The 56,901-nt window shown below is 55.8% G+C and carries 54 protein-coding genes and 1 rRNA gene (1 of these 55 only partly in view); 34 read left to right on the forward strand and 21 right to left on the reverse strand.

Going from position 1 to position 56,901, the window contains the following annotated elements; genetic code table 11:
- Positions 1-210 precede the first annotated feature (210 nt).
- From rrf to AYI87_RS18180, 3 genes are all read left to right on the forward strand, one after another.
- Positions 211-326: ribosomal RNA gene (rrf, locus tag AYI87_RS18170) — 5S ribosomal RNA — on the forward strand.
- A gap of 878 nt (positions 327-1,204) precedes the next feature.
- Entirely contained in the window at positions 1,205-1,459 is a 255-nt protein-coding gene (locus tag AYI87_RS18175; RefSeq protein WP_144204086.1) for a YkgJ family cysteine cluster protein, read from the forward strand.
- Positions 1,460-1,469: 10 nt separating this feature from the next.
- Entirely contained in the window at positions 1,470-1,922 is a 453-nt protein-coding gene (locus AYI87_RS18180) for an Rrf2 family transcriptional regulator (protein WP_011867604.1), read from the forward strand.
- Positions 1,923-1,943: 21 nt separating this feature from the next.
- Here AYI87_RS18180 and AYI87_RS18185 read toward each other — a convergent pair whose 3' ends face one another.
- The 4 genes from AYI87_RS18185 to gpmM are packed head-to-tail and all read right to left on the reverse strand — an operon-like array spanning position 1,944 to position 6,644.
- Positions 1,944-2,699 carry a divergent polysaccharide deacetylase family protein gene (locus AYI87_RS18185; protein ID WP_144204087.1) on the reverse strand — a complete coding sequence of 252 codons (756 nt, stop codon included), beginning with the start codon at positions 2,697-2,699 and terminating at the stop codon, positions 1,944-1,946.
- A gap of 15 nt (positions 2,700-2,714) precedes the next feature.
- Complete coding sequence (locus AYI87_RS18190; RefSeq protein WP_144204088.1) at positions 2,715-3,920, reverse strand: S41 family peptidase; 1,206 nt, start codon at positions 3,918-3,920, stop codon at positions 2,715-2,717.
- Positions 3,921-3,955: 35 nt separating this feature from the next.
- Positions 3,956-5,041 carry a murein hydrolase activator EnvC family protein gene (locus AYI87_RS18195; RefSeq protein WP_144204089.1) on the reverse strand — a complete coding sequence of 362 codons (1,086 nt, stop codon included), beginning with the start codon at positions 5,039-5,041 and terminating at the stop codon, positions 3,956-3,958.
- A gap of 58 nt (positions 5,042-5,099) precedes the next feature.
- Entirely contained in the window at positions 5,100-6,644 is a 1,545-nt protein-coding gene (gene gpmM, locus AYI87_RS18200) for a 2,3-bisphosphoglycerate-independent phosphoglycerate mutase (RefSeq protein ID WP_144204090.1), read from the reverse strand.
- A 241-nt stretch (positions 6,645-6,885) separates the two neighbouring features.
- Here gpmM and AYI87_RS18205 point away from each other — a divergent pair, with 241 nt between their 5' ends.
- From AYI87_RS18205 to AYI87_RS18225, 5 genes are all read left to right on the forward strand, one after another.
- Complete coding sequence (locus AYI87_RS18205; protein ID WP_041406823.1) at positions 6,886-7,320, forward strand: rhodanese-like domain-containing protein; 435 nt, start codon at positions 6,886-6,888, stop codon at positions 7,318-7,320.
- Positions 7,321-7,527: 207 nt separating this feature from the next.
- Positions 7,528-8,016: a protein-export chaperone SecB gene (gene secB, locus AYI87_RS18210; protein ID WP_041509750.1), complete on the forward strand. Its 489-nt coding sequence runs from the start codon at positions 7,528-7,530 to the stop codon at positions 8,014-8,016.
- 6 nt (positions 8,017-8,022) lie between these two features.
- Positions 8,023-9,042, forward strand: a complete 1,020-nt coding sequence (gene gpsA, locus AYI87_RS18215; protein ID WP_144204091.1) for an NAD(P)H-dependent glycerol-3-phosphate dehydrogenase — start codon at positions 8,023-8,025, stop codon at positions 9,040-9,042.
- A 404-nt stretch (positions 9,043-9,446) separates the two neighbouring features.
- The gene (locus tag AYI87_RS18220) at positions 9,447-10,631 is read left to right on the forward strand and encodes an NAD(P)/FAD-dependent oxidoreductase (RefSeq protein ID WP_144204092.1); all 1,185 of its coding nucleotides are present in this window, start codon (positions 9,447-9,449) and stop codon (positions 10,629-10,631) included.
- A gap of 155 nt (positions 10,632-10,786) precedes the next feature.
- On the forward strand, positions 10,787-11,887 hold the full coding sequence (locus AYI87_RS18225) for an MFS transporter (RefSeq protein WP_144204093.1): 1,101 nt from the start codon (positions 10,787-10,789) through the stop codon (positions 11,885-11,887).
- Between the two features lie 62 nt (positions 11,888-11,949).
- Here AYI87_RS18225 and AYI87_RS18230 read toward each other — a convergent pair whose 3' ends face one another.
- A complete protein-coding gene (locus AYI87_RS18230; protein ID WP_144204094.1) occupies positions 11,950-12,645 on the reverse strand; it encodes a hypothetical protein in 696 nt (231 codons plus the stop codon).
- A gap of 104 nt (positions 12,646-12,749) precedes the next feature.
- Here AYI87_RS18230 and AYI87_RS18235 point away from each other — a divergent pair, with 104 nt between their 5' ends.
- Entirely contained in the window at positions 12,750-13,622 is an 873-nt protein-coding gene (locus AYI87_RS18235) for a LysR family transcriptional regulator (RefSeq protein ID WP_144204095.1), read from the forward strand.
- Positions 13,623-13,665: 43 nt separating this feature from the next.
- Here the strand turns inward: AYI87_RS18235 and AYI87_RS21270 are convergent, their stop codons facing one another.
- A complete protein-coding gene (locus AYI87_RS21270) occupies positions 13,666-13,818 on the reverse strand; it encodes a hypothetical protein (RefSeq protein ID WP_160798254.1) in 153 nt (50 codons plus the stop codon).
- 243 nt (positions 13,819-14,061) lie between these two features.
- Between AYI87_RS21270 and AYI87_RS18240 the strand changes: the two genes are divergently transcribed.
- The 11 genes from AYI87_RS18240 (at position 14,062) to mog (ending at position 28,166) form a co-directional block, all read left to right on the forward strand.
- Positions 14,062-15,192: an efflux RND transporter periplasmic adaptor subunit gene (locus tag AYI87_RS18240; protein WP_144204096.1), complete on the forward strand. Its 1,131-nt coding sequence runs from the start codon at positions 14,062-14,064 to the stop codon at positions 15,190-15,192.
- A 6-nt stretch (positions 15,193-15,198) separates the two neighbouring features.
- Positions 15,199-18,327 carry an efflux RND transporter permease subunit gene (locus tag AYI87_RS18245; RefSeq protein WP_144204097.1) on the forward strand — a complete coding sequence of 1,043 codons (3,129 nt, stop codon included), beginning with the start codon at positions 15,199-15,201 and terminating at the stop codon, positions 18,325-18,327.
- 97 nt (positions 18,328-18,424) lie between these two features.
- Complete coding sequence (locus AYI87_RS18250; protein WP_144204098.1) at positions 18,425-18,847, forward strand: PACE efflux transporter; 423 nt, start codon at positions 18,425-18,427, stop codon at positions 18,845-18,847.
- Between the two features lie 120 nt (positions 18,848-18,967).
- On the forward strand, positions 18,968-19,315 hold the full coding sequence (locus AYI87_RS18255) for a hypothetical protein (protein WP_144204099.1): 348 nt from the start codon (positions 18,968-18,970) through the stop codon (positions 19,313-19,315).
- 79 nt (positions 19,316-19,394) lie between these two features.
- Positions 19,395-20,534, forward strand: a complete 1,140-nt coding sequence (locus AYI87_RS18260) for a BamA/TamA family outer membrane protein (protein WP_144204100.1) — start codon at positions 19,395-19,397, stop codon at positions 20,532-20,534.
- 32 nt (positions 20,535-20,566) lie between these two features.
- Positions 20,567-20,938 (forward strand): hypothetical protein, encoded by a 372-nt coding sequence (locus tag AYI87_RS18265; RefSeq protein WP_144204101.1) that lies wholly within the window; start codon positions 20,567-20,569, stop codon positions 20,936-20,938.
- A 640-nt stretch (positions 20,939-21,578) separates the two neighbouring features.
- On the forward strand, positions 21,579-22,232 hold the full coding sequence (locus tag AYI87_RS18270; RefSeq protein ID WP_144204102.1) for a porin family protein: 654 nt from the start codon (positions 21,579-21,581) through the stop codon (positions 22,230-22,232).
- A 226-nt stretch (positions 22,233-22,458) separates the two neighbouring features.
- On the forward strand, positions 22,459-23,361 hold the full coding sequence (locus tag AYI87_RS18275) for a diguanylate cyclase (RefSeq protein WP_144204103.1): 903 nt from the start codon (positions 22,459-22,461) through the stop codon (positions 23,359-23,361).
- A 13-nt stretch (positions 23,362-23,374) separates the two neighbouring features.
- Complete coding sequence (locus AYI87_RS18280; RefSeq protein ID WP_144204104.1) at positions 23,375-24,337, forward strand: ABC transporter substrate-binding protein; 963 nt, start codon at positions 23,375-23,377, stop codon at positions 24,335-24,337.
- A 3-nt stretch (positions 24,338-24,340) separates the two neighbouring features.
- On the forward strand, positions 24,341-27,457 hold the full coding sequence (locus AYI87_RS18285) for an ATP-binding protein (protein ID WP_144204105.1): 3,117 nt from the start codon (positions 24,341-24,343) through the stop codon (positions 27,455-27,457).
- 175 nt (positions 27,458-27,632) lie between these two features.
- Positions 27,633-28,166, forward strand: coding sequence for a molybdopterin adenylyltransferase (gene mog, locus AYI87_RS18290; protein WP_144204106.1), 534 nt, complete (start codon positions 27,633-27,635; stop codon positions 28,164-28,166).
- 77 nt (positions 28,167-28,243) lie between these two features.
- Here mog and AYI87_RS18295 read toward each other — a convergent pair whose 3' ends face one another.
- Positions 28,244-28,423 carry a hypothetical protein gene (locus AYI87_RS18295; protein WP_144204107.1) on the reverse strand — a complete coding sequence of 60 codons (180 nt, stop codon included), beginning with the start codon at positions 28,421-28,423 and terminating at the stop codon, positions 28,244-28,246.
- A gap of 126 nt (positions 28,424-28,549) precedes the next feature.
- On the opposite strand from AYI87_RS18295, the gene AYI87_RS18300 reads away from it, so the two are divergent.
- Positions 28,550-29,557 carry a GlxA family transcriptional regulator gene (locus AYI87_RS18300; protein ID WP_144204108.1) on the forward strand — a complete coding sequence of 336 codons (1,008 nt, stop codon included), beginning with the start codon at positions 28,550-28,552 and terminating at the stop codon, positions 29,555-29,557.
- A gap of 97 nt (positions 29,558-29,654) precedes the next feature.
- On the opposite strand, the gene AYI87_RS18305 is transcribed toward AYI87_RS18300, so the two are convergent.
- From AYI87_RS18305 to AYI87_RS18325, 5 genes are all read right to left on the reverse strand, one after another.
- Positions 29,655-29,906 (reverse strand): hypothetical protein, encoded by a 252-nt coding sequence (locus tag AYI87_RS18305; protein WP_144204109.1) that lies wholly within the window; start codon positions 29,904-29,906, stop codon positions 29,655-29,657.
- 201 nt (positions 29,907-30,107) lie between these two features.
- Positions 30,108-30,356, reverse strand: a complete 249-nt coding sequence (locus AYI87_RS18310; RefSeq protein ID WP_144204110.1) for a hypothetical protein — start codon at positions 30,354-30,356, stop codon at positions 30,108-30,110.
- A 56-nt stretch (positions 30,357-30,412) separates the two neighbouring features.
- The gene (locus tag AYI87_RS18315) at positions 30,413-31,546 is read right to left on the reverse strand and encodes an ABC transporter permease (RefSeq protein ID WP_186300670.1); all 1,134 of its coding nucleotides are present in this window, start codon (positions 31,544-31,546) and stop codon (positions 30,413-30,415) included.
- Positions 31,546-32,280 (reverse strand): ATP-binding cassette domain-containing protein, encoded by a 735-nt coding sequence (locus AYI87_RS18320; protein WP_144204112.1) that lies wholly within the window; start codon positions 32,278-32,280, stop codon positions 31,546-31,548. The genes AYI87_RS18315 and AYI87_RS18320 overlap by 1 nt, the downstream gene beginning before the upstream one ends.
- Entirely contained in the window at positions 32,273-33,826 is a 1,554-nt protein-coding gene (locus AYI87_RS18325; protein WP_144204161.1) for an alpha/beta hydrolase, read from the reverse strand. The genes AYI87_RS18320 and AYI87_RS18325 overlap by 8 nt, the downstream gene beginning before the upstream one ends.
- 115 nt (positions 33,827-33,941) lie before the next feature.
- Here AYI87_RS18325 and AYI87_RS18330 point away from each other — a divergent pair, with 115 nt between their 5' ends.
- The 5 genes from AYI87_RS18330 to AYI87_RS18350 all read left to right on the forward strand — a co-directional run bounded on the left by AYI87_RS18330 (position 33,942) and on the right by AYI87_RS18350 (position 38,931).
- Positions 33,942-34,322, forward strand: coding sequence for a GntR family transcriptional regulator (locus AYI87_RS18330; protein ID WP_144204113.1), 381 nt, complete (start codon positions 33,942-33,944; stop codon positions 34,320-34,322).
- Positions 34,323-34,336: 14 nt separating this feature from the next.
- Positions 34,337-35,182 (forward strand): ABC transporter ATP-binding protein, encoded by an 846-nt coding sequence (locus AYI87_RS18335; RefSeq protein WP_260865182.1) that lies wholly within the window; start codon positions 34,337-34,339, stop codon positions 35,180-35,182.
- On the forward strand, positions 35,179-36,441 hold the full coding sequence (locus AYI87_RS18340) for a hypothetical protein (protein WP_144204115.1): 1,263 nt from the start codon (positions 35,179-35,181) through the stop codon (positions 36,439-36,441). The genes AYI87_RS18335 and AYI87_RS18340 overlap by 4 nt, the downstream gene beginning before the upstream one ends.
- A gap of 127 nt (positions 36,442-36,568) precedes the next feature.
- Positions 36,569-38,365: an AMP-dependent synthetase/ligase gene (locus AYI87_RS18345; protein ID WP_144204116.1), complete on the forward strand. Its 1,797-nt coding sequence runs from the start codon at positions 36,569-36,571 to the stop codon at positions 38,363-38,365.
- A 161-nt stretch (positions 38,366-38,526) separates the two neighbouring features.
- Positions 38,527-38,931, forward strand: coding sequence for an acyl-CoA thioesterase (locus tag AYI87_RS18350; RefSeq protein WP_011867569.1), 405 nt, complete (start codon positions 38,527-38,529; stop codon positions 38,929-38,931).
- Positions 38,932-38,936: 5 nt separating this feature from the next.
- Here AYI87_RS18350 and AYI87_RS18355 read toward each other — a convergent pair whose 3' ends face one another.
- A complete protein-coding gene (locus tag AYI87_RS18355; RefSeq protein ID WP_186300669.1) occupies positions 38,937-39,182 on the reverse strand; it encodes a GNAT family N-acetyltransferase in 246 nt (81 codons plus the stop codon).
- Between the two features lie 157 nt (positions 39,183-39,339).
- On the opposite strand from AYI87_RS18355, the gene AYI87_RS18360 reads away from it, so the two are divergent.
- The gene (locus tag AYI87_RS18360) at positions 39,340-40,323 is read left to right on the forward strand and encodes a Solitary outer membrane autotransporter beta-barrel domain (RefSeq protein ID WP_260865183.1); all 984 of its coding nucleotides are present in this window, start codon (positions 39,340-39,342) and stop codon (positions 40,321-40,323) included.
- Positions 40,324-40,340: 17 nt separating this feature from the next.
- On the opposite strand, the gene AYI87_RS18365 is transcribed toward AYI87_RS18360, so the two are convergent.
- Together AYI87_RS18365 and mtnC are read right to left on the reverse strand one after the other, a co-directional pair.
- The gene (locus AYI87_RS18365) at positions 40,341-40,769 is read right to left on the reverse strand and encodes an acyl-CoA thioesterase (protein WP_144204119.1); all 429 of its coding nucleotides are present in this window, start codon (positions 40,767-40,769) and stop codon (positions 40,341-40,343) included.
- Positions 40,770-40,962: 193 nt separating this feature from the next.
- Complete coding sequence (gene mtnC, locus AYI87_RS18370; protein ID WP_144204120.1) at positions 40,963-41,640, reverse strand: acireductone synthase; 678 nt, start codon at positions 41,638-41,640, stop codon at positions 40,963-40,965.
- A 240-nt stretch (positions 41,641-41,880) separates the two neighbouring features.
- Here mtnC and AYI87_RS18375 point away from each other — a divergent pair, with 240 nt between their 5' ends.
- The 3 genes from AYI87_RS18375 (at position 41,881) to AYI87_RS18385 (ending at position 45,103) form a co-directional block, all read left to right on the forward strand.
- Entirely contained in the window at positions 41,881-42,687 is an 807-nt protein-coding gene (locus tag AYI87_RS18375) for a tetratricopeptide repeat protein (RefSeq protein WP_011867564.1), read from the forward strand.
- Positions 42,688-42,730: 43 nt separating this feature from the next.
- Positions 42,731-43,882 (forward strand): alpha/beta hydrolase-fold protein, encoded by a 1,152-nt coding sequence (locus AYI87_RS18380; RefSeq protein WP_144204121.1) that lies wholly within the window; start codon positions 42,731-42,733, stop codon positions 43,880-43,882.
- A 273-nt stretch (positions 43,883-44,155) separates the two neighbouring features.
- A complete protein-coding gene (locus tag AYI87_RS18385; RefSeq protein ID WP_144204122.1) occupies positions 44,156-45,103 on the forward strand; it encodes a PDC sensor domain-containing protein in 948 nt (315 codons plus the stop codon).
- 56 nt (positions 45,104-45,159) lie between these two features.
- Here AYI87_RS18385 and AYI87_RS18390 read toward each other — a convergent pair whose 3' ends face one another.
- From AYI87_RS18390 to AYI87_RS18405, 4 genes are read right to left on the reverse strand one after another with little or no spacing between them, the layout of a single operon-like run.
- A complete protein-coding gene (locus AYI87_RS18390; RefSeq protein ID WP_144204123.1) occupies positions 45,160-45,465 on the reverse strand; it encodes a DUF3240 family protein in 306 nt (101 codons plus the stop codon).
- Positions 45,462-48,515 carry an efflux RND transporter permease subunit gene (locus AYI87_RS18395; protein WP_144204124.1) on the reverse strand — a complete coding sequence of 1,018 codons (3,054 nt, stop codon included), beginning with the start codon at positions 48,513-48,515 and terminating at the stop codon, positions 45,462-45,464. The genes AYI87_RS18390 and AYI87_RS18395 overlap by 4 nt, the downstream gene beginning before the upstream one ends.
- 1 nt (position 48,516) lies before the next feature.
- Entirely contained in the window at positions 48,517-49,557 is a 1,041-nt protein-coding gene (locus AYI87_RS18400) for a membrane fusion-like protein (RefSeq protein ID WP_144204125.1), read from the reverse strand.
- Positions 49,554-50,786, reverse strand: coding sequence for a TolC family protein (locus AYI87_RS18405; protein ID WP_144204126.1), 1,233 nt, complete (start codon positions 50,784-50,786; stop codon positions 49,554-49,556). Before AYI87_RS18405 ends, AYI87_RS18400 begins: the two co-directional genes overlap by 4 nt.
- A gap of 236 nt (positions 50,787-51,022) precedes the next feature.
- Between AYI87_RS18405 and AYI87_RS18410 the strand changes: the two genes are divergently transcribed.
- Positions 51,023-51,553 carry a helix-turn-helix transcriptional regulator gene (locus AYI87_RS18410; protein ID WP_144204127.1) on the forward strand — a complete coding sequence of 177 codons (531 nt, stop codon included), beginning with the start codon at positions 51,023-51,025 and terminating at the stop codon, positions 51,551-51,553.
- Between the two features lie 31 nt (positions 51,554-51,584).
- Here the strand turns inward: AYI87_RS18410 and AYI87_RS18415 are convergent, their stop codons facing one another.
- Positions 51,585-52,655 (reverse strand): hypothetical protein, encoded by a 1,071-nt coding sequence (locus tag AYI87_RS18415; protein ID WP_144204128.1) that lies wholly within the window; start codon positions 52,653-52,655, stop codon positions 51,585-51,587.
- Positions 52,656-52,968: 313 nt separating this feature from the next.
- Between AYI87_RS18415 and AYI87_RS18420 the strand changes: the two genes are divergently transcribed.
- Entirely contained in the window at positions 52,969-53,193 is a 225-nt protein-coding gene (locus tag AYI87_RS18420; protein WP_144204129.1) for a GDCCVxC domain-containing (seleno)protein, read from the forward strand.
- A 729-nt stretch (positions 53,194-53,922) separates the two neighbouring features.
- Here AYI87_RS18420 and hutI read toward each other — a convergent pair.
- Positions 53,923-55,149, reverse strand: a complete 1,227-nt coding sequence (gene hutI, locus AYI87_RS18425; protein WP_144204130.1) for an imidazolonepropionase — start codon at positions 55,147-55,149, stop codon at positions 53,923-53,925.
- A 185-nt stretch (positions 55,150-55,334) separates the two neighbouring features.
- Between hutI and hutC the strand changes: the two genes are divergently transcribed.
- Complete coding sequence (gene hutC, locus AYI87_RS18430; RefSeq protein ID WP_144204131.1) at positions 55,335-56,042, forward strand: histidine utilization repressor; 708 nt, start codon at positions 55,335-55,337, stop codon at positions 56,040-56,042.
- Positions 56,043-56,164: 122 nt separating this feature from the next.
- A protein-coding gene (gene hutU, locus AYI87_RS18435; protein WP_144204132.1) for a urocanate hydratase crosses the window boundary here: on the forward strand, positions 56,165-56,901 show its beginning. 934 nt of this gene lie beyond the right edge of the window; the window shows 737 of its 1,671 coding nt (coding positions 1-737); its start codon is at positions 56,165-56,167; the stop codon falls past the right edge of the window.

A 56,901-nucleotide genomic window follows, 5' to 3' on the forward strand; every position in this document is an offset into this window, starting at 1 on the left:
AGCTAACCTGTACTAATGACTCGTGAGGCTTAACCATACAACCCAAAAGGGTTTTACTTGAAACGTTCCAGACGTTTAAAGTACTTCCTCCTTCCATGGAGGTCGCGATAATGGTTTTACGTAATCAAAAGAATACAAAAGTACTTGATTGAAGTGCGAACTCAGATTGACTCTTAGATAAGAGTACAGCTTTCCGAATTTCCAAATTTGTCTGGAAACCATAGCATTGTGGTCCCACCTGATCCCATCCCGAACTCAGAAGTGAAACGCAATCGCGCCGATGGTAGTGTGGGGTCTCCCCATGTGAGAGTAGGTCATTTCCAGGCGCCTATTTATTCTCGAAAGAGAGTCGATAAATCCCCAGCACCTAGTGTTGGGGATTTTTTCGTTTAACAGCTTTTGAAATATCTACTCGAACATGGGAAATATAAAGAGCCCGAACGCAGTGAGGCGCATTTCCATGTGAAGTAGGGCGAATATCGCGATAGCGATGTGCTTATGAGCGCGAAGCTTTAGCGGAGCTGGCCATGACAGGCGCCTAAATTGCTCCCAGCAATTTAGGCATTTCCTACATCCATGTAGGTCGCGCGAAAGTGTTGCTTCACACGCAGCCCACTGCTGCTTACGCAGTGTGGCAGTTATGTGCTCCATTCATTAACTGCATTTCCGCCATCCATGGCGGTCAGGCCCCTCAGCTCGCAGCCTAGCTGTTTCGCGCTACAAAGCCCTTAGATGCTACGCATCTATAGCAGGGCTTCTCCGCCCCCATGTGAGATGAGTCGTTAATAACCACCTGATATTTGATTTGAATATGACTATGAAAGGTGCCTAATATTACCGCTGAGCTTGGCCATAAACAGCATACTGCGTTTATGGCATTCGGCACATCCCCCTGCTCGTAGCTTAGCTGCTTGGCGCTACAAAGCGCCCACGTGAGGGCAGATAAACTGCAGTGTTTAGATAGTCCTGAAGACAAGGTGATGGCATAAGGCGAATGAGTTAATAAACTTAAGTTCGCTAGATAGACGCAATTGAGATGTTGTCTTACTTCTAGCGATAACGTCATTATCTGTATGGCGTTCTCTATAGAACCTTAGTGTTTTTATCTCTTTTACTATTAGGTGGGGCTAAGCTTTATGAAATCTCAGAATAATGCTGTGATCTTAATGACTAACAAGCTACGCAAATATAGGTATAATGCCGTATGAATTGTCGTCTAGGATGTGGTGCTTGTTGTATAGCGCCGTCTATCACCAGCCCTATCCCTGGCATGCCCAATGGCAAGCCTGCCGGGGTGCGTTGCATCCAGTTAGATGAGCGGAATCTTTGCAAGATATTCGGTCAACCTGAGCGCCCGGCGCTGTGTGATCGTTTCATCGCCGAACCTGAAGTCTGTGGTTCGACGGCAGAAGAGGCACTTTGGTTGATTACATCTTTAGAAGCGGCGACCCAGTCTTAGAAGGTAGGTTATGCAGTTAACTCGTTATACAGATTTTGGTATTCGTACGTTAATGTACCTGGCCTTATCGCCAGAGAGAGAAACCCTGTTTAGAATCGCCGAGATCACCGAGGTGTTCGATCTGTCGGCTAACCATGTGTCTAAGATAGTGCACCATCTTGGTAAAGAAGGTTATTTGCAGACGGTACGTGGTAAGGCAGGTGGTTTTAAGCTAGGTAAGCCGGCGGATCAGATCAATATCGGTGTCCTGGTGCGCACGCTGGAAAACTCGCTGTCGCCTATCGATTGTAGCAAGCCCTATTGCCGTTTCTCGCCTGCCTGTCAGCTCAAGGGTGTGCTCGCCGAGGCGGTCGACGCTTATCTGGCCGTGCTAGACAAATACTCATTGGCCGATGTCGTCAGTAACCGTGACGAGTTAAGAGCTTTGCTACCGGATCTTACCATCCCAGTCTTAGAGCTTTAACTTAGCCTTTCTTAAGTTCGCCTATCTTAAATGCGCCTTGTCGCTGGCTGTGGGGTCCTTCTGCACGAGGCGATAGGGCAAGAGCCTGGATGTATTCACCACGGCGATGCCTTCATCCGAGAGTCTGGACAGATTCGCCTTTAAGAAGCTGATGGTCTCCGGATAGGGGTGGGCGATCACTATGAGTTGCCCCTCCTTGTTCGCCCGCTGGATCAGCTGGTTAAATTGTCTCTCAAGTCCTTGCGGCGACACATCGTTATCCAGAAAGAGTTGTCTTCTCAATAGCGGAATCCCCAGCCTGTTGGCTGCGTCGCTGGCCTTGCTGTATCTGGTGGTCATGCTGTCGACAAAGTAGTTGTCATGCTGCTTCAGGCTCTCCATTAGCCAGGTCATGGGAGCGTCTAGTTGTGTGAGCAGACTCCCCATATGGTTGTTGACACCTTTGGCGTAGGGGACACTCTTGAAAGCATCCTCGACCGCCCGCTTTAGAGCCTGTTCGCTCATCTGATTGGTCAGTCCGCCTGGGCCCATCTCCTTGCCATTTAATGCCTGCATGGGCAGGTGCAGCATGATCTCGTGGCCCTTGTTGTGGGCGATGGCGGCAAGCCTTTCGCCCAAGGGGGTATGGGGCAATACGGAGAGGGTGATGTCGCTTGGCAATGCCAACACCGCCTCGTCGGTCTGACGATAGCCTATGTCGTCAATGATGATGGAGACCTGGGCGGCGAAGCAGTGTGGTGTGGTAAATAAGACAGCTAATAAGAGTAATAAGCGCACTGTTTTGGTTATTCACTAACTATTTGTTTTTATCCATGAGATCGCCGATTCGATAACCCTATCGTGGGCGCTCTCCTCATGGGGTGATTGCTCATCGATTATAGGCATACTTTGTCCGGCAGTCATAGTCTCGCCCGGGATATTTATATCCGGCTCTATGCCGATGGCGTGTATGTCCCTGCCTTTGGGGGTGGTGTAGTGGGCTATGGTCAGCTTGATGGCATTGCCCTCGATAAGAGTGGGGATCAGGCTCTGCACCGTGCCCTTACCGAAGCTCTTTTCGCCGATCAGTGTGGCGCGCTTGTTTTCTTGAAGCGCCGCCGCCAACACCTCAGAGGCCGAGGCCGAGCCCTTGTTGATTAGCACGGTAAGCGGCAGCTTGGAGAACATGGTCTGCGGTGAGGCGAAGTAGTCTGAGTTAGCGTCGAAGAAGCGACCCCGGGTAGAGACGATACGCCCCTTGGCGAGGAAGATGTCGGCAATCTTGATCGCCTGATCCAGCAGGCCGCCAGGGTTGTTACGCAGATCCAGGATCAGGCCTGTCATGGGCTCATTTTGCCATTGGGTCAGCAGTTTAATGAGATCTTCCGTGGAATCATCCTGAAAGCTGGAGAGCCTGATGTAGCCTATGCCATTGTCGAGCAGCTCGCCCTCTACCGAGTTGACGTCGATAAGGCTAGGGGTGAGTGTCACGTCGAACAGGGCTTCCGAGTTGGCGCGGCTCAGCGACAGGTTGATGGCCAGATTATGCTTGCTATGGAATTTGATCTCCTCCAGCACATTGTCGAGCTGCTTGGCTGTTACCGTTTCATTGTTGACTTTGACGATGCGATCTCCGGGTTGAATCCCGGCGTTGGCGGCTGGCGAGTGGGGAAAGGGGCTGATGATGGTGACCTGGTTCTGCTCTGTGGCTATCTCTATGCCGAAACCGAAGTATTCGCCCTTGTTGGCATCCTTGATATCGGAGAAGGCCTGACTGTCGAGGAAGTTTGAATAGGGGTCCAGCTTGCTGAATACCCCCTCAATGGCGGCCTGGATCAGATCTTCCTGAGAGATCTTGTCTACGTAGTAGGTCTCTACCGTGCTGATGATGTCGATGAGGAGTGGGTAGTTGACCTTGGGCTGGTATTCCTTGGCATTCTCATGGCCGAACAAGGTGATAGAGAGGCCTAGGGTCAGCCCTAGGGCGACACAGGTGAAATAGCGGATCATTTGAGACATGGACGACCTCCCCATTACTCGGGGTCGTTGTCGCGTTATCGTCTACAGTATCTCGCAGGATCGACCGCTTGCCCCTTATGCCTTACCTCAAAGTATAGGCCAGGTTCTGTCTGTCCACCTGAGCGTCCGACCAGGGCGATGGTCTCACCCTTCTTAACGCTATCGCCGGCATCCTTGAGCAGGGTCTGGGCGTGGCCATAGAGGCTCATGTAGCCCTTGCCGTGATCGACTACCATCACCATACCGAAACCCCTGAGCCAGTCGGCATAGATCACCTTGCCCGAGGCAATGGCGTCGATCGATTGCCCTTCTGGGGCAGCCATCATCACGCCCTTCCACTTCACTTCGCCCGAACGTAGGCTGCCGAACCCGGCGCGGATGCGGCCCTTGGTCGGCCAGCTAAGCTTCTGGCGGCTGGAGAGGCCTTCCATGCTGGGGTTATCTTTCATGGCCCTTAGCGCCTGTTCGACCACCCGCTTTAAGCTGGCTTCCTCTATCTGCAGTTGTTCCAGCTTGGCGCCGTGTGAATTGAGGGTGCGCTCTATCTGCTTCAGGGTCTGCTGACGCTGATGTTGTTCTTGGGTGAGCGCCTTGGCCTGCTGCTCCTGATTGAGGATCAGCTCGTTGAGCTTGGTTTGCTGGGCCTTCTGCTCAGACTCGACGGCCGTCAGTTCGGTCATCGTCTGTTGCAGCTGTTTGATGGCGTCCATCCTCGCCTTGTTGAGAAACTGATAGTAGGCGAGCAGGCGTTCTATGGTGGCCGGACTCTGCTGATTGAGCAGCATCTTAGTGTAATCGTGGTTGCCCGCCAGATAGGCGCTCGCTAGCTGGTTGGACAGTGTCTTCTGTTGCGTCTGTTTGAGGGTATCGAGCTCTGCCTTGCGGCCGTCTAGCTCGGCCAGTTTCTTGTCGGTCTGTGCCAGTGACGCCCTGGTATTGGTCACCTTCTTTGCCGCTGCGGCGATCGCCTGTTCATCTTTTTTCAGCAGAGAAATCAGCTTCTCGTGTTGGCGACTGGTGTCCTTGAGAGCCGACTGCTGGTTGCTTATCTGTTTCTGAATGGCTTCAAGCTCGGATTGACGCTGCTTCAGGTCGGATGCCTGCGCAGTACAAGAGAGCATGATAAAGCCAGCAAGTATGCTGGCTTTATAGAAACCGGAACATTTAAGCAAAGAGTCGTTACTCGCTTAGGGTAATGATTGAGTGCCCTGTCATCTCTGATGGCACGGTTTGTCCCATCAAGGTTAACATGGTTGGCGCTAAATCACTTAATCTTCCGTTTGGTGCGATCTCACCCTTGCGTCCTACATAGATGAGGGGCACGAGTTCGCTGGTGTGGGCGGTATGTGCCTGACCAGTTTGTTCATCTGTCATCTGCTCGGCGTTGCCATGGTCGGCGGTGATCAAACACTCACCATCAACCTTGGCCAGGGCTTCAACCACACGACCGATACAGGCATCGACCGCCTCACAGGCCTTGACGGCGGCATCGAAGTTGCCGGTATGACCCACCATGTCACCGTTAGGGTAGTTACAGATGATCACGTCATATTGGGTAGACTCGATCGCTTCTACCAGTTTGTCTGTCAGCTCGGTCGAGCTCATCTCTGGCTGCAGGTCGTAGGTGGCGACCTTAGGCGACTGGATAAGGATCCTGTCTTCGCCCTCGAATGGCTCCTCTTTACCGCCGTTGAAGAAGAAGGTGACGTGAGCGTATTTCTCGGTTTCCGAGATACGTAGCTGCGTCTTGCCGCTGTTTTGCAGCACTTCGCCTAAGGTGTTGACTAGATCTACCGATGGATAGGCGACAGGTGCCTTAATGTCGGCGGCGTATTCGGTCAGCATGACGAAGTTGATCTTAGGGGTTACCGCTCGCTCGAAGCCATCGAACCCTGGGTCGACGAAGCTGCGGGTGATCTGACGGGCACGGTCGGCGCGGAAGTTCATGAAGATCAGCGCGTCGTCGTCATTGAGGGTCGCAATCTTACCGTCGGCGTCTGTGATGGCCGAGCTGGCAACGAACTCGTCGTTTTCATCGCGGCCATAGGCGGCGTCGAGCGCCTCAACGGCGTCTTGATACTGGTGCAGCGCCTTGCCCTGGGTGATCAGCTCATAGGCTTGTGAGACGCGATCCCAACGGTTGTCTCTGTCCATGGCGTAGTAGCGACCAATGAGGGATGCGATGCGGCCAGTGCCTAGTTCGGCGAACAGCTCGTTGAAGGCCTGCAGGCTGCCCTTGGCGCTTCTTGGCGGCGTGTCACGGCCATCGAGGAAGGCGTGCAGGTAAACCTGCTTGGCGCCGCGCGCTACCGCCATCTTACACATGGCCTGGATGTGACTTTCATGGCTGTGTACGCCACCGGGTGACAGCAGCCCCATGATGTGTACGGCGCCGTCTGCGGCGATCGCCTTATCGACCGCGTCGACAAAGGCTGGGTTAGTGTCGAACTCGCCATCTGCAATCGACTTACCGATACGGGTCAGCTCCTGGTAGACCACGCGGCCTGAGCCGATGTTGATGTGGCCAACTTCCGAGTTACCCATCTGGCCGTCGGGCAGGCCGACATCCAGGCCCGAGCCTGAGATCAGGCTGTTGGGGTATTCTTTGTTGAGGCGATCGAGTACTGGTGTGTTGGCGTGATATACCGCGTTCATGTGGGTATTTTCACGGTAACCCCAGCCATCGAGGATCAGCAGTGCCAATGGGCGTTTGCGTGTCGTCATGGTGGTACCTATTAACGTTAAAAAGAAAACTAGAATTCTGAAATTGGATAAATATTACTACGTACAGGGGCGATCAAAAAGTGATTTACACCGATAGCCCTCATCGAGCCCGTCACAATTTTAGGGATCTCTCAATCTCGGCGCCCTGCCAGAGGTGAACTACATGCTGCAATCTGCAGGGACAATCGGTTATACTCTCAGCCCGAACAGTCTCTCAAGCCACAGAAGTAGGCCGAAAACTATGCAAGAATATATCGAATTTTTTAAAGCCAACCCTATGTTGAGTCTCGCCTGGGTGGGCTTGTTTGCTGCGCTTATTGTGAGCGTTTTTAAGTCTAGTATCTCGAAAGTGAAAACTGTAGATCATCAGCAGGCGACCTTGTTAATTAACAAGCAAGACGCCAAGGTGGTCGATGTGCGCTCTAAGGAAGAGTTTAAGAAAGGCCATATCGTCGATGCGATTAACATGCCTTTAGCAGAAATTAAAAATAATAAGACATCTGCCCTTGAAAAGTTTAAAGCCAGTCCCATTATAATGGTATGCAATGCAGGGATGACCTCGTCGCAAGCGGCTCAGTTGATGGTTAAAGCAGGTTTTGAAACTGTCTATAACCTCAAGGGTGGGATGAGCGAATGGCAACAAAATAACTTACCCGTTGCCAAAACCAAAAGATAACCCACACAAAGTTTGCTTTTATTAAGCATCTTTGATTAGAGTGTCATCTCTTATAAAAAATGGCTTAAATCGCCCATCTGGTGGGATTTAAGGAAATACTAAAATCGGGATGGTGGCTGAGGTCTAGATTAGGACTCGAGTAACAAAGGCCCTGAAGATGATTCTCCATACGGAACGAATCGAACAAAATTGATTAGGTAGGAAATTATGGCTGAAGCAGTAAATAACGAACAACAGGGTCCACAGTTCAACATTCAACGTGTTTACACTAAAGATATCTCTTTCGAAACGCCAAACAGCCCAGCTGTTTTCCAGAAAGAGTGGAACCCAGAAGTTAAGCTAGACCTTGACACTCGCAGCGCTAAGCTGGCCGACGACGTATATGAAGTTGTTCTGTCACTGACTGTTACGGCTAAAAACGGTGAAGAAACCGCGTTCCTATGTGAAGTTCAACAAGCGGGTATCTTCGCTATCTCTGGTTTGACTGAGCAGCAGCTGGCTCACTCACTGGGTGCATACTGCCCGAACGTACTTTTCCCATACGCTCGTGAAGCGGTTGGTAGCCTGGTTGCCCGTGGTACTTTCCCACAACTGAACCTAGCGCCAGTTAACTTTGACGCCCTGTTCGCTCAATACGTGCAACAGCGTCAGGCGCAGGCTGAAGCTGCCGGTGAAGCAGCAGAAGCGAACGCTTAATTACGCATGAACAACACTGCCGATATAACGGTACTGGGGGCGGGCTCTTATGGCACCGCCCTTGCTATTTCTTTAGCCAGTAACGGACACAAAACCCTTATTTGGGGCCATGAGCCTGATCATATCGAGAACCTGAAAAGGGATCGATCCAATGAGGCCTTTCTGCCCGGTATCCCGCTGCCGGATCTCTTAATCCCCGAAGCCGACCTTGCAACTGCATTAGCCGCTTCCAACAATGTGTTGGTGGTTGTGCCTAGCCATGTGTTTGGTCTGGTGCTCAAGCAGGCGAAGCCGCTGCTGCGCAAAGATGCCCGCATCGTCTGGGCGACCAAGGGGTTGGAGCCGGAAACCGGTCGTCTGTTGCAGGAAGTGGCGCGCGAGATTTTAGGTGACGAGTATCCGCTGGCGGTATTGTCGGGTCCAACCTTCGCTAAAGAGCTGGCGGCAGGCTTGCCCACCGCTATCTCGGTTGCCGGTACCGACGAGACCTTCACCAATGACTTGGTGGAGTTGCTGCATAGCCCGAAACGCCTGCGTGTCTACGCCAACGACGACTTTATCGGTCTGCAACTTGGCGGTGCGGTGAAGAACGTTATCGCCATCAGCGCGGGCATGTCAGATGGCATAGGTTTTGGTGCCAACGCCCGTACCGCATTGATCACCCGTGGCTTGGTGGAGCTGTCTCGCCTTGGCGAGGCCATCGGCGCTCAACCTTCTACCTTTATGGGCATGGCGGGTCTGGGTGACCTGGTGTTGACCTGTACTGATAACCAGTCCCGTAACCGTCGATTCGGTTTGGCACTGGGTCAGGGTAAGGATGTCGATACTGCTCAGGCCGAGATTGGCCAGGTGGTCGAAGGTTACCGTAACACCAAAGAGGTCTATACCCTGGCTAAGCGTCTGGGTGTCGAGATGCCGATCACCGAGCAGGTGTATAAGGTGCTCTACCAGGGCGGTACGCCACATGAGGCGGCTAAGGCCTTGTTGGCAAGAGAGAAAAAGTCGGAGACGACTGACAGCGAATAGTGGCCATCGGCGACTCATGCTAAAAATAACAAAGGGTGCTAAAATAGCGCCCTTTTTTATACAAGGATGTATTTATCCCCGGTGTCCAGGCCTTTGATGTTCCCTACATCTAATGGCATTTCCTTCATTCATGAAGGGCAGCGGGCAAAGAGGGGATTTTTATATGGCCAAAAATGTTCCTGACATTTTTAGGCATTTCCTCCATCCATGGGGGTCAGATACTTATCCCTCGCGCCCAAGGCCTTTGATGTTCCCGACATCAAATGGCATTTCCTTCATTCATGAAGGGCTGCGGTGTAAAGAGGGGATTTATACACGGCCAAAAAATGTTCCAGACATTTTGGCTTGTCCCTTTATGTGGGGCTGCGTTCGGTTGCTATTAATTTGTTTGAGGCGGTAGTTAAGTGAAACATCATGACGTGATCATTATCGGTGCAGGCGCGGCGGGCCTCATGTGCGCGGCGACGGCGGGCTATCGCGGCCGAGACGTTCTGGTGTTAGATAACGGCAAACAGGCGGGACGCAAGATCTTAATCAGTGGCGGTGGCCGCTGTAACTTCACCAATCAAAAAGTGGAGCCGGCTAACTTTATCTGTGCCAATCCCCACTTCGTCAAGTCGGCCCTGGCGCGCTACTCGTCCCAAGATTTTATCGAGCTAGTGGAGCGCCACGGCATCGAGTATCACCAGCGAGATCATGGTCAGCTGTTCTGTAACGACTCGGCCAAAGAGATTGTCACCATGCTGCTGACCGAATGCGAATGGGCGGGCGCTCAGGTGCAGCTCAGAACCGATATTCTCGCTATCAGCAAGCAGGATGACGGTCTTTTCAGGCTGGAGACCAGCAAGGGTGAATACCGCTGTGAGTCGCTGGTGGTGGCAACCGGCGGGCTATCCATGCCCAAGCTCGGGGCCTCGCCTTTCGGCTATCAGATCGCCGAGCAGTTTGGTCTCAAGGTGTTGCCGACTCACGCGGGCCTAGTGCCCTTTACCTGGCACAGCGAGCAGAAACAGAAGTTCGAACCCCTGTCGGGTATCGCAGTGCCAAGTACCATTACCGCCAAAGATGGCACCCAGTTTAGCGAGGCACTGCTGTTTACCCACAGAGGCCTGTCGGGGCCGGCTATCTTGCAGATCTCCAATTACTGGCAGCCGGGTGAGAGTATTTCGATCAACTTGCTGCCCCAGCTCGACGCCGCCCAGGCATTGAGTGAGGCCCAGGAGCAGCATCCCAAGCAGAGCCTGCGCAATACCCTGTCGCAGTGGCTGCCGAAACGTCTGGTCGAGGTGCTATTCGACGAGGCGCTGCTCAATATGGCGCTTAATCAGCTGGTGCATGCTCAGCGCGATCAGGTTGTGGACAATCTCCACAACTGGCAGCTGCTGATGAATGGCACCGAAGGCTATCGTACCGCGGAGGTGACCCTGGGTGGCGTGGACACCAATGAACTCTCTTCCAAGGATATGCAGAGCAAGAAGGTTCCCGGACTCTATTTTGCCGGTGAGGTGATGGATGTCAGCGGCTGGCTCGGCGGCTTCAACTTCCAGTGGGCCTGGGCATCGGGCGTCGCCGTCGGTCAGGCGGTGTAGTTGGCGCGCGCCCTCACATTCTCCTCCTTTGACGCGAATATTGGCTGGGCTTTTGCGCTCGCTGGCGGTAACTTACCTGTTTAACAGGTTTTTTCGCGAGATCATGAATAAACTTAACTAGAGGTCATGGTCGTTTTGGCTGAGGAGAGTGGGTATTGTCTACATCCAGAGGGGGCTTTAGTCTGTATGCCGGCGTTAAGATGTCGGTGGCGTCTAGCGTCTTCCTGTTATTGCCCATCTACTTCGATGTGATCTCCCGGCAGTTCGCCGAGCCTGTGCTGACGCTCACCTATGTGGCCACCATAGAACTCATCGGTTTCTCGCTGGCTTCAATCTGCTGTTTCTTCTGGCAGCGAATGAACTTGATTTCGGAGCGCGGCGTCTTCCTGGCCCTGGCGCTTGTTCACTTTGGTAGCGCTCTCTGTTCCGAGGTGGAGTGGTTTGTCGTCTTGCGTTTCGCCGCCGGTTTCCTCGCCGGCATCTTGATCGTCCGCTGCTTCGATACCCTGTCCCGTGACAAGCTGCCCGATGCCGCCTTCGGCCGGGCGATCGCCATGCAGATGCTCTACAGTGGCCTGCTGTTTCTCCTCTATCCTCAGCTGAGGCTGCAAGGGGGATTCGATGGTCTCCTGGTGCTGTTAGCAGGCTTCTGCCTGTTGATGGTGTTGCTGCCGGTGGATACCCGGGCGCAGCAGATGCCGGTGATTCAAGGGGTGAAGACGGGTAAGGTGTTTCTCTATACCGCGCTGTTTGCCATTTTGATGATCATGTTGGCCAATTCCGGTGCCTGGTCCATGCTGAGCGTGGTGGCGACCCGCATCGGCATCAGCGAGATAGATCAGGGGGTGATACTGGCGATCGGTACCCTGTTTAGCCTGCTCGGCGCGGTGAGCGCCTCGCTGTTGGCTAAATATGGCAATCGGCAGCGGGTGATCACCTTTGGGGTGTTGGGGCAAAGCATCGCCATCGTTTTGCTGTTTTCGACCCGGGATCCACTGGTCTATTTTGTGGCGGTGAGCTGTTTCATGTTTATGTGGAACTTCCTATTGCCCTTCTTCATGGGGGTGATATCCGAGGCTGATCCTGAGGGGCATGCGATTCGTCTGGCGGTGGCGGCCCAGTCTATCGGTGCCGCGCTCGCCCCGGCTGTGCTGCTCAAGGAGTGGGTGCTGTTCGAGCTGGTGATCTTCCTGCTGATCACTCTGCTACTGATCATGCCTGCCATCTACAACAATAGTCGGCTCAAGCAGCCATAGTTGGCAGGGTTTCCATGGCATAAAAAAACAGCCACCTCATTAGGTGGCTGTCATGCTTCTGCTTAGAAGTAGTAGTTGGCCTGTAACCAGGTCACAGTATCTTCCTTCATGCGGCCCTGAGGGGTATCGAAGGCGGCGGTGTATTCCACCTTGGCACCGACAGAGATGTTGTCGGTCACCATAAAGCCACCACCCACTTCGACTTGGTTGATGAAGGACTCGTTCTTCACATGGTAGGTGCTCTTAGGGTTGGCGTAGAGCCAGTGACCCGCGTCGAAACCATACATAGCATAGACACCGGCCTGCACCAGGCTACTGCGGTCATACTTGTCGTTCTCCAGTGGACGCTTGGTCTGGGTACCACCCAGGCTCAGCATGGGGAAGATGGAGACGTTGTCGCTCAGTTGGAACTTGTACATCAGGCCACCAAGTAGCGTCTGAGTGTCGGCATCGCCAATCACATCCACCGAGTAACCCAGGCCATCTGTGATATGGAAGTAACGGCCGCGGCCGCTGAAGTCGCCGGTATTCTTGTCGCGGTTCAGATCCAACTGATACATGTTGTTGCCAACACCCATCATGCCGGAGATCTGGTCAACATCTTTGCTGGTGGACACGCCCACTGTGCTGAAGCTGGCGGTTGGATCACCATAGTTGACTTTCTCTTCGGCTGGCGCCTCGGCGGCCATGGCGTTTAGTGACAGCAGGGCACAGGTGGCGACTGCTATGATTGAGGTTTTTGCGATTAATTTGCTCATAGTCTTGATCTCTAGTCTTGGTTGTAAAATGTACTGGCGTTAGTATCTCCGATGAGCTTTAATAACTAGAGTTAGTAAGTATCTTGTAATCGAATAGGTCGCAAATGTTAAATCTAGAACAACTCAACGCATTTATAGCCGCCGTAGAGAAAGGCTCCTTTTCGGCCGCCGCCAGACACATAGGCAAGAGCCAGAGCTCGGTCAGCATAGGGGTGAATAATCTCGAGCTGGATCTCGGGGTCGAGCTGTTTGACCGCAGCACTAAGTATCCACAGCTTACCGAGCAGGGTGAACGACTCTATCACCAGGCCAAGGTGCTCATGCGCCAGGCGACTCGTATGGAGAGTTATGCCAAGGGAGTGATCGAAGAGGTCGAAGATCAGCTGGTCATCGGCGCCGACCCTCTGGTGCCCATGTCTGTATTTGACTCGGCGTTGGAGAAGATGGCGGAGAAGTTTCCCTTCACCCGGGTCAAGCTGGTCAAGCTAATTGGCAACCGCCTTAATCGGGCGATCGAAGCCGATGAGGTCGATGTCGGCTTTAATATCATGTCCGAGGCGGTACCTGAGAATCTCGATTTTGTCGGTATTGCACGTATAGAGTGGGTGTGTATCTGTAGCCCCGACTATAAGTTTGCGGACCTGGAGGCGGTAGACAGCGAGATGTTGATCATCGAGCGGCAGATCGTCTGTTCAAGTATGTTGCAAAATGAGTATCTGGCGAAGCTTGGGCGTGTGTCTCAGGAAACCTGGGAGGCGTCGGATCTGGATGACATGATACGTCTGGTGGAGCAGGGCATCGGCTGGGGGATCATCCCCTTGAGCATGTATGAAGAGAAGGCGGCCATAGGCACACTCTCTACCTTCAAGCCTGTGATCGAGAAAGAGGCCGGCTTGACGACAGTCGATCTGCTATGGAAGTCGACCGCGCAGCAGGGCCCGGCAAAGAGTTTCTTTATCGACCTACTCAAGCGTTAATTTTCCACGCGAGCGGCTGAGGCTTGGTAGCTGAGACAGCCTATTAGTGTCTCAGCAGCTCGATAACCACTTGCTGAATGGCCAGGTCCTGGCCGAATAACGACTCGTAAACCACAAATAGGCTAATGATGGCGCCGGCGGTGATCACTGACATGAATTGATCCATTTTGCCCAGGTTAGCGTTTTTGTTAAACATGATGACCTCGATATTGTACCTTGCTGTTGGTGAGGCCATTATCTATTAACAATCCTGCTTAGGTTAATTAATAACCATCTTTATTTCGAATAGATGTGGTGTCATCCATCCTCGCTACCCCCGCCCCAAACCCATTCGATAACCTAATAATACCTAGTTAAAAGTATTAAAAACTCCTCTGTATAGTGGCCGTAATTTAATCGTTTGTGGCACATGAGTGTCGATGCTTGAGAAGAGGTCATTATGGGTACGTCAGCCAAACTTATTGCGATTTCCCTCCCACTTCTACTCGCTGCCTGTTCGCAGCAAGCCGAAGTCGACGGGGAGTTCACCGAACAACCCAAGGTCACAGTGCAGGTTATGCAACCTCAGCTGATCCAACTCACCGAACAGTTCATGGGTAAGACCCAGGCGGTCGACCAGGTGGAGATCTTGCCAAAGATCTCCGGTTACCTGATCAGCCAGGTTTATACCGATGGCGCCCAGGTTAAGAAGGGCGATCTGCTGTTTGAGATAGACCCTAAGCCGTTTCAGGCCGAGGTCGCCCGCCTGGAGGCCAACCTGGCGCAGAAAACGGCGCAGATGATGCTACAGGCGAAGAAACATGAGAAGGCCCAGGCCCTGCTGACGCAAGATGCCCTGAGCAGCCTGGAGGTCGAGCAGATCGAAGCCGAGCTTCTCGGCATGAAGGCCGAGGTGCAAAGCGCCAAGGCGGCGCTCAGCTATGCCCAGCTGGACCTGGAAAATACCCGCATCTTTGCCCCCTTCGACGGTGTGATGAGCGACAGCCGCGTGAGTGTCGGTGCCCTGGTTGGCCCTGATGTCGAGCCGCTGACCACTCTAGTGAGCAGCAGCGCCATGCATGTGGATATCAAGCTGGATGAGAAGCAGTATCTCAATGACCTGCAGCAACGTGTGCAGGCGGGTGAGGAGATAGCGTCGCCCGAGATGGCGCTGACCCTGGCCAACGGCACCCTGTATCACCACAAGGGTGAGGTCGACTTCATCGACAACCATGTGGACAGTCGCAGCGGTTCTATCCGTTTTCGCGTCACCTTCCCTAACCCAGAAGGCCTGCTGGTACCTGGCCAATTCGTCTCTGTGTCGTCGCGTCAACAGGTAGCCCAGCAACAGCTGGTGGTGCCTCAGGCCGTGGTGCAGGAAGATCAGGGCGGTCGCTATGTGTTTACCGTTAACCAAGACAATGTGGTCGAGGCCCGTTACGTCAAGCTGGGCTTGCGTCAGGCGGATTCCTGGATAGTGCAGGATGGTCTGCAAGCCGGTGAGCGCGTGATCCTCAGTGGCCTTCAGTCGGTGCGAGCTGGCGTCGAAGTCGACGTGCAACAGCCTGTAGCCCTAGCCAAGAAGGGGTAACAACTCATGGCCGATTTCTTCATTAATCGCCCCAAGTTCGCCATCGTACTCTCGATTGTGCTGACCTTGGCTGGCTTACTCAGTCTGGCAAGAATGCCAGTATCGCAATTTCCCAGCATAGTGCCGCCCTCTATCGAGGTGTTTGCCGTGTTTCCTGGTGCCGACCATAACACCATACGTAACACGGTCGCCTCGGTGATCGAACAGGAGATAAACGGCGTCGAGGACATGATCTATATCGAGTCCAAGTCGAACAACGATAACACCTACCTGGCCTATGTAACCTTTGCCATCGGCACAGATCCCGACAAGGCCCAGGTGCTGGTGCAGAACCGGGTCAACAAGGCGATGGCCAAGTTACCCGAAGAGGTTAAGCGTCAGGGGGTGACGGTCGAGAAGGTGGCTAACTCCATCTTGATGACGGTCAACACCTACTCGCCCAACGGCAGCCACGACAATCTCTACCTGTCTAACTATGCCTCGCTCAACATCAAAGATGCCCTGCTGAGGGTGAAAGGTGTGGGTAAGGTGCAGGTGATCGGTGAGCAGAACTACTCGATGCGCGTCTGGCTTAACCCAGAGAAGATGGCCGCCAAGGCGATCACCGCTAACGATGTGGCCGCTGCCATCAGCGCACAAAACACCACGGTTGCCGCCGGTAAGCTGGGCGAGCGTCCTTCATCCGGTAACCAGGTGTTCCAATACACGATTCAGACCCAGGGTCGTCTGGTGGATGTCGAGGAGTTTGAAAACATCATACTGCGCGCCGACAACCAGGCAGGTTTCATCACACTAAAAGACGTGGCCCGTGTCGAGCTGGCGGCGGAGCAATACTCTGCCATGGCTACCTACGGCAAGAATGAGAGCCCTATCCTGGCCATCTATCAGGCACCGGGTGCCAACGCCCTCGAGGTTGCCGAAGGGGTACGCGCCGAGATGGAGCGTCTCAGTCAGCGTTTCCCTGCCGATATGGAGCATGTGATCAGCTACGATTCCACCACCTTTATTGAGGTGTCTATGGATGAGGTGTTTGAGACCCTCTATATCGCCATCGGCCTGGTGGTTGTCGTGACCTTCCTCTTCCTGCAGAGCTGGCGCGCGACCCTGATCCCCTCGATCGCCATTCCCGTGTCACTCATCGGCACCTTCGTGGTGATGGCGGCCATGGGGATAGATATCAACACCATCTCCATGTTCGGCCTGATCTTGGCTATCGGTGTGGTGGTGGATGCGGCCATCGTGGTGATCGAAAACGTCGAGCGCCTGATGAGCGAGGAGCATCTCGATGCCAAGACGGCAACTTCCAAGGCGATGAAGGAGGTGACGGCCCCGTTGATCGCCTCGGCACTGGTGCTATTGGCGGTGTTTGGCCCTGTCTCTTTCGCGCCCGGTCTGGTGGGCCAGATGTATCAGCAGTTCGGTGTGACTATCTCGGTATCGACAGTGATCTCGACCGTGGTGGCTCTCACCCTTACGCCAGCCCTGTGCGCCGCCTTGATGCGTCACGAGGCGCCTAAGACACGTGGCCCGCTGGCCTGGTTCAACCAATTCATCAACAGACTGACCAATGGTTATGTCTCGTCGGTAGGCTTCTTCGGTAAGCGTCTGATGCTATCGGGTGCGCTGCTGGCTCTGCTGATGGGCGCAATCTATCTGCTGGGCGACAACATGCCTAAGGGCTTCATCCCGGCCGAAGATCAGGGCTCATTCATGGTAGACATGAACCTACCGGAAGCCTCGTCGCTGGATAGAACCGACAAGATGGTCGATGAGATGATCAGCGAGGTCAGTGCCCTCGAAGGGGTCAAGCATGTGGTGGCCGCCAAGGGCTATAGCCTGCTCAAGGGTGCCTCCTCTTCCAACTCGGGCATGATGATCGTGGTGTTGGACGACTGGAACGAGCGTCAAAGCGCAGCAACCTCAGAGTTTGCGCTGGTGGCTCAGGTGCAGGCGATTATCGACCAGAACAAAGATGTCACCGGCATGGCGTTTTCTATGCCAGCCATTCCTGGCCTGGGTAATGCCGGCGGTCTGACCCTGCAGGTGGAAGATCTCAGCGGTCGCAGCGTCGAGCAGATGGCGCCCGCGCTGGATGGCTATCTGGCGGCGCTCAACGATGCCGACGAGATCGCCATGGCCTTCACAACCTATAGTGCCAACGTGCCACAGCTCTATCTGGATGTGGACAGGGCCAAGGCGATGGTGCTGGGGGTCGATCTTAATGAGGTCAACAGCACGCTGTCTGCCATGATGGGCAATATGTATGTCAATGATTTCACTAAGTTCGGTAAGAACTATCAGGTAAACCTGCAGGCGGAGCAATCTTACCGCTCGCAAGAGAAAGACCTGGAGCAGATCTATGTACGCGCCGTGTCTGGTGAGATGGTCAAGCTGTCGAGCTTCGCCGCCTACAAGCCGCTGGTGGGGTCGGACAACACCGCCCGCTACAACCTGTACAACACGGCGCAGGTGATTGCCATTCCGGCCGACGGTTATAGCTCGGGTGAGGCCATCGCCGCCATGGAGCAGATTGCCGACACCAGCCTGCCACAGGGCTACGCCTACGAGTGGACGGGCATGACCTATCAGGAGCTACAGGCGGGCGATTCGGCGCCTATCCTGTTCGCCCTGGCGCTGCTGTTCACCTATCTATTCCTGGTGGCGCAGTACGAGAGCTGGATGATCCCACTGGCGATTATCCTCTGTGTACCGACGGCGTTGTTTGGTGCCCTGGGCTTCACCGCCCTGGCCGGTGGCAGTATCAACCTCTACACCCAGGTGGGCCTGGTACTGCTCATAGGTATGGCGAGTCGCAACGCGATTCTGATTGTCGAGTTTGCCAAGGTGCTGCGTGAAGAGAAGGGGCTCTCCATCATGGAGGCGGCAAAGCAGGCGATTGCCCTGCGTCTGCGAGCGGTATTGATGACGGCCTTCTCCTTCATCCTTGGGGTATTGCCTTTGGTTATCGCCTCGGGGGCGGGCTCAGCCAGCCGTAACGCCCTGGGTATTGCCAGCTTCGGCGGCATGTTGATTGCCACTGTGATCGGCTGTCTCCTGGTACCTATCTGTTTCATCGCACTGCAACGCCTGCGTGAGCTAAGACGCTCACCCAAGGCGACTGAAGTGACGGCTTAAGGTTTATGTTCTCCGCCGGCGTATCAATGTTTTGGCTGACGGCGTTGCCGGTTGGAGAACACTTTATTCTGCTGCCAAGTGGGCGCAGGGGGTTATCATGCAACATAAGACGAGATTCGATCGCATCAGGTATCTAGTAGGGTTCGAGCTGGGGGCCATGGTGTTAGCCGTGCCCCTGGGGGCCTGGCTGACCTCGGTCGATTCTCGTGCCTTGTTGGCCCTGGCCATTGGCATGTCGCTGATTGCAGCGGCCTGGAACTATGGTTATAACCTGATGTTCGACAAGGCCATGGTCTACTTCAAGTCGACCATGGTGAAATCCATGGCAGACAGAGTCTGGCACAGCCTGTTGTTTGAGCTGGGTTTACTGTTTATCTCTGTGCCCATCATGGCGGCCTATCTGTCCATCTCACTGTGGCAGGCCTTCTGGCTGGATATCGGCTTCGTGGTCTTCTACCTGGTCTTCAACTACTGCTACACCTACCTCTACGAGAAATTTTTCTACGCGTCGCGGGGCTAAGGCCTCGCGCTTTGCGCATCCTCACCAACCTATTACCAAATCGAATAATAGCTAACTAAAGCTATTCGCTTTTTGCTCTTATCATGACCTCGACATTAACAGCATGATTCGGAGCATAAGATGAAAATCAAACCCTTGTTACTCGCTTTATCCCTGAGTGCGGCTTCTGGTTTCGCCATGGCCGATTACTGTGACGACACCCTGGGCGATGTGGTGGCCGGTGCCATCGAAGGTGGCCTCATAGGCACAGCCGCCGGGGCCATCGCCGATGGTGGTGAAGGCGCCAAGCGTGGTGCGGCCATAGGGGGTGCCATAGGTGCGATCGACGGCCTGGTGGAAGGCGAGGTGAAACGCGAGCGCTGCAAGCGTGACCTCGAAGACATTGAAGACGCCATCATAGAGCAAGAGATCGAAGACGCTTACATCGAAGATGCGATCATAGATGACGCCATCATCAACGGTTATTAACAGAATGCGCTTCCCGCATAGACCTTAGCAACGAAAGGGTTTCTCGCTAAGGTCATCCCAACTCCCGAGGCAGAAGATTATGGCAACCCCCAGCTACCCCAGCCTGTTAGCACTCAGCCTGAGCCTGTTAGCCGGTGCTAGTCAGGCAGGCTTTACCGATCAGTTTAAGGATCCCACCGATGGCCGTGTCGATGCCAGTCAGTGGATCCTCAACAACGCCCACGGCTTCATGCCTGTGCCGATTCTGATCACCGAGCCTGCGGTAGGGGTGGGCGGCGGTGCCGCCCTGCTGTTCTTCCATGAGTCCGAGTCGCAAAGGCAGAAGCGGCTCGAAGACCCCTTGGCCGTGGCCGAGATCCCGCCGAGCGTCACAGGCGTGGTGGCCGCCGGCACCAATAACGGCACCAAGCTGGGTGGCCTGTTTCATTCGGGTAACTGGCTGGAAGACAGGGTGCGTTATCTGGGTGGCATCTTCGCCGCCGATCTCAGGCTCAAGGCCTACACGGGGATCGACGCCCCGGCCATGGGGTTCTCGCTGCAAGGCTGGCACCTGTTTCAGGATATCGATGTACGCCTGGGACAGAGCAACTTCTTCCTCGGCGGCGAATATAGCTATACCCGATCCGAGGCCGAGTTCGACCTGGGCGGCGAGCATCCGCTCAACCAGGAGAGTGCCATGGTCGATAGCGATGGCGCCCTGGGCCTCAAGCTCACCTACGACAGCACAGATAACCATTTCTCGCCCCGCAGCGGTATCAAGGCGCGGCTGAAGAGTACCCAGCACGACAAACGACTCGGCGGCGATTTTGACTATCGCACCGACAGCGCCTACCTGCATGCCTATCACAGGCTAAGTGCCAAGTGGGGCGTCAATATGCGTCTGGATGCCAAGTCGCTCTCGGGCGATGCCCCCTTCTACGCCTTGCCTTACCTAGAAATGCGCGGCATGCCGGCGATGCGCTATCAGGGGGATGACACCGCCCTGGGAGAGGTCGAGGTGAGTTATGACCTCGACGATCGCTGGACCCTGCTGGGCTTTGCCGGAGCCGGTAAGGCGGTGATGGCAGACGAGCGTTTTGCCGATAGCCCCTGGCTCAAGACCCAGGGGGTGGGCTTTCGTTACCTGCTGGCGCGCCAGCTTGGGCTGCGCACCGGGATGGATATCGCCAAGGGGCCAGAAGAGTGGACCCTTTATTTACAGGTCGGTGGGGCCTGGTAAGTCATTTTTGATTAGCACAAGAGGTAATTCCTATGGCCAATTTAAATAAAGTGTGTGAACCCGTCGGCGGCGTAGAGCAATTCCTATTGCCCGAATTGCCGCTACTCAAGCAGCGTCGCTCTAAGCTGGTGGGCGTGCTGGGTAGCCTGATGGTTGCGCTTATGCTGTCGATTATTGCCAGCCAACCCGTGCGTGCCGAGTGGGAATGTGCCGCCGGCGACTATGACTGCATCGAGCTCAATCACGATGTTATCGAGCGTGCGCTCGACGAGCGCCTGGCTAAGTTCGAGGCGCAGAAGAAGGCCGAGCAGGCGGAGCAGAAGCAGGGTCAACTTCAGGCCGACAGACTCTGTCTTGCCGACGACGACCCTTACCATTCTCGTGTCGACGAGTGTGAAAGATAACCTCTGGCGGCAGGGTGAGCGCCTCGAGTCTTCTGGCGCTTAAACCTGCTGTCTTTGCTTGCCCCTTTATCTCTCCTTATTTTTCAGTGTGCTTGCCGCGCCGTTGTCTTTGTTTAGCCGTCTCAGGCTGCTCATCTTTGCAGATTGCTCCGCTTAGCCGTTGCTTGGCTTATGTATGTGGCCTTTTCACATCTCAAGTCCTTCATTTCTAGCCATAAAAATTAGGCTGAGCGTCAGATGGCGAGCAGCTTGGGTGTCATTGAGTCACTGATTAATGGCAATTCGTGGGTTGAAGGCGGGGGTTTTTCAGGCTCATAGGGGCGAATTTGAACTTTGATGGCGTGAGTTTCCTGAACCTAAGCTGACAGAGCGCCCCCTAAGATTTTTTTCCCACCCGTTTTAGAACTCTGCTCAAAATTGCATCGCAGATTGGTGCTGCATTGTAAGGCTTTGAAACTGTTATTTTTTGTTTGGTGTGGCTTGTGTTGTGGTACAGCTGGTAGATATTGATGTATTTGAATATCGAATAGTTTCTAATTCAATATTTGCGAAAGTCGCAAGGAAAATGGCCCCCATCTGACGAGCCAAGGTTTGATGCTCGTGAGAGACATTCATCAAAATATAGATATGGGGAATATACATGAAAAAGTCAGCTATTGTTGTTGCTACATTACTTGCGTTATCTGCCGGTGCGGCTAACGCCGACGTGCTAAACGGCTTTACCGGTAAGGTAGAGGCTGAGCATACCACTCAAGACAAGTCGACTAACCTGGAAGCCAGAATTGGCTATGATTTCAACTTCGGCGTCGTGTCTGTGATCCCGTTTGCGTCAGTTGAGACCCAATATGAAGATAAGCGTTTCAACGATGGTTCTTTCGGTGGTGGTCTGCGTGTAGAGACAAACTTCGAGAATTTCTATGCCTATGCCGAAGGCCGCGCGATGCGTAAAGATCGCATCAAGGTCTATGGTGCTGCACCTATGGATATCACAGGCAATGGTGCCGAAGTGATTGTAGATTCAACTGTTAAAGAGTATCGCGCCGAGGTGGGTACAGGTTACCAGTTCGATAATGGCTTATTCGCCGGTGTCGAGGCTTCGTACATACGTGATCGTTTCGAAGGTGTTAACTCAAATACCCGTAACGTGTTCGCCGTTGCCGGCTATGAGTTCATCGACAACCTGTCGGCTTATGTTAAGGTTGGCCGCGAAGAAGCGGATCAGGCTGTGCCTTATGCTAATGGTGCGACTGATTGGGAAACTAAGTCGGTTATCGGCTTAACCTATCGCTTCTAAGCATTCATGATTTTAAAAAAAGGGGCCTGATGGCCCTTTTTCTTTTCTCCAGTTTCATCTGTTGTCCCTCGTATTCTTCTAATAGCCATCGCTTGCCATCTGCCGTGACATCTGTGATGTTAGTGATGGGATTTACGGATGAAAAAATCCTTTCTGCTACACTTAAAAATATCTCTATCCATTTGAAACATTGCGGCTAATTGCTCATGGCTGATTAGGGGATTGCATGGAAGAACAATCTGTAGTGCTGGTGGTTGACGATGTGAAGACCAATGTGCTGATCATGAGGCAGTGTCTGAAGGAGATGTTTCAGGTATGGACCGCCGAGAGTGGCGAAGAGTGCCTCAGGGTCGCCAAGCAGAAACCCGACATCATCTTGCTGGATGTCTTGATGCCCGGCATGGATGGCTACCAGGTGTGTCGCCAGCTGAAGGCCGACCCCGAGACCGCCGAGATCCCCATTATCTTCGTTACCGCCAAAGACTCCGACGATGACGAGCAGAAGGGGCTGGAAATCGGCGCGGTGGACTATATCACCAAGCCGATCCGCCCGGCGATTGTGCGTGCCAGGGTCAGCACCCATATTCAACTCAAGCAACACAGCGACAAGCTTAAATTCATGGCGCTGCACGATCAGCTCACCGGACTTTATAACCGTCATTTCCTCGCCGAGTGTGCCGCCCAGAGCCTCTCCTCCATGGTGCGTCATCAGAAAGAGCTCTCCATCGTGATGCTGGATCTGGATCATTTCAAGAAGATCAACGACTTTAACGGCCATCATATCGGCGATCTCGTGCTGCAGGCGGTGGCCAAGCTGTTGCAGGAGAGCTTTCGTAAGGAAGATCTGGTGGCGCGCATGGGGGGCGAGGAGTTTGTCATCCTGATGGAGTGCGGCCTGGATATCGCCAGAGAGAAGACAGAGGATGTGCGCCGGCAACTGGCGCGCCTCAATCCCATGGGGCTGGAGGTGACCGGCAGCTTCGGTGTGGTGACCGCCAATCCCCAGAATGCCGATCTCTCCCACCTCTTGGTGTTGGCCGATGAGGCCGTGTACAAGGCTAAGGCCGATGGGCGCAACTGTGTGGTCTGTTATCAGGATGGTGCCTATCTGACGGTAGAACATGATTAAGGAAGAACAACAAATGATTAAGGGAATCATTTCTGGGCTATTGCTGTCGTTACTCGCTGTATTCTTGGTCGGTTGCGGGCCGAAGAAGGCCGAAGAACCAATTACCATCGCCATCAACCCCTGGCCCGGCTACGAACTCCTCTATCTGGCCAAGCAGAAGGGTTTCTTTCAGCAGGTGGGCGCCAATATCGAGCTGGTACAGGTGTCGACCCTTTCCGATGCCCAGCGTGCCTACTTAACCGGCTATGTGGATGGTTTCGCCAGCACCATGATAGAGGCGATTCAGGTGGTGCCCCTGGGGGGCAAGCCGATTAAGATCGTCTTGCTGGCGGACTACTCTGACGGTGGCGACGTGATTATCGCGCCCGACGCGTTCGAGAATATGCAGGCGCTCAGGGGCGAAACTATTGGCTGCGAGGTCAGCTCCTTAGGGATCTTCGTGCTGGAGCGGGCCCTCAGGCAGCACAAGATGAACATAGACGATGTGAAGGTGATCAATGTGGAGCAGGGGGCGGCGGCGAGTGCCCTGGCCATAGGCAAGATTGCCGCCATGGTGACCTATCCGCCCTATTCGGTGGAGATACAGTCCAGCGGCGCCTATCGCCAGCTGTTTTCTACCAAGGAGATCCCCGAGGAGGTGTTAGATACCCTGTCGATCTCCTCCAGCGTCCTGGCCGAGCATCCACAACTGGTGGAGCAGATCCGTCAGGCCTGGCAGCTGGCGATGGACTATATGCAGCAGGATCCCGAGGAGGCGATGGCCATCATGGCTAAACGTGAAGGGCTGCAGGTGGCAGAATTCAAGGGGGCGCTGGCGGATCTCAAGTTGCTAAGCGGTGAGGAGCAACGCAAGTTGTTTGCCCAGGGCGATAAGTTGACCCAGTTGGGTTATAGCGTCTGCGAGACCCTGGTCAAGATTGAGGCGATCGAGTCCGATTGCCGTCATGTCGACAATCTCTTCTATCGGGCACCTTAGCCTATGTGGCGTCACTATAGGGACAAGATTGCCCAGGGCATAGTCTACAAGCTGAATCTGGCGACCTTAGTGTGCGCCCTGATCATCTCTGGCCTTATCGCCCTCTATTACTATGACGAGATGACCGAGCGTACCCAGCAACAGGTCGACTATGAGATCGCCCAGGTGTCTGTGTCGCTGCGACTCGCCCTGGAGGCCAGTACAGACTTTAGCAACATGCGCAGGGTGATCAATGGCCTTGCGGCTCAGGGGAGTATCAAGCGTCTGGTGCTGTTCGATCCCCGGGAGAAACAGATAGTGGCCGATAATCTGGGGCAGTATCTAGGCAGTTCCTTGTCGACCAGCCTGGCCCCGGAACTGGCGGAGATGGTTAGTCAGGTCAGCGATAAACACAGTTCCAAGGAGGTCTGGCGCCAGGGCAGCATAGTGCATCAGGTGCAGCAGTTGTATCTGATCTCCCCCGAGTTGCAGCGCCTTAGGGCCTATGTGCTCTATGTCAGGTACGATGCTAGCGAGATAGAGGCCTACAGTTCCGAGGAGCTGATCCACTACGTGAGTATCCTGCTGCTTGGTTTTGCCATACTGCTCACGGTTAACCTCTATGTGCAGCACAGGGTGCTGCTGGATCCCATTCGTCGTATCCGGCGTCAGATAGAGGCCTTCGGTGGTCAGAAGACCATACGCCTGGACAGCGAAGATGAGTTCGGCGTGCTGGTCAACAGCTACAACGAGGCCGTTAGCGCCCGTAATCAGAAGCAGCTTGAGCTGCAAAAGTCCCGGCGCTATATCGACAACATCACTAACGTGATCCCCATTCAGCTGGCTTATGTGGATGCCCAGAGCCGCTATCGTTTCATCAACCAACACTATCTGCAGTGGCTCGGCAAGACCGAAGAGGAGGTGCTGGATCAGACGGTGGAGGCGGTTCAGCCCGCAGATGTCTACCAGTTGATAAAGCCCTATCAGCAAGGTGTGCTGGCGGGCAACAAGCAGGTGTTTGAGGCGGAGACCATAGATGCGGATCAGGCCCCCAGATTCTTCCATATCACCTATGTGCCGGACGTGGGCGACGATGGTCAGGTAGAGGGCTATTTCATCTGTGTCGAAGACCTGACCCGGATGAAGCTTAACGAGCGCAAGATAGAAACCTACGCCCAGGAGATGGAGTTTAGTAACTGGGCGCTGTCGGAGGCGCGGGAGAAGGCTGAGGTTGCCGCCAAGACCAAGGAGGATTTCCTCGCCTGCATGAGCCATGAGATCCGCACCCCGATGAACGGTGTCATAGGCATTCTGGGGCTGCTGGGGGAGACCCAGCTATCGCCGATGCAGAAGCGCTATGTGGATGTGGCCTCGGCCAGCGCCGACTCGCTGCTGTCGCTGCTCAACGATATTCTGGATTTCTCCAAGATAGAGTCGGGCAAGTTTGAGATAGAGGCGATCGAGTTTGACCTGGTGGAGCTGTTGGATCTCTTCGTCCAGTCAGTGTCCCTCAAACTGGAGGAGCGCCACCTGCCGTTGTTTGTGGATATCACCCAGCTGCAGTATCGCTATGTGGTCGGCGACCCCAGTCGTCTGCGTCAGATATTGGTGAATCTGGTGGGCAATGCCATCAAGTTTACCGAGGAGGGGTGGATCGCCTTGCGACTCTCGAATCGTCTGAGCGAGTCGGGCGAGGTGATGCTCTCCTGCGAGGTGGAAGATACAGGTATAGGCATAGCCAAAGAGAAGCTGGCCATGTTGTTTAACCCCTTCATTCAAGTGGACAGTTCCACCACCCGCATGTTCGGCGGCACCGGGTTGGGTCTTTCCATCGCCAAGCGTCTGTGCGAGTTGATGCGGGGTGAGATCCAGGTCAAGAGTCAGCAGGAGGTGGGCAGCATCTTCAGCTTTACCCTGACCCAGCAGCTGGCCGATAGCGACAAGATGACAGATTGGCGCGCCAATTTGTCGCCCGAGCGGGTAACCTTCATGGGTCAGCTAGGCGCGTTTGAGCGCATGCTGGGCGAGTTGCTCACTAGCTGGGGCGCCAGGGTGAGCTACCTGGAAGAGGGGGATGCCATCCCTGAGACGGACGTGATCATCTACAGCTTTGCCCCACCGCGGGAGGCATTTGTCGAGGAGCTGGATGCCTGGCGTGATCTGGTGGAGCGTCAGCAGATCAGAGTCCTGCCTCTGCTCTCCTATTGGCAACAGATAGAGTTTGAGAAGCTGGAACCCAGGGTGCCACACCTAGGTAAGCCTTTGAATATTCGCCAGCTGATCCGTGCCCTATCGGATCGGGCCGATGAGGAGGAGGTCGAGCCTGCCATAGAGCCGATTGTGGAATCCAGCATGCCGGACAAGCCCAAGGTGTTACTGGTGGAAGACAACAAGGTCAATCAGATGGTGGCCCTCGGCATGCTTCACCAGCTGGGGGTAGAGGCGGATGTGGCGGGTAATGGCCGCGAGGCGCTGGCACTCCTGTCTGCGCAGCAGGGGAATCCCTATCAGCTGATCCTGATGGATTGCCTGATGCCGGAGATGGATGGCTTCCAGACGACGGCGGCGATTCGCGAGGGGCTGGGGGGCAGCCAGTTCTGTGCCCTGCCCATCATCGCCCTGACGGCCAACGCCATGAAGGGCGATAGGGAGCACTGCGTGCGGGCGGGCATGGACGACTACCTGACCAAGCCGCTGGTGCTTAGTGTCCTGAAAGAGTGTCTCTATCGCTGGTTCTCCCTGAGCCAGCAAAACTATGAGGCGGCACTGGGCCATGACCCGGATGCCGAAGAGGTAGCTGCCGCAGTCGAGGTTTCCAATCAGCTGTTCGATCGCGACAGCGCCCTGGCACTCATGTCCGGCGATGAGGCGCTGCTGGATGAGGTGTTGCAGGTGTTTGTCGAGGAGATGCAGGCTCATAGGCAGGCCTTTATCGAGGGGATTGCGGCGGCCGATTGCAGCGCTATTCGCTCCAGCGTCCACGCCATCAAGGGGGCTGCCAGCAACCTCAGCATGACGGCGCTGGTGGAGCTTGCCCGTCAGCTGGAGGCCGATGCCCGCCGCGGCGATCTGCAGGCGGTGCTCGCCGGTCGTGAGGCTTTTCTCGAGCTACTCGAGGACACCCTGGCCTGCTGTCACTGATCCGCACGGCGGTTTTCCTGTTTGGCTCACCTTAGGTCGCTAATATTCGACCTGCGTCCCACATTTATCTCTTTTGGGCCACTTTAGCGATCGGCAAAATATGTTATTTTAGGGCGCAACCCTGGCGGGGCGCTTGGCGCCGCGCATGACCCAAACATCTAAAGGATAAAGTGGAATGGCAAAAGCAAAGATAGGCATAGTCACAGTCAGTGATCGCGCCAGCGCCGGCGTGTATGAAGATATTTCCGGTAAGGCGATCATCGAGGTCTTGGGCGAATACCTTACCTCGGAGTGGGAGCCTGTCTATGAAGTCATTCCCGATGAGCAGCCAGTTATCGAGCAGACCCTGATTAAGATGGCCGATCAGCAAGATTGTTGCCTCATAGTTACCACGGGCGGCACAGGGCCGGCCAAGCGCGACGTGACCCCTGAGGCGACCGAGGCGGTGTGCGATCGCATGATGCCGGGCTTCGGTGAGTTGATGCGCGCCGAGTCGCTCAAGTTTGTGCCTACCGCCATTCTGTCCCGTCAAACCGCCGGCCTGCGCGGCGACAGCCTGATCGTCAACCTGCCGGGCAAGCCTAAGTCGATCCGCGAGTGTCTGGATGCCGTGTTCCCGGCGATCCCTTACTGCATCGATTTGATGGAAGGCCCCTATCTTGAGTGCGACGAGGCGGTGATCAAGCCCTTCAGACCTAAGGCGAAATAAGCTGGCTTGCCCTGTCGACTCAAGGAAAGGCCCGGCTTATGCCGGGCTTTTTTATGCCAGTGGCCTTGACCTTAGTATCAGACGCCCTTGCGGATGATCTGGTGGGCGCTGAAGGCGCTAAACAGCAGCAGGCTAGGGATGGCGATGAAATGGGCGAAGAGATTAGGCTGGGTGGTAAAGTGCAGCCACAGCAGCAAGGTCCAGCTCACGCCCAGGTAACTTAGGCTCAACATCAGGTGTAGTGTCCGTGTGTTCATCTGCTTAATCCTTCACTTTGTCGTTAAATCTGCAATGGGGTCAGTATAAAAACTCGACAAACGGCTCAAAAGTGTCATTATTGACAAAATAAGGGTGATAAGTGACAGTTTGGCAAGGGGGTTGAGATGAAGACAATCATGATACTGGCGGCGGGCAACGTGGTGGCCGGTGGCATAGTGGGGCTGATCGATGTGTTCAGCTTTACCAATGCCCTCTATCGCAGGCTGCATCCCGAGGCGACCCAAGATCTGTTTCACTGCCATATCGTCTCAGGCGACGGTAAGGCGATCACCACTAATCAGGGCTTTCAACTCGCTGCCACGGGGTTAAAGGACGCGGCGCAGCTAGAGGCGGCCGATGCCGTGGTGCTGGCATCTTCCTTCGTGACTAACAAGGCGGAGTTTAAGGAATACTCCCAGGATTTTGCGCCCCTGCTTGGGCCGTTAAAAGCTTATGCCGAGACGGGCAAGCCCATCGCCGCCTACTGCTCGGGTACCCTTATGCTGGCCGCCTCTGGGCTGCTGGACAACAGGCGGGCCACCACTGTCTGGTGGCTGTCGCAGATGTTTGAGCGTAACTTCGCTAGGGTCAATCTCTGTATGGACTCTTTGGTGGTGTCAGATGGTCAGTTTCACACCGCCGGGGCGACTACCTCTAACCTGAGTCTGGCCCTGCATCTGGTGGGCTTGCTGGCGGGTGAGGCGCTGGCGCAGCAGATGGCCAAGATTCTGCTCATAGATCCTAACCGCATCTCCCAGCAGCCCTTCATGACCATGGCGATCACCCCTGAGCAGCATCAAGATGAGCTGGTGAGTAAGATTCAGCAGTGGATGCAGTCCAATCTAGATCAAAACTGGTTGCTCGATGAGATAGCGCAGAAGTTTGCCCTGGGTAAGCGAACCCTGATCCGCCGCTTCAAGAAGGCCCTCAACGAGACGCCCGCCAGTTACATGCAGCGTCTGCGGGTCGATGAGGCCAAGCGGCTGCTAGAGACCACAGAGTTGGCGCTGGAGCAGATTGTCGAGCGGGTCGGCTATGAAGACGTCAGCTCCTTTCGTAAGCTGTTCATTCAGTTGACCAGCCTCTCTCCCAGGGCCTACCGGCAAAAATTTAATACCCATAGCTGCTGTTGAGGTTAGTCGCTTTCAGGCGTTTGTATATGGCTGTTTATTAAGGCTGTTAGCAGGAAGCAGGAAGCAGGAGGCGGGCGCTTAGGGCGCCCGTCTTAAGTTAGTGGGTGTCTTTGAGGTGTTTGTCCAAGTAGGCCTTTAACTGGGCGTCACTCTCTTTTCTCTTCTTGCGTTCATGCTCGTTCATGGCGTTCATCACCTGACGCTGGCATTCCAGGCGGTTATTCTCCCGCTGCAGCGGATTGGTGGCGTGGTCGGTCTGGGCGTCGCACAGTGCGCTGGCACAACCCGAAAGGCTGGCCAGGGCAAACAGGCCAACGAAAGTGTGTTTGATGGCGGATATAATGGTCATATCGTCTCGAATATAAGATTTTTACAGCGATTTGCCTTAGTCCGCCATTATAAAACCATTTGCCGCCTGCGGCACAAGTGAAAAACCCTAAAGAACTTGTGGTATTGCTGGGTGCCTTACCTAGTCCAGGGTCTAAATCAGGGCCTAATCCTGGGACTAAGCCAAGCCTAAAGCCAAGTTAAACTAAGCTAAGACAAAAGCCTAAGCACCGCGATTGAGCTCGGCAAACTCCTGTTTCAGCTGATAGTCGCTATCGGTGACGATACGCTCCAGCACGCTGACGCGCTCGGCCAGTCGCTGGTTTTCCTGTCTCAGACGGTTCATCTCATCTGTGTTGCCCCGTGTAGGGCGGCGTCTCTCTTGCCTTAGGCGGTATTTATAGAGTTCGCTGAGGCTGGTGGCGACCACCAAGACCAACATGACGATCATAACCACTTGTTGCTTATCCATAGCATGCTCCTTGTAGGGCCACCCGATGGCGGCCCTTGTCGATGACAAAGTCGGGGTTAGAGTCCGAAGACGATTTTCTCGCTCTTGAGTGAGCGCTCCATGCCCAGTGCCAGTGCCAGGGCGATGACGAAGGTGATGGCACTTGAGAGCGCTAGCTGCATCATGGGGATCTCCTTGCCCTTGATGAAGGCGATCAGCGCCTGCATCTGTCCCGATATCGGCAGCCACTGCAGTGTGTCTGGCGCTATGTTGTAGCTCGCCGCCATCGACAGCATCATGGGCACGATTAGCACTATGGTGAGGTAGGACTGTGCCTCCTTGAACGACTTGGCCATGAAGGAGACGAACAGTTGCAGCGCCGCCGCCATCAGGGCGATGGGCAGGCCGATCGCCAACATCAAGAGGATGAAGTCGACATTGATGTTGACCGAGAAGCCCAGCTCCTGCCAAGGCACGAAGCCATAGGCGACCTTAGAGATCACTAGGGTGAGGATCAGCCCCAGCATGGCGAAGATGGTTACCGCCGTCACCTTGGCCAATACGATATCCCGGGTCGACACCGGGTGACTGAGCAGCAGGGCCAGCGAGTTGCGTTCGCGCTCACCGGCGCTGGTGTCTATGGCCAGGTTCATGCCTGAGATAAACACCGCATAGACCATCATGAAGATGGCGACGCCTAAGATCATGCCGCCCTTGGAGTCTGAGGTGGCCTGATCTTCCACCTTGACCTTGATCGGCTGCATCACTTTAGGGTCTATGCCGCGGGCGATCAGTCGCAGGCTGCCCATCTCGGCGCTGTATTGCTGCAACGCCTTCTCCAGACGGCGAATCGATGACTGTAGCTTCTCGTTGGAGTTGTCGGCGATCAGCACTATCTCGGCGGCCTGACTCTTGGCCATGTTGGCGGCGTAGTCAGGGCTGATGACAAGCTCTATCTCCTTGCGATCGGCCTCATCACCCTGGCTTATCTCGTTGCTGGCGAGGTACTTCACCAGATCCGGTGCGCGCTCACCATGGGTGATGGTGATGTTGAGCGCCTCAGGGCTGGTGATCTGGCCGATGAGGATCATAAACATGCCGCACATCATCAGTGGCGCGCCGATGGCGTAGTAGAGGCCCGCCATCACGGAGCGCTTGTCCCTGGCGGCATCGGTCAACTCTTTTCTGACCATGGTAATGATTGAACTGATCATGCTGCGATTCCCTCGTCGGTACCGATTAGCTGAATGAAGGCGTCTTCCAGTGAGGCCTGGCCCGTCTGTTGGCAGAGTTCCTGTGGGCTGCCGACGGCGACCACGCGCCCCTCGGCCATGACGATGACGCGATCGCACAGGGCGGCGACCTCCTGCATCACATGGCTGGAGAAGAGTACGCAGTGTCCCGCCTGCTTGAGATCCTTGAGCAGGTCGCGCAGCACCCGGGTGCTCATCACGTCCAGGCCGCGGGTGGGCTCGTCGAGTATGATGTTGGTGGGCTCATGCACTATCGCCTGGGCCAGCGCCGTCTTCATTCTCTGTCCCTGGGAGAACCCCTTGCAGCGGCGATCGGCAATATCGTCCATGTGCAGCTTGCTCAGCACCTTGGCCGAGGCGGCCTTGGCCTGCTCGCGGGAGAGACCGTTAAGTTCGGCAAAGTAGCGGATATATTCTCTCGGTGTCAGACGCTCATAAAGGCCGAAAGGGTCTGGGAACAGGCCCAGCTGCTGCTTGGCGGCCACCGGCTGTTTGGCGACATCTATGCCGTCGATCTCGGCGATGCCCTGGTCTGGCTTGAGCAGGCCGAAGACGGTGCGCAGACAGGTGGTCTTGCCCGCGCCGTTAGGGCCTAGCAGGCCGGTGATCTGGCCGTCCAGCGCCTCGAAACTGAGGTCGTTCAGCGCCTGCACCTCGCCGATCCGTTTAGATAAATTCGATACCTTAATCATGGCGTGCTCCTTGCTGCTGGTCGCCACCGAGAGTGGAATGGCTTAGTGTGTCCTGTGGGATGGCCTCAACCGTGTTGGCGTTGAGGTAGAAGTTACGACTGATATCTTTGCTCAGGCACTCCTGAGACAGGCCGTCGACGCTACCGCTGCTGATAAGCTCGGCGATCAGTGTGTTGGCGCAAGACTGATAGGCCACGCCGTGGGTCGCATAGGGAGCGATGAAATGCTTGGCATTGCTCAGCTTGGCCATAGCCAGCTCGCCCCAGCTAGGTGGTGTGGCCGGGTCTATCTGTCCCGACAGCACGAGTGTCGGTAGGGCGCTGGCAATGGGGGCGGAAAAATCTTCACCCACAGCCGGAATATGCCAGATAGGGCAGCTCAGATCGAACGCCTCAAGCATCTCACGACCGAAGTAACTCTGGCCTATCTGCTGACGCTCGGCCTCGCTGAAGCGGTGCCAGTCTTCGCCACAAACCACGGCCGAGTGCATGCCGGCGGCTATGCCTGTGCTGTTAACCGTGAGGGCGTACAGCCCCATGATAGCCTGAAAATTCCCCTCAGCCGCCTGATGGATGGCGTGGGGCAGCAGCGCCCTGACATTAGGCATATACAGCGCCATGCGGATGGCGCCCATAAACTTGGCGCGGGTCATGGTCAGCTGGGTCGGCGCATTGGTAAGGGGATCGCGGGTCTGGCTTATCTGTGGTCCCTGGCTGAGCAGCGTCTCTACCTGGCCGAGTTCAGCTTTGAGATTAGGGAACTCTTGATGACACAGGGCGTTGCCCTGGCAATCTTTAAGCAGCAGGTCGATGGCGCGGGTGATGGCATCGCCGATATTGAGCACACTCTGCTGCATGGGTACCACACCGTCCAGGGTCACGGTAGCCAGCGCCTCCGGGTAGTGACGCATATAGAGCTGGGCCATGCGGGTGCCGTAGGAGATGCCATACAGGTGCAGCTTCTGGTACCCCAGGGCTTGCCTGACCGCCTCGAAATCTTTGAGGGCGGTTTCGCTGCCATACTGGCTGACATCGGCATCTATCTTGGTAAGGCATGCCTTGGTCTCGGCGGCGATATCCAGCTCGTCGTCGTTGAAGGCCAGGCCGCCCTCGAAGCCAGCGCCTTCACAGACGAGTTGGTTGGAGAGACCTGTGCCGCGCTGGTCGATCAGCAGTATGTCCCGCTGCTGGCGCACCTTGGTAAAGATCTTGTCGAAGCTGGCGGCGTTATCTATGGCCGATTGACCCGGGCCGCCGGCGATGGCTAATAGCGCTTCTTTCTCGAAACTGGGCTTGATGGCAGGCAGAACCAGATAGTGGATCTGTATCTGTTTGCCCAGTGGCTTGGCGTAATTTTCCGGTACCGTGATGGCGCCGCAACGCAGACGATCTGGCAGGTCGTCTACATAGCAAGACTCAGGTTTGCTGTCTTGCTTACCTGCTTGATTAGCGTCCGCCCAGGTGGGCTGAGACAACAGCAGTAGCGCCAAGCAGGCGGGCAGGAGTAGCGCGGCCAGCCGCTGCTGCCGGGAGAATCTATTGGCCATCAATTTAACCTTTCCTTGAAGCATGATACCGATTCCTTAGTTGAAATTTACCGTATCTATGTTAATTTAGTACTGTATCGGTGTATCAATGTATTAATACAGTGAATAAAGGCTAATGCTAGATTTACTCAATGTCAACCCCAGTAATGGCGACCCCATCTACCGCCAGCTTAGCGATCAGATAGTGCGTCTGATCGTCGGCGGTCAGCTGCAACCTCAAGAGGTGCTACCGTCGGTGCGGCAGATCGCCGAGCACCTGGCGGTCAATCCCATGACGGTCTCCCGCGCCATTCAGCAGTTGGTGGAACAGGGTTGGCTCGAGCGTCGCCGCGGCCAACCCACCCGGGTGGCGCAGCGTGGCGATAGCCAAGGCACCTCGAGTGCCGACTTGATGGCGCCCCAGGCCAATTCACTTATCAACCAGGCTAAGCAGTTAGGGGTAAGCCTGGAGGAACTCAATGCCATCATCGCCAAGGCATGGCAACAGACGCAATAAAGGAACAGATGCAGATGCAAGAGAGTAATCAAGCCATATTAGCCTTTCATGGGATCACCAAGGCGTTTGACGGCCAACTAGCCATAGACGAGCTGTCGATGACCCTCTATCCCGGCATGGTGGTAGGCCTGCTGGGGCAAAATGGTGCGGGCAAGTCGACCCTGATGCGCTGCGCCTTGGGGATTCTCGAGGTTACCGAGGGGCAGATAGAGATACTGGGCGGGACCAGCGACAACATCAGCTCGGCTCAGAAGGAGCTGATCGGCTATGTGCCTCAGCAACCCTTCGGCTATGAGGGCTTCACCGTCGAGCGCGCCCTGGCCCTGCATCGCAGCTTCTATCCTAACTGGGACAGGTCGCTGGAGCAGGAGTGGCTGAGTCGCTTCCAGCTCGATGGGGCGCAGCAGGTACAGCGCCTATCTGTGGGGCAACGCCAGTCGCTGGCGCTGATCATGGCCATGGCCTATCGCCCTAAGCTGTTGATCCTCGATGAGCCGGTTGCCAGCCTGGACCCTATCGCCCGGCGCGAGTTTATGTCGGATCTGTTCGACCTGGCGCTGGATGCCGGCTCGGCGGTGCTCTTCTCTTCACACATCACCTCAGATCTCGAGCGGGTCGCCAGCCATGTGGCCCTGATGCGCAAGGGCAAGCTGGTGCTCTTCAAGGAGATTGATGCCCTCAGGGAGAGCGTACAGCTGGTGAGCCTTAAGCCGGGCGAGTCTCTGCCCGAGGGGCTTGTTGTGCTCAACCGACAGCAGGATAAGCTGCTGGTGGATCACTATGATCCCTTAATGGCATCAAGCTTCACCTCGGTAACGCCAATGAACCTGGAACAACTCTTCATGGAGCTGCACAGATGATGCCTAAAGCACTGCGCGGCATGTTGCGCTTCTGGCTGTTCGATGTGGGCAGTGCCAGCTTTCTCGGCACAGGGTTACTGGCGCTGGTGATGATGCTGGTGCTGGCGTTCTCGGGTAAATACGACGCCATGCCTATCATGCTGGGGATGATGCAGGTCTCTACCTGCGCAGCAATCGCCTGGCAACTCAACCGCCTGTCGGCCACCGAGTGGGCCAGCCTGGTGCCCGGCTATGCCGAGAGCATTCAATGGCAGGCGCTCATCGTGGGCATTATCGCTACCCTGATCTCGCTGACTGCGGCGATACTATTGCCCCTTGAGTCGGCGGTTCAGCAGGTGTTGCTGGCCAGTTTGGCTGGGGTCGCCTTCATCTATTTCTGTCGCCGACACATCAAGGGGTTTTACTTTTCTTTCGCCCTGTTTCTGCTGCTGCCCTTTACGCCTGAGATGACAGCGTTTCTGCCTAGCCTCAGCTTCTACCTTGTGCCGCTGGCCGTCGTGGGGCTTATCTATCTGATCCGCGCTGACCTTAAGGCCGAGGTCTGGCATCTTGAGGCGAGATCTGTCTACCTCAATGGCCTGGAGATGGGCTGGTTCTGGTTGCCTAATTTGGGCTCAAACAGCCTGATGAATCGTCTGGACAGGTGGCTGCATCCGGTAAACTTCTTTGTCGGCCCCATGCTCTCCATGATGCTGGTGTTGTTGCCTGCGCTGGCGCTACTGCTGGGGCTGGTGAATTATTTTGTCGGCATAGAGCTGCCCGTGCTCTTCATCGTGGCACAGTTCAGTGCGATTGCCTGTTCCTTAGTGCACTGGAGCCGCGTGCAGAGATGGCGGGCGACTGAGACCCTCTATATCTTGCCGGGCTTCGACGGTAAACAGGGGCTGATCGAGGCCTTCGCCAGCGCCCAGTATCGCCTGCTGGGGTATTTCACCGGCACCATGGCGCTGCTGGCCACCTGCACCCTGATACTCACTCCAGACTTTACCCTGCTCATCTGGAGCCATCTGGTGCTCAGCACCTTCTGCGTCTGCGCCATATTGCTTGGCCTTGGCTGCGCCGCCCGCAGCGCCATGCACATCTCGCTGAGTCTGTTTGTGGTGATCTGTCACGCCATCTGGTTGTCCACCGCCTTGGTGGCGATGCGAGATGGCAAGGATCTGAGCACTTGGCTGGCATTGGATATCGGCCTGGTGGCCTTTTCTCTGCTAACGCTTTGGTGGGGCAAGCGAAAGTTGTGGCGTGACGCCCTGGCCTAATCCTGCTAGCGCCGGGCTTTTGTGCTCCAATTAACATTATTGGAGCAAAAACTCTTATTTTTTGGCCGCCATTGCAGTAAAATGCGCCAAAACAGGTACAAGTGTACGCTAAAAGGGTCAGAAAATTATGTCGCTCCAACAGTATCATCCCATCAGCCTGATGCAGGCCCAGAGCCAGCAACGTGGCGATGCCATCGCATTGGAAGGCTATGGCTTATCGGCGCCTTGGCAGCAGATCAGTTGGCGACAATTCGACGAGATTGGTGACCAGATCGCCAAGGCGCTGATCGCTTCTGGCTTCGCGGCCCAAGACAAGGTGGCGATCCTGTCGCAAAACTGCCCCCAGTGGACCTGTGCCGACGTCGGTGCCCTCAAGGCCAAGGCGGTGGTGGTGCCCATCTATCCCACCAGTACCCTGGAGCAGGCGCGCTACATCATAGATGACGCCCAGGCCAAGCTGATCTTCGTCGGTGACGCCGAGCAGTACCGCATGGCCCGCGAACTGCTTGCACTCTGCCCCAGCCTGACCCAGATAGTAGTATTCGATGCCGAGGTGGCTTTGGCGCAAGAGGATACGGCTGTTCATTTCGATAGCCTGCTGACGCAAACCCATTCGCCCGAGGTCGATGCCGAACTGGCTCACCGTCTGGCTAACCTGGCCCTGGACGATCTGCTGACCCTGATCTACACCTCGGGCACCACGGGTGACCCTAAAGGAGTGATGCTGGATTATCGTAATATCGCCTCTGTGGTCCGTCAGCACGATAACATATTACCCTTCACGCCTGGCGATGTGTCGCTCGCCTTCCTGCCGCTGAGCCATGTGTTCGAACGGGGCTGGAGCTTCTATGTGTTGTGCCGCGGCGGTCATAACGTCTACCTCAAAGATCCTATGACGGTGAAAGAGGCGATCGTCGATATTCGTCCTCATACCCTTTGTGTGGTGCCGCGCTTCCTGGAGAAGGTCTACAGCGCGGTGCAGGATAAGGTCAATAAGGCGCCCGATACCCGCAAGAAGCTGTTTGCTTGGGCCATGTCTGTGGGCGAGCGTCAGTTCGAGGTCAGTCAGGGGCGTGCCCTGGCTTCCTGGTGGCTCAAGATCCAGTGGAAACTGGCCCATAAGCTGGTGTACAGCAAGCTGCAGCAGGTGCTGGGTGGCAGGCTTAAGTTTATGCCTTGCGGCGGCGCGGCGCTGGATCAGAACGTGGCCAGTTTCTTCCACAGCATCGATATTCCCGTGCTCTGCGGTTACGGCATGACGGAGACTACGGCGACCGTGACCTGTAATACCCTGGATAACCGTGTCGCCGGCTCTAACGGTAAGACGCTGCCGGAAGTCGAGATCAAGCTGGGTAAAGACAACGAGATCTTGGTGCGCGGCGATACCGTGATGCGCGGCTACTACAACCGCCCTCAGGAGACCGCCGACAGCTTCGAAGATGGCTGGTTGAAGACGGGCGACGCAGGCCAGATAGACGAGCAGGGCAACCTGTTTATCACAGACAGAATCAAAGAGTTGATGAAGACCTCAAACGGCAAATACATTGCGCCGCAGCGGGTCGAGGGTAAGGTAGGTTGCTGCCCCTTCATCGAGCAGGTGGCGGTGATCGCCGATGCGAAAAACTATGTGACCGCGCTTATCGTACCAGCGTTCGAGTCGTTAGAGGCTTGGGCCCAGGAGAAGGGGCTGCATTACGAGTCGCCCATGGAGCTGCTGCGCCATAGCCATGTGATCGAGCACTTCGAGCAGCGCCTCAAGCATCTGCAGCAGGAGCTGGCAGGCTTCGAGAAGATCAAGAAGTTTACCCTGCTGCCCGAGGCATTTTCCATGGAGGCTGGCCTGCTGACCCCGACCATGAAGTTAAGGCGTAAGATGATCTATCATAAGTACGCCACCGAAATTAATGCTATGTATTTGAAATAGCCAAAATAGCTTGAATAATAAGGGCGCCTCAACAGAGGCGCCCTTATTCTATGGGGCCAGTATCTATAAGGTCAGTAGTCCAAAAGTCCATCTTGCATCCCCCTGGTATCTCGGTTAACGTCTTTGGCACAAAAATAACGACTTAGTCTTAGGGGCTCCCTGTGCCGTTACGCTCTTTCAGTTTAACCATTCAACCCAGATTCAACGAAACCGATGGCCTGGGCCATATCAACAATACCGTCATGCCCGTCTGGTTTGAGGCGGCGCGCGAGCCTATCTTCGCCATCTTCAATCCCTCGCTCAATCTGGCCGAGTGGAACCTTATCGTGGCGGGCTTCACCATCGCCTATACCTCGCCGACCCAATATGGTCAGCCGGTGGAGATCAAGACCTGGATCAGCCGTGTGGGCAATGCCAGTTTCGAGGTGGCACAGCAGAGTTGGCAGGGCGGCAAGATGACCGCCGAGGCCAAGACCACCTTAGTGCATTACGACTACAGTATCGACAAGAGCCGACCCATAGGGGAAGAGGTGAAGCAGGCGCTGCTGACCCTGACCGGCGAATAAATGGGTTACAAAAACTTCTGCACGTACCAGCAACTGGCGCTGATGGCGAGTTGCTGGGACTTGGCCCATTCTAACCCATGGCGCACCAGGCGCCCGGCCACGCCCTGACCCCTGAGGGGATCCGGCACGAAGGTTCGTACAAAATCCACCTTATCACCTTGTCGCTGATATTCTAATACCGCATCATGGCCTTCAATCGACAACACAAATCGTTGCTGGTCGGCCTGGTGTAATATCGTCTCTTGGGTCATAGTCTGCTTCTCGTTTGGGTGGATGACTCTTAACGTTAGCACAGGGTGAGGAGATAAGTCACAAGATGATTCGGTCAACATTTAGCTTAAGGGTTGCGGCTTGATAGGCATATCTTTCAGTCGTTTAAAGCACGTCGGGGCCCAGGGAATTGCGGCATTGGGACTCACGCTCCTGTTAGGGAGCGGCACCATAGTCTTGGCCCAGGAGATCGACATTCGTGGGGCGGTCGAGGCCAAGGTGAAGGGCGATATCACCAGCGCCATGGTGCTGACCGACGCCAACCTGATCACCTTAGGCATAGTCGACTTCAACCCCAACACCATAGTGGACCTGAGTGAGATAGGCGATATCAACGCCGGCGATGAAGAGTCGCTCAAGCGGCGCAGTCAGCTGACCTCCTACACCTTGCCCTGGGAGAGCGACACTGTGCCGCTCTCGCCCGAGTGGTCCCAAAGTATCCAGGTGCGCCTCTCCTACGTGCATGCCAGCGACAGCATACAGGGGCTGGAGGATGAGACCATCAGCAGTCCGATCAAGGATACCAGCTACCTGCTGGCGGGCGAGTATCGCTGGAAGTATCAGATAAATGAGCAGTGGCGGGCGGTCTTTGGCCTGGGGGCGCAGTTTATCTGGCTGGAAAACCGCCTAACCTATAACGACCCCGTGCTGCGCAGCGTCAGTGGCATTCTCGACGACAAGTTGGTGAACACCAGCTATGGCGCCATCATGTTCGACCCCAACGCCGAGCTGACCTATACGGGTGATCTCATGGGAAATAAGTGGGAATTTATCAGCACCCTCAGATACGGCATAGGCCGCAGCCTGCTGACCGACGATGGCATGCAGGCGGTGACGCCTCAGGTCGGGCGTCTGAGCAACGCCCTGGTATTTCATTATGGGTTGCCAGACTTCTTCGACCGTCAGAACGAGATGCGCCTGCTGGCCAAGCGGATCGATCTTAGCGGCGATGTTATCGACCCCTTGGGGACGCGTCACTACTACGAGTTCGGTGCAGGCTGGGTGGTGCAGACCCCTTCGCTGTCAGCCTGGCTGCGCAACATAGGGATAGGCATCACACTCAACATCAACAGTGGCCTGAGTGGCGGCGGCATAGTGCTGCTGTTTAACGAAGAGATGTGAGCTCGGCACAATCGAGGCTAGTCGATGCAGTGCTCTCTGAGCACGGCCAGTAACTCGTCGGGCAGATTTGCCTTGGCTTGCTTGTTGAAGTCGAACATGACGGCGACCGAGGAGCCTTTGGTGGTGATCGCCTGTTGCTGCTCGCTGAACACCTGATAGTGCATGGTAAAGCGATCCTTGTGGATGTCGCTGATACTGACGCCGATCAATAGGGTGTCGGGGAAGGTGACCGGGCGCTTATAGCGAGCATGGTTGTCGCTGATCACCGGGCCCATGCCGTACTGGTAGAGCTTATCTAGCGGAAACAGCTGGTTAAAGAAGTCTATCCGCGCCGTCTCGAAGTAACGAAAATAGACCGCATTGTTGACGTGCTTCAGGGCATCCATCTCGCCCCAGGCGACTGGGATGCGGGTGTGAAAGGGAAATTGGCTAACGAACTGCTCCATATCTTAACCTTCAATTTTCAAACAAGCGTTTAGTTTTGGGTTAAGATATCAGCATCTCGCCACAATACCAATCCCTGAGGGCGTTCGAGTGGCTAATGAATTTCGATGAGGCTTTCTCTCGTTCTTCGATCTGTTTGGCGAGCGGGCAACAAAAAAGGCACCCTGGGGTGCCTTTATTTTTCAAAGCGACAGATTAGAAGCTCAACTCTTTAAAGTTGGTGATCTGTGGGTAGTCGCCGGTGCGCTGGGTGGTCTCGCGCACCATCTGCATTACACGCATCCCCGCCTGCTCGGCAGCTTTGAGCTCCTCGAGCACATCAGAGATAAACAGCACCTGCTTAGGCGCCAGGCTGATGGTGTTGATGATGTTAAGGTAGGCCTGTTTAAACAGCTTGTTGCCGGTGCGGGTGTCGAAGTGGCCATCGAAATATTCGGTCAGGTCGCCGCCGTCGCTGTGGCTGAACAGCAGTTTCTGGGCATCCACAGAGCCGGAAGAGAAGCTATAGAGACGCACGTTCTGCGCCTTAATCTCTTTCACGCTGTCGATGAAGTCAGGGTAGATGTGGCCCTTAAATTCGCCTTGGGCGTAGCCCTGTTTCCAGATCAGGCCTTGCAGCGTCTTAAGCGGAGTGGCCTTGCGATCTTCGGCAATCCACTGCTGCAGGATCTCTACTACGCGCTCCAGTGAGGCGTCCGGCTCCAGCGCGATATCTTTCACGTCGCTGATGCAGTTGTCGACCAATACATTAGTTTGATTATCTTCTAAAAAATCAGCGAGTGCCTTAGACGAATAGGGAAAAAGGGTGTCCTGAATAAAGTTCAGATCGGTTGTTGTACCTGCTGTATCTACAACTATGGCTCGAATACCCATAACGTTGGCTTACTCCACTATGCATTAATAGAAATGATTCGCTTAAATGACAGGCCAGATCCTAAGCTGAAAACGCCCCTTTGGCTAGTGAATTATCGCCCAAAGACGAGCGAAGGCGCAGCGGATCACAAGGGGAAACAGGTCTGGCGTTTTCGGGTGGAGGTTTGACTTGCTTTTGCTTAAATATCATACTCACTCGCTTGGGGCGTAAAACATGGAAAGGGAAACAAGGAAGGGCGAATGACTGTTAAATACCTCAAATTTATTAGCTGCTTAGTCTTGATTGCTGGCAGTTACTGCCTGCCTCTTGCGGCCAAGATCAAAGTAAAGCCGCTGCCGATTCAGCTGGAGAGCTGTGAGCGTGGCGAATGCGTCGATCATTTCAAGGAATACAAGACGCTGGCCCGTTATGGCCATTCCGATGCTATGTACACCCTGGCCGAGATGTACCGTCTGGGCTATGGCACAGAGAGCGATATGCGTTTATCCACTAAGTGGTATCGCCGCGCGGCTAAGTTAGGTAATCCTTTTGCTCAGTACAAGGCGGCCATCCTCTATCTACAGGAGGGTGAGAATCAGGATATCGACAAGGCGATGCGCTACCTGCGAGACGCCAACCGCGCCGATCTTAACGAGGCGGCTCACCTGTTGGGAATGCTCTACGTAGAAGGCGAGCTGGTGGAGAAGGACAAGGTGAAAGCCAAGGACTACCTGACCAAGGCCTATGAGGCGGGTCATGAGCCGACACTTAATCTGCTGGCCGAAGTTAGTGAGGTGGCCCTCGAGGTCAAGCGCCAGGCTAAGGTGGCGCCGGTTACGCCCAAGAGTCAGGCCGCTCCGACAGATGAGATGGAGGTGATCGAGGTACGTGCCCCGAGTCTGGAAGAGGTGTTTTCCTACCATATCGCCACTTTGCGTGCTCGTGTGCCCGATGGCATCAGCAGTACGGGGACCTCGCTGCGGGGTCGTACCTGTGGCGAGATGATCTCCTGTAATACTCAGGAAGACAGAGAGCGTATTCGCGATTTTCTCATGTCCACCTGGTAATGGCTCAGGTCGCCCTATCACTTAACAATAACAAGGAATACACGTGATAAATAAATGGATTGCTGGTGTTATCTTACTGCTCGGCAGTGGCTTGAACCTGGTTCAGGCGGCGCCGACCAACCTTGAAACTCTGATGGTTAAGGCGCCGGGTGTCGACAAGCCCATGGCCTTCAAGGTCACTCTGCCCGCCAGTTATGGCGAGAACCTAGATAAGCGCTATGTGCTGCTGTTCGACTTTCATCCCCGCAGCCGCGGTTATCTCGAGGGGATGCATGACTGGATGAGCCACAACGGCGACTGGCCCTGGCTGGAGACCATAATCGTCACTGCGCCCGATGGCGACCAGGCGCTGGGCAAGTTGAAGAGTCAGGCGATAGAGCAGGAAGGCAGCGTCGCCCTGCTGGACTTCATGGAGCAGTCGCTGCTGCCCGCCATCGACGCCAAGTATCGCACCAACGGCTTTCGTATCATGAACGGCTTTACCGGCAACGCCGGCCTGGTGCTCTACACCTTGCTCAATCGCCCAGAGCTGTTCAACGCCTACCTGGCGGCGAGCCCGGTATTAAGTGACGATTTTGCCTATGTGATCAAGTCGGCCGCGGACAAGCTGGAGAAGCTCAAGGGCAAGCCACGCTACCTGATGCTGACCACCAGCGACAGCGATTTCGAGCGGCGACAGCTGGCGGATTTCGCGGCTTTAGAGGAGCTGCTCGAGACCACAAATCATCCGGCGCTGCACCATAAGGTGAAGCGTTTCGACGGCACCTACTATATGACCCAGCCGATCCTGGCGACCGCCTACGGCATAGAGTGGCTGTTCGACGACTACCACAGGGTGCTCTCGCCAGACTCAGACATTGCCAAGGGCGGCGTGAAGGCGATTCTCGACCACTATAGTTACCTGTCGCAGCAGAAGTATGGCTTCCCCGTGCCGTCCACCGATTCGCTGATCGCCCTGGCGGACGCCGAGTTTGCCAAGGATAGCGACAAGGGGCTGGCTGTTTATCAGGCGGCGGTGGAGGCTAATCCTGACTCCCACACCGCCCATGATGCCCTGGCAAGAGCCTATGGCGAGCTGAAGATGTTCGACTTAGCCATAGCCCAGCAGAAGCAGGCGCTGGCCAAGACAGATCATCCCTTCTGGACACGCAAGTACAGCGAGAGCCTGGCCGCGCTAGAGGCGCAGCGGCACTAATTGATTCTACATAAGGTTATCTTCACCCTTTACCTTTATTGAAATACGCCGGCATCTGCCCTCTTTTGGTGCAGATGCCAGTGTGTTTCGGCGCAGTCAGAGCGAATTGCACGCCCAGGCTCGGGAGATTCATCTCCTTATCAGCCTCCTCCCGCCTGGGTTTTCGCCCCATGTCGCGGCGTTCTCCTCTGCCTTAGCCGGGTTTCTGTGCCCTCGAGTGGGATTGGCGCCATAGTTGCAAAGCTTAGAGTCGTTATCTAAGGGGAGCAGTCTATGGCGGCAATGAGTTACTTGAGCGTGATCGAGCGGTACCATGAACATGAGCAGCTGGTGAAGGAGTTGCTGGAGTCGATTCTGGTGGGGATAAGCGATCCCCTGATGCTGTCCGACCCTGGCTTTCGGGTGCGGGCCATGGCCGAGATCGCCAACAGCTATCCCTTTATCGAGCTGCTCTATGTGCTCGACGGTGATGGAGTGCAGATCAGCGACAACGTGGCCATAGTCAATCGTGTGGTGCAGGCGATCCCCGTGGGGCGCAACCTGAGTAGAAGCCACAGGCCCTACTTCTCCAAGGCGCAGGAGACGCAGTTGCTCAAGATCACCACACCCTATCTCTCCAACGCCAGCGGCCAGCTCTGCCTGTCGGCCTCCTATCGTATCGAAGACGAATCGGGGCGGGGCTTTATCGTGGTGGATATCAATCTCACTCAGTTGATTGAGTTTATGATGGGCGACCGGGCAAGGCGTAGGGCGACGCCCCTGTTCAAGGGGGTCTATACCGCGCTGGTGGTCGGGCTGTTTATCATGGTGCTGGTGCTGATCAGCATGGCGACCGTGGATATCGCCGCCTTGCTCGCCGAAGGGCTGGTGCCCAGCGGCTCCATCAAGCCCTTTAGCATCATCATCTTCATCACCCTGGCCCTGGCGGTGTTCGATCTGGGCAAGACGATTCTCGAAGAGGAGGTGTTGATGCACAAGGATATCTTCCGTCACAGCTCAACCCGGCGCACCATCACCCGCTTTATCTCCACCATCTTGATCGCCATCTCCATCGAGGCCCTGCTGACCATGTTTAAGGCCTCTCTGGGAGAGATGAAGTATGTGCAGCCCGCCATCGGCATGATGTTCGCCGTGGTCGGCCTGCTGGTGGGGCTGGGGATCTATGTGTTTCTCGGCGCCAAGGCCGAGCTACTGCTCAAGCAGGGCAATGGTAAGCCTTAGGCCCTTGGCTCTTAAGCCATAGGCTAAAGAGTACAGGCATAAGGCGTTATCCAAATTTAGCAGAGAGTACCTGTCTGCTGGATCGGCATGATCCAGTAGCGGCAGGGGTTGTGCTGGCACACCCGAGCGAGTTCGGCGAGCAGCGCCTGCTGCTGGCTGCTGGGGTGCATGATCTCGAACTTGCAGAACTCCCGATAGCCCTCCACTTGCTCCTTGATGTTGAAGTGGCTGTGCTCGCGGCTGAAGCCACAGATATTGCCAAGGCTGAAGCCGGAGAGAAAATCCAGCTCGATCAGGGTGTCGACTATGTCGTCTTTAATATCGTTCTGGGCGATTAGCACCAGTAGTTGTTCACTGCTCATCGGCGTTTCTCCAGCCAGTAATAGAGGATAGGCAACAGGTAGAGGGTGGTGATGGTGGAGGTCAGCAGGCCGCCTATCACCACTATGGCCAGGGGTTTCTGGATCTCGGCACCAGGACCGGTGGCGAACACCAGCGGCATCAGGCCAAACATGGCGGTGGTGGCCGTCATCAGGATGGGGCGTAGGCGGCGCATGGCGCCCTGTTCCACCCGGGTTAGCAGGTCGCTAAACAGGTGACGGGTCTGCTCATAGTAGCTGACCATCACCACGCCATTGAGCACGGCCACCCCCAGGAGGGCGATGAAGCCCACCGACGCGGGGACCGACAGGTATTCCCCCGACAGGTAGAGGCTGACGATGCCGCCCATCATGGCGAAGGGCACGTTGGCCAGGATCAGCCCAGCCTTGGAGAGGGAGCCGAAGGTGGTGAAGAGGATCAGGGTGATCAGCGCCATGGCGATGGGGATCACCAGTAGCAGGTTGTTGGTGGCGCGCTGCTGGTTCTCAAACTCGCCGCCAAAGCTGACGCTGTAACCAGCCGGCAGCTTGATCTGCTCGTCTATCTTGGCGTTAAGCTCCTCGACGAAGCCGACGATATCCCGTCCCTCGACGTTGGTGGTGATCACCGAGAAGCGATCGCCCTGTTCCCGCTCGATCAGTATCGGGCCCTCCTTATAGCTGAGCTTGGCCACATCGGTCAGGCGCCTGAGGGAGTGATCCGGCATCACCAGTAGCTGTTGCTTAAGCTCATTGATGCTGCCAAGCTTACCCTCGCCGCTGGCGATCAGCACTGGGGTGCGCTTCTTGCCCTGTAGCACCTCGGTCACCGCCACCCCTTCGAGTTGGCTCTTGAGGTAGCGGGCAAACTCCATGGTGCTCATGCCGAAGCCTCTCGCCAGCTCGTTATCCAGGGTGAGGTTGATGAAGGGGCTACCCTCGATAAGCGACATCTTCACATCCACGCTGCCGTCTGTGGCGCTCACCAGTTGCTGGATCTCGCCGGTCAGTGTGCCCAGGGTGTCAATATCTGTGCCGAACACCTTGATGGCCACATCGCCTATGCTGCCGGTCAGCATCTCGGAGACCCGCATCTGGATCGGCTGGGTGAAGTTAAAGTTAACCCCGGCGTATTGCAGCAGCTCGCCGCGAATCGCCTCGATCAGTTCGGCCTTGGTATCGAAGCGCCACTCGCTGCGCGGGGCCAGCTCGAGAAACACGTCCGTCTCGTTCAGCCCCATGGGATCCAGGCCTATCTCGTCGGCGCCGGTGCGGGCGACCATCTGCTTGATCTCAGGTACCTTGGTCAGCAGGGTTTGCTGTATCTGTTTGTCGATGGCGATGGAGGCCTCCAGCGAGATAGAGGGCGACTTCTCCAGCTGCAAAATGATATCGCCCTCATCCAGGGTGGGCATGAAGGTCTTGCCCACCAGGCTAAACAGCCCCAGGCTGACGATCAGCAGGCTGAAGGCGATCAGCATAAAGCCTTTCTTCGCCTCGAAGGTGCGTTTCAGGCTGCCAAGGTAGGCGGCCTTGAGCTTCTCTATCGCCCTAGGCTCCTGGGCCGCCTTCTCGTTCACCAGATAGGAGGCGATCACAGGGATCACGGTGAGCGCCAGCACCAGGGAGGAGAGCATGGCAAACACTATGGTGACCGCCACTGGGGTAAACAGCTTGCCCTCCAGGCCGGTGAGACTCAGCAGCGGCGAGAAGACTATGATGACGATGATGGTACCCGAGACCACAGGGATGGCCACATCCTTGGTGGCGCGGAAGATCAGGTGCAGGCGCGGCAGTCGCTGCTTGGAGGCGATCTGATTCACCATGTTTTCGACCACCACCACAGAGGAGTCCACCAACATGCCGATGGCGATCACCAGGCCGCCCAGGCTCATCAGGTTGGCCGACAGGTCGAACAGATCCATCAGCAGGAAGGTCATTAGGGCCGCCAGCGGTAGCGACAGGGACACCACCAAGGCGGCGCGCACATTCCCCAGAAATAGCGCCAGCAGCACGATCACCAGTAGCACCGCCTCGAACAGGGCGCTGGATATGGTGTCTATGGCGGTGTTGATCAGGTTGGCGCGATCGTAGAAGGTGTTGATCACGCTGCCCTCCGGCAGGCTAGTCTGGATCTGCGCTAGCTTCTGCTTAATGCCGTCGACAACTTGCGCCGTGTTAGTGTCTTTCAGGGCGATGATCAACGCCTCGGCGGTCTCATCACCATCCTTGGTGACGGCGCCGTAGCGCGCCAGGTGGCCTATCTGGATCTCGGCCAGATCCTTAAGGCGATAGACCTTGGCATCGTCGGCCTTCACCACGAGTTGTCCCAGCTCGTCGATATCGTCGATGCGGCCCTCGGCGCGCACGATAATGGTGTCTGTGCCTATGGTGAGCTTACCGGCGCCCTCGTTGTGGTTGTTGTCCTTGATCGCCTGCTGCAGATCAGCAAAGCCTATGCCGGCCGCCGCCATGGCCGCCGGGTTGGGATTGATGCTGAAGCTCTTGGCATAGCCGCCGAGAATGTTAACGTCGGCCACCCCGGGCACAGTGCGCAGCAAGGGACGCACCTCCCACTCCAGCAGCTGCCTGCGTTCCATCAGCGACAGGTTGGGGTTTTCCAGGGAGAACATAAAGATCTCGCTCAAGGGAGTGCTCATGGGGGCGACACCGCCGGAGACTCCTTCGGGAAAGCTGTCCCACACGGAGGCCAGGCGTTCGCTCACCTGCTGCCTCGCCCAGTAGATGTCTGTGCCTTCGGCGAAATCCAGGGTGATGTCGCTGATGGCGTACTTGGTGGTCGAGCGCAGAATCGCCTGATTGGGGATCCCCAGCAGCTCTGTCTCTATGGGCACAGTGATCTGCGCCTCTATCTCTTCGGGTGTCATGCCAGGCGCCTTGAGGATGATCTTCACCTGGGTGGGTGAGATATCGGGAAAGGCATCTAAGGGAATCGCCAGCCAGGCCTTGCCGCCGGCGGCCATCAAAATGGCGGCGACGATCAGCACAAACAGGCGCTGGGTGAGGGAGAAGCGTATTACCGAGGTCAGCATCTTATTCGCCCCCTAGGCCGAGCATGATCCCTTTCACCGCCGCTACCGACTGCGACAACACCTGCATCTGGCTCAGATCCTGGTCGCTGGCGACTATGTACTGCTCCGGCGTCGACCCCAAAATCTCTATGGTGACCGCCTCGAGCTGGCTCGCCTGCTGGGTAAATACCTGGCTCTCCTGCTCCCAGCTGAAGACGCTATGCTTGGGCAGCAGGTAGACGGCCTTTTGATACTCGGGTATCACAGTTATCTGCTGTCCCAGCAACAAGTTACAGCCTTGAGGAACCGGCTCAGACCAGGCGTTGATAAAGGCACCGTCGGCGATGGCCGACTGGGCATCTATGGTGAGATGACAGGCATTGATGTTGATTGCCGACAGCGAGGCCGACTGGCTCATGGGCACATTGACCCGGACGCGAATGGCATCGCTGGGCACCAGAGAGAAGAGCTGAGTGCCGGCGTGGTAGGGGGTGTCTAGCTGATTGAGTTTGACGATACCGGCCACGGGCGCGCCTATGGTCAGCGACTCGCTGGCCTCATCCTTGGCGAGCACCATGGCCATGAAATGCTGCATATGTTCATATTCGAGATGGCTGGCAAAATAGTCCTGGCTGATCTCGCGCCACTTATCGGCGCTGATGCTGCCGTTCTTCAGCAGCGGGCGGTTGCGATCGTAACGCTGCTTCGCCAGTTGATACAGGCTGCTGGCGGCCTCGACCTGGGCCAAAAAGTGAAACACCTCAGGGCCGGTCAGCCTGGCGATGGCCTGTCCCTGGCTGACGGGCTGGCCTTGGCCCACCAGGAAGGTGACCTGCTGAATATTTTCTGGCGTGCTGACCCAGTAATCGTTGCCGGGCAGGCGGGCGACCTGGGCGGGCAGGGCGCTGCCCTCATAGCTGGCCACCTTCTGCGGCTGCACATAGCTTAAGGCAAGCTTGCCTAGGGTCTCTAAGCTTAATGGCTCGGCCTGAGCGGGATGCATAAGGCTGGCGGAGAGAAACGCGGATAAACAGAGGAGGCTGGCACCATACTTGGCCGTCATAATGAGATTCCTAAGGCTTGTAGTTGCTGAGAATGGAGTTGTTGTTGGCTGACCCGGTTTAGCGCCAGACGCGATTCGGTATCCAGTGCATCCATGTAGCGGCGCAGCCAGATCTCATAGCTCACCTGGTTCTGATCTTTCACCTTGGCCAGCTTTTCGGTGATGGTGCGGCTCAGGGAGAGCCCCTGCTTGAGCAGTCGCTGCTGCTGGTCTAGCGTCTCTTGTTGCTTGGCTAGCTTCTCCGCCTGGGTCTTGAGTTGTAGATAGATGCGATCGCTTTGCAGTAGCTGTTCCTGGTTGGTCTGTTGCCAGCTGGCGAGGTCACTCTGGGACAGGGCGGAGCTCACCCCTAGGGGGACAGTGATCCCCAGCCCCAGCTGATTGTCGTCGAGCTGGTCGTCGGCGGTACGCTTGGCGGTGAGAGAGAGGGTCCAGGGATCTTGCGTGCCCGCCTGCTGACGCTCGATCAGCAGACGCGCCTGTTGCTGTTGTAGTCGCTGCAGCTGCCACAGGGGGTGCAGGGCCAGTTGGTTGTCGAACTCGGACACCTGCCGCAGCTCGGCGCTTGGCTCATCATCGATGGATTCAGGTGGCTGTTGCTGGCCGGTGAGACGGTAAAACAGCGAGGCCGCCTCGGCCTGTTGTTGTTTAAGCTGGATCTGCTGCAGGTCGATATCCACCTGTTCGCGCTCGAGTAGCAGCAGGTTGGCCACAGGCAGCTCGCCCACGTCGGTGAGGCGCTTCTGCTGTTGATGCAGCTTATCCAGCAGCTTACGTTTGCGCTCCAGCTGGGCCAACTTGACCGTGGCGAGACGATAGTCCCAGATGCTTTGACGGATAAGGCCGGAGAGGTAAAGATTCTGCAGCGCCTGCTGCTGGCTGCCTATGGCCTGGGACAACTGCTTGATCTGGCTGTCGCTGTCGTAGGCGCCGGGGGACTTTAATGGCAAATTGAGCGACACCTCCTGCTCGTAGCTGTTACCATTGTCCAGGCTACCCAGATGGCTCAGGCTGATGCTGGGGAGCCCCATCAACCAGCTTGAGCTGCTCAGCTGCTGGGCGCGTTCATCCTCGATGACGGGCGCCTGGGCGCTGGCATTGGGGAGCCTGGACTTACTGATCTTCAGCAGGTGATGGAGTTGATGAGTCGAGGCCGCATAGCCAAAGAAACTACTGCTACTTAATGCGGTCAACAGACATATCTTGATACAAGACTTAACGACGGACATAAGCGATTTCTGTGGTATTAAAGTGTGCCGTCAGTCTATTGATTGTGCCGCCCCTGTCTTGAGGGAGATGTATCATAAAGCGGCCTATGGTACATATGTACCATAAGTTAACTTATTGATTTTGTGTTGCTTCGCCTTTTTGTTTTATCGGTTTTCGGCTGTAGGTTTGCCTGTGGATTTTGGCTGTCTGGCGCGTAATTGAGTGTGGGCATGCCGTGATAGGAGTAGGAATATCCATGAAAAAGGATCTGGTTATCATCGCCCTCTTGGTGCTTATCATGTTGTTTAAGCTGGTGGATATTGTCGCCGATGTGCAGCTGGAGATCCCCGCTTGGCATATCGCCCAGGAGAGTGTCTTGGTGCTGCTGACCGTGATCGCCACCCTCTACCTGAGCCGCGACCTAATGCGTCGCTCCCGGCAGGTCAAGGCACTGGCCCACAGGCTCGCCCAGGCCGACAAGCAGATAGACAACCTATCTACCCAGATGCGCGCCGCCCGCCAGGAGTATAGTCAGGCGGTGGCCAGCCAGTTCGATACCTGGGGCTTCACCAAGAGCGAGCAGCAGGTGGCGTTTCTTATCCTCAAGGGGCTCAGCTTTAAGGAGATCGCCGAGGTGCGCCAGACTAAGGAGAAGACGGTGCGTCAGCAGGCCTCCACCATCTATGGTAAGGCCGAGGTGGATGGCCGCCACACCTTCTGCGCCTGGTTTATGGAAGACTTCATTCAAGACCACAATCAGGAGCTGGCGAGCAACGAGGCGGCCTAGTCTCTGCTTGTCAGCGCCCTCAGGTCGAGGGTTATTCCCCGCCCTTCCTGGCCCAACCCGCCGGCAGGCTGTTTTCCATGCGCTCCAGACGTTCGAGCAGCAGTACCTGATTGCTGAGCACCTCCTGCTGGTTGGCGATGATCGCCTGTTGAATCGCCTGGGTTTGGCAGTATCTCAGCTTGTTATGACCATAATTGGCGGCCGTCAGCGCCGCCGAAGAGATGCCGTTGAGCAGCTCGCCGAACTTCTTCAGTGGGTTGTTTTTTATGGTGCCGCCCACATAGCCGTGCACCTGAGCGACAGGCTCAATCTTGGTGGTGCCCAGGGCCTTGAGCAGCTGACCAAACAGTTTGATGGAGCCCGCCCCGGCGGTGACGAAGAAGGCGGCCTGTTCAAACTCGGCAGGATTTTGGTTGATAAACTGGCAGCTGTCGCCCACCAGGCTGTCGAAGTTGAAGTTTGCGTTGCTGTTGGGGCCGAGTCCCTGCCTCAGGGTTTGCAGATGAGTCGTCATCTCGTGAAACACATCGAAGAATCCCGACTGGAAGGCGCCGCCGTCGACCGTGAAGGCGCGATAGAGGGGATAGAGGGAGTAGCCCGGCATGGCATCGATCAGGCTGATCATGGGGTCGAAGTGATAGATGTTGCCGAGCAGGCTGCTGTCTTGCATGTTAAACAACAGGTTACCCGTGGATTCCAGATCGTTCACGAAGGCGATAAGATCGTTTTTAAAGCGGTAGCACTCGCTACCCCCGGCGCAGCTGGCCCCACCGAAGGCGGCCAGCCCCTCAAATTCCTGCTGGATCACCATGCGGCCTTCACTGCCGGCATTCTCGATCATGTCGAACATCTGCTGGGTGTAGCCGTTAAAGCTCTGCTGTGCCTGCTGCAGGATCAGCACCTTACCCTGAATATCTACCGTGTTGGTAACTGTCTTGCCTGCATCCTCTGCGGCGTCGGCGGCGTCCGTTGCCGTGGTCTTGAGCTTATCCCAGATGTCAGATAGCAAGTCGGCCTGACTGCTTGGGCTGAAGGTGAGCCCCGCGGCGAGCAGGCTGGCAATTAACAGGGGATAGGCGCGGGAGAATGTGTGGCTGTTCATAGCGACTCCTAATCGATCAGGCTTGATCAAGCAAGGGGAGATCTTTTAGGTATAGTGGCTATCCTTATTTTGCGAGAGTCGATGGTTAAAGAAATTGACTTAAACCTAGGTAATATCGGCGTTACAGGCGGTTTATCATCGAATCACCAAGCTTTACAGCTTGCGCAAAACTATCTTGCCTCATCGTTGGTATTTAGCGCGGTTTTTGGCTAGGTAATAGTCGAGATTCTTGCTTGCTGCAATGTGAGCCCGGCACTGTTTATTTGCGCCCAATCGGCGTAGCTTAAGGTGATGATCCTTGTGTGAGGTTATTATGGCTAATTCTATCCAACTCGAATCCGAGATCACTTGTCCCCACTGCGGTCATAAGCGTGTGGAGACCATGCCCCAGGATGCCTGCCAATTCTTCTACGAATGCCAGGGCTGCCACGAGATTCTCAAACCCCTCCCCGGCGACTGCTGCGTCTTCTGCTCCTACGGCACGGTGAAGTGTCCGCCAATACAACTTGGCGGGTGTTGTCAGGGTAGGTCTTCTTGAGACCCAGAATGGTGGGGATTAGCGCGGGCTCTCTTTAATAATGGTTTGGAACTGAGCCTGTGAGGTAAAGAGCAAATTATTAACTTTGCGCTGAGTTGTCATTTATATAGGTGACTGTATATCTTACCATAATTGCTGTTAATCGCCTGCCGCGGGCTTATGTGCAGGTACGTCTTCGGGACGCTGTAAAGCCATCCCTGGCCGCTTAACGAAAACATCCCTGTTTTCGATACCCTCAGACATACCTACACACCTTATCCAACGTCTCTTCGATTAACATGATTTTGTATCTGTTAGGTCAACAGAAGGAAAACTCATAAGTGATAGAAGAACAAGGAAATATCCAAATTTGATCGCATTTCATAGATGAAATAGTTGAGGCCAAATCGAAGAGACAGATGACCGGGTGTAAGCACGCTTTTGGCCTTCGGTGGCATGGCAGCTCTTTGACATCCATGTCATCGCTGCATTTGTGAATCCATTCACATCAGATGCCACCGCAGAGCACCCAAGGATGGGCTTGAACAACGTCCCTGTTTAAAAGCCAGTTCGGCATCCATGCCTCTCGTTCGTGAGCTAGAAGCTGCGCTTCACTCACCGTGCCAAAAGAGTGCTTGCACATAAGCCCACCGCAGGTGATAGATAACCTATTAAGCCATGGTTATCTCATTCACTTGCCAGATACCAAAACCCTTAGGGGCACAAAACAAGAAGATTACTTCATCATCTTTATTGATGAACCAAGTTCCCGTTTTTCACCACTTCCTTACACACATCCACCCCATAGCTGTAGGCCAGGGCGGCGGGGGTGGTGATATCCCACAGGCAGAAGTCGGCCTGCATGCCAGGTTTGAGTACGCCGACAGTGGCCTCTACTCCCAGCGCTTTGGCGGCATTACGAGTCATGCCCGCCAGAGCTTCCTCTGGGGTGAGGCGGAACAGGGTGCAGCCCATGTTGAGCATCAGCAGGCTAGAGCAGAGCGGCGAAGAGCCTGGGTTATAGTCGCTGGCTAGCACCATGGGCACACTGTATTGGCGCAGTAGGTCGATTGGCGGCATCTGGGTTTCCCGCAGGAAGTAGAAGGCGCCGGGGAGCAGGGTGGCACAGGTGCCGCTCTCGCTCAGGGCCTTCACGCCGGCCTCGTCCAGGTATTCGATATGGTCCACCGACTTGGCGCCCAATTTGGCGGCCATGGACGAACCGCCCAGATTAGAGAGCTGCTCGGCGTGCAGCTTGAGATCCAGCCCGGCGGCTTTGGCGGCGCTCAGCACCCGCTCTGTCTGTTCCAAGCTGAAGGCGATATTTTCACAGAAGACGTCCACGGCATCGGCCAGGTTTTCGTTAATCACAGCAGGCAGCATCTCGTCGATCACCAGGTCCACATAAGCGTCGCTGTTATCTTTATACTCGGGCGGAATGGCATGGGCGCCGAGGAAGGTGGTTTTCACATCCACATGGTGATGCTTGCCCAGCACGCGGGCGACCCTGAGGAGTTTGAGCTCAGTCTCTGTGTCCAGGCCGTAGCCGGATTTTATCTCGACCGTGGTCACCCCTTCTTTGGCGAGGGCATTGAGGCGTTGGCGTCCCAGTTCGAACAGCTCGGCCTCGCTGGCCTCGCGGCAGGCCTTGACCGTGCTGATGATGCCGCCGCCGGCGCGGGCGATCTCTTCATAGCTGGCACCTTGGAGGCGCAGCTCAAACTCGTTGGCGCGATTGCCAGCGAACACCAGGTGGGTGTGGGCATCGATAAGGCCCGGGGTGAGCCAGCCGCCCTTGCCTCTGTAAACCGGCGTTGACAAGACATCGAACTCGGGTAGCTCGCTGCGAGGACCCATCCAGGCGATCTTGCCCTCCTTGACGGCGATGGCGGCATCGGTGATCGCACCGTAAGGCGCTGAAATTTCAGGGTCCATAGTGGCGATGTTGACGTCAATCCAAACCTGATCCCAAGACATTATGTTTCCCTCGACTGGCGCGCCCTAACGGTGGCGGCAATAAATTTATGTGAGCTAGCTTGTATTTACTTGTATATACAAGCTAGGATTATAGCGGTAATTTTCAGCATTTGAAAAGTGTAATCGAGTTTGCGGCGATGCCTGGGAAGTAATAATCCATTGGGTGCGCCCACAGAGGAGCAGAGATGGCGACGCCCAAGTTTGCAGAGATCAAACAGTTTATCTTGACCAAGGTGGAGTCCGGCGAGTGGCAGCAGCATAGCCGTGTGCCGTCGGAGAACCAGTTGGCCGAGCTGTTTACCTGTAGTCGCATGACGGCGCGGCGCGCCCTGACCGAGCTGACCGAGTCCGGCGTGCTCGAGCGCTCCCAGGGACTGGGCACCTTCGTCGCCGGGCTTAAGTCGCAATCCTCCATGATGGCGATCCGCAACATCGCCGACGAGATCAAGGACAGGGGCCATGGCTACAGCGTGAAGCAGCTGGCACTGACCCAGACTCAGGCCACGGCGCCGATCGCCATCGCCCTGGGACTCGAGGAGGGCAGCGAGGTGTTCTACTCGGTACTGGTGCACTGCGAGCAGGGTACGCCGCTGCAGCTGGAGGAGCGTTTCGTTAACCCCCAGCTGGTGCCCGACTATCTGGCCCAGGACTTTAGCCTGCAGACGCCCCACGAATATCTCTCCTTCGTGGCGCCGCTCACCGAGGCCCGCCACACCATAGAGGCCGTGGTGGCCGATGATATTCAGCGCGAGCGATTGCAGATAACCCAAAGCGAGCCTTGCCTACAGATCCTGCGTCGTACCTGGTCCCGTCAGGGCGTGGTGAGTTTCGCTCGCCTGTTGCATCCGGGCAGCCGTTTCCGCCTCGGCGGACACCTGACCTTCAACCGGTAAGGCGATAAACCCATTTGGGAACGGCCTGTTTCCCTTAGCAGCACTTAGGCTGCAACAGGTAATAAGTTACTGAATAAAGATAAAAATAATGTCATCGAGACAGCAAATTGAGGTAAGCAAGAATGGATAAGAGACACGACCCTAGCCGTCGCATCATAGCGCCACATGGCACTACGCTGAGCTGTAAGAGCTGGCTCACCGAGGCGCCGATGCGCATGCTGATGAACAACCTGCACCCAGATGTCGCCGAGCGTCCGGAAGACCTGGTGGTCTACGGCGGTATCGGCCGTGCGGCCCGTGACTGGCAGTGCTACGACAAGATCGTAGAGGTGCTGCAGCGTCTGGAAGAAGACGAGACCCTGCTGGTACAGTCGGGCAAGCCTGTGGGCGTGTTCAAGACCCACAGCAACGCGCCGCGCGTCATCATCGCCAACTCTAACCTGGTGCCACACTGGGCCAATTGGGAACACTTCAACGAGCTGGATAAGAAGGGCCTGGCCATGTATGGCCAGATGACTGCCGGTTCTTGGATCTACATCGGCTCTCAGGGCATAGTACAGGGCACCTACGAGACCTTCGTGGCCATGGCCAAGCAACACTTTGGCGGCGACGCCAGCGGCAAGTGGATCCTCACCGGCGGCCTGGGTGGCATGGGTGGCGCTCAGCCATTGGCTGGCACCATGGCGGGCTACTCTGTACTGGCCTGTGAGGTGGACGAGACTCGCATCGACTTCCGTCTGCGTACCCGTTATGTGGACAAGAAGGCCACTAGCCTGGATGAGGCGCTGGCGATGATCGACGAAGCCAACAAGAGCGGCAAGCCTGTGTCTGTTGGCCTGCTCGCCAACGCCGCCGACAT

This window comes from Shewanella sp. KCT, from assembly GCF_007636505.1.
Taxonomy (GTDB): domain Bacteria; phylum Pseudomonadota; class Gammaproteobacteria; order Enterobacterales; family Shewanellaceae; genus Shewanella; species Shewanella halotolerans.

Bases quoted from the DNA above. Each gene is read 5' to 3' on its own strand.
- AYI87_RS18265 (WP_144204101.1), top strand. From the start codon at position 20,567: ATGGCCAATTTAAATAAAGTGTGTGAACCCGTCGGCGGCGTAGAGCAA.
- AYI87_RS18420 (WP_144204129.1), top strand. From the start codon at position 52,969: ATGGCTAATTCTATCCAACTCGAATCCGAGATCACTTGTCCCCACTGC.
- AYI87_RS18195 (WP_144204089.1), bottom strand. From the start codon at position 5,041: ATGCTCTCTTGTACTGCGCAGGCATCCGACCTGAAGCAGCGTCAATCC.
- AYI87_RS18385 (WP_144204122.1), top strand. From the start codon at position 44,156: ATGGCGGCAATGAGTTACTTGAGCGTGATCGAGCGGTACCATGAACAT.
- AYI87_RS18355 (WP_186300669.1), bottom strand. From the start codon at position 39,182: ATGACCCAAGAGACGATATTACACCAGGCCGACCAGCAACGATTTGTG.
- gpsA (WP_144204091.1), top strand. From the start codon at position 8,023: ATGAACAACACTGCCGATATAACGGTACTGGGGGCGGGCTCTTATGGC.
- mtnC (WP_144204120.1), bottom strand. From the start codon at position 41,640: ATGGGTATTCGAGCCATAGTTGTAGATACAGCAGGTACAACAACCGAT.
- AYI87_RS18300 (WP_144204108.1), top strand. From the start codon at position 28,550: ATGAAGACAATCATGATACTGGCGGCGGGCAACGTGGTGGCCGGTGGC.
- hutI (WP_144204130.1), bottom strand. From the start codon at position 55,149: ATGTCTTGGGATCAGGTTTGGATTGACGTCAACATCGCCACTATGGAC.
- AYI87_RS18285 (WP_144204105.1), top strand. From the start codon at position 24,341: ATGTGGCGTCACTATAGGGACAAGATTGCCCAGGGCATAGTCTACAAG.
- AYI87_RS18310 (WP_144204110.1), bottom strand. From the start codon at position 30,356: ATGGATAAGCAACAAGTGGTTATGATCGTCATGTTGGTCTTGGTGGTC.
- AYI87_RS18335 (WP_260865182.1), top strand. From the start codon at position 34,337: ATGCAAGAGAGTAATCAAGCCATATTAGCCTTTCATGGGATCACCAAG.
- AYI87_RS18175 (WP_144204086.1), top strand. From the start codon at position 1,205: ATGAATTGTCGTCTAGGATGTGGTGCTTGTTGTATAGCGCCGTCTATC.
- hutC (WP_144204131.1), top strand. From the start codon at position 55,335: ATGGCGACGCCCAAGTTTGCAGAGATCAAACAGTTTATCTTGACCAAG.
- AYI87_RS18305 (WP_144204109.1), bottom strand. From the start codon at position 29,906: ATGACCATTATATCCGCCATCAAACACACTTTCGTTGGCCTGTTTGCC.
- AYI87_RS18240 (WP_144204096.1), top strand. From the start codon at position 14,062: ATGGGTACGTCAGCCAAACTTATTGCGATTTCCCTCCCACTTCTACTC.
- AYI87_RS18235 (WP_144204095.1), top strand. From the start codon at position 12,750: ATGTTAAATCTAGAACAACTCAACGCATTTATAGCCGCCGTAGAGAAA.
- AYI87_RS18345 (WP_144204116.1), top strand. From the start codon at position 36,569: ATGTCGCTCCAACAGTATCATCCCATCAGCCTGATGCAGGCCCAGAGC.
- AYI87_RS18325 (WP_144204161.1), bottom strand. From the start codon at position 33,826: ATGGCCAATAGATTCTCCCGGCAGCAGCGGCTGGCCGCGCTACTCCTG.
- AYI87_RS18260 (WP_144204100.1), top strand. From the start codon at position 19,395: ATGGCAACCCCCAGCTACCCCAGCCTGTTAGCACTCAGCCTGAGCCTG.
- AYI87_RS18270 (WP_144204102.1), top strand. From the start codon at position 21,579: ATGAAAAAGTCAGCTATTGTTGTTGCTACATTACTTGCGTTATCTGCC.
- AYI87_RS18395 (WP_144204124.1), bottom strand. From the start codon at position 48,515: ATGCTGACCTCGGTAATACGCTTCTCCCTCACCCAGCGCCTGTTTGTG.
- AYI87_RS18275 (WP_144204103.1), top strand. From the start codon at position 22,459: ATGGAAGAACAATCTGTAGTGCTGGTGGTTGACGATGTGAAGACCAAT.
- AYI87_RS18230 (WP_144204094.1), bottom strand. From the start codon at position 12,645: ATGAGCAAATTAATCGCAAAAACCTCAATCATAGCAGTCGCCACCTGT.
- AYI87_RS18405 (WP_144204126.1), bottom strand. From the start codon at position 50,786: ATGTCCGTCGTTAAGTCTTGTATCAAGATATGTCTGTTGACCGCATTA.
- AYI87_RS18255 (WP_144204099.1), top strand. From the start codon at position 18,968: ATGAAAATCAAACCCTTGTTACTCGCTTTATCCCTGAGTGCGGCTTCT.
- AYI87_RS18245 (WP_144204097.1), top strand. From the start codon at position 15,199: ATGGCCGATTTCTTCATTAATCGCCCCAAGTTCGCCATCGTACTCTCG.
- mog (WP_144204106.1), top strand. From the start codon at position 27,633: ATGGCAAAAGCAAAGATAGGCATAGTCACAGTCAGTGATCGCGCCAGC.
- AYI87_RS18330 (WP_144204113.1), top strand. From the start codon at position 33,942: ATGCTAGATTTACTCAATGTCAACCCCAGTAATGGCGACCCCATCTAC.
- AYI87_RS18180 (WP_011867604.1), top strand. From the start codon at position 1,470: ATGCAGTTAACTCGTTATACAGATTTTGGTATTCGTACGTTAATGTAC.
- AYI87_RS18415 (WP_144204128.1), bottom strand. From the start codon at position 52,655: ATGAACAGCCACACATTCTCCCGCGCCTATCCCCTGTTAATTGCCAGC.
- AYI87_RS18250 (WP_144204098.1), top strand. From the start codon at position 18,425: ATGCAACATAAGACGAGATTCGATCGCATCAGGTATCTAGTAGGGTTC.
- AYI87_RS18320 (WP_144204112.1), bottom strand. From the start codon at position 32,280: ATGATTAAGGTATCGAATTTATCTAAACGGATCGGCGAGGTGCAGGCG.
- AYI87_RS18365 (WP_144204119.1), bottom strand. From the start codon at position 40,769: ATGGAGCAGTTCGTTAGCCAATTTCCCTTTCACACCCGCATCCCAGTC.
- AYI87_RS18190 (WP_144204088.1), bottom strand. From the start codon at position 3,920: ATGTCTCAAATGATCCGCTATTTCACCTGTGTCGCCCTAGGGCTGACC.
- AYI87_RS21270 (WP_160798254.1), bottom strand. From the start codon at position 13,818: ATGTTTAACAAAAACGCTAACCTGGGCAAAATGGATCAATTCATGTCA.
- AYI87_RS18375 (WP_011867564.1), top strand. From the start codon at position 41,881: ATGACTGTTAAATACCTCAAATTTATTAGCTGCTTAGTCTTGATTGCT.
- AYI87_RS18390 (WP_144204123.1), bottom strand. From the start codon at position 45,465: ATGAGCAGTGAACAACTACTGGTGCTAATCGCCCAGAACGATATTAAA.
- AYI87_RS18295 (WP_144204107.1), bottom strand. From the start codon at position 28,423: ATGAACACACGGACACTACACCTGATGTTGAGCCTAAGTTACCTGGGC.
- AYI87_RS18340 (WP_144204115.1), top strand. From the start codon at position 35,179: ATGATGCCTAAAGCACTGCGCGGCATGTTGCGCTTCTGGCTGTTCGAT.
- AYI87_RS18400 (WP_144204125.1), bottom strand. From the start codon at position 49,557: ATGACGGCCAAGTATGGTGCCAGCCTCCTCTGTTTATCCGCGTTTCTC.
- gpmM (WP_144204090.1), bottom strand. From the start codon at position 6,644: ATGACGACACGCAAACGCCCATTGGCACTGCTGATCCTCGATGGCTGG.
- AYI87_RS18205 (WP_041406823.1), top strand. From the start codon at position 6,886: ATGCAAGAATATATCGAATTTTTTAAAGCCAACCCTATGTTGAGTCTC.
- AYI87_RS18410 (WP_144204127.1), top strand. From the start codon at position 51,023: ATGAAAAAGGATCTGGTTATCATCGCCCTCTTGGTGCTTATCATGTTG.
- secB (WP_041509750.1), top strand. From the start codon at position 7,528: ATGGCTGAAGCAGTAAATAACGAACAACAGGGTCCACAGTTCAACATT.
- AYI87_RS18280 (WP_144204104.1), top strand. From the start codon at position 23,375: ATGATTAAGGGAATCATTTCTGGGCTATTGCTGTCGTTACTCGCTGTA.